The organism is Streptomyces sp. NPDC090025 (assembly GCF_044748125.1).
Taxonomy (GTDB): domain Bacteria; phylum Actinomycetota; class Actinomycetes; order Streptomycetales; family Streptomycetaceae; genus Streptomyces.
Map to the genome: position 1 here is coordinate 1 of NZ_JBIVFL010000020.1, position 56,380 is coordinate 56,380.

Consider the following 56,380-nt stretch of genomic DNA (forward strand, 5'->3'; position numbering starts at 1 on the left):
CCCGCGGAGCGGGTACCTACGCGCTGCGCGCGTAGGAGCGAGACGCCTCGCTGCGCTCGGCGGGGCCCGGCTTCGCCGGGCCAGGACCGGGCCTTCGGCCCGGGGTCCTTCGCTGCGCTGCGGACGGCTCGGGTTCCGCTTCGCTTCACCCGAGCGGGGCCCGCTTGCGGGCCTCGGGCCTCCCGCGTTCGCGCGGGAGGTGACCCCGTTTCACGGGGTTCATGCCTTCGGCCTGTTGAGGTGTCCGCTTACGCTCCCACCCCCGCCCTTCCGGCTTTCGCCTCCAGGCCGAGGGCCCGCGAGCGGGCCCGGCTGGCAACGGAAGGGCGGGGGGCTCGACTGACGGCATGTAGGGCCCCCCGCCATTCGCGTCAGCAGTCCACTTGACCCTGGATCAGATATCCCTGACCGAGACGCATCCTGAGTCCGGTGAAGCGGATACGTCCCACACTGCATCACGGTATCTCCTGTGTAGTGACTGGGCCCCGCCCTCCTGACCGGAAGCACCCACACCTGGCCCCTGACCAGCAACAAGGAAGGCTCGCAGCCATCACGCTGCGTGCTACACCACGTCTCCCTGTCCAGCTCAACTCATCCCGGTGACACCACTCGCACCGCATCACACTGTCCCCGCGAGCCGCCCTCACCAGCCCAAAACCGAACACTGCCCAGAAGGACACCGGCTGTGGCCCACTGGACAGCCACCCGCGGTGCCGTAATCAGTGAAACTGCGCAGTACCCGACCAACCCGCACAGCAGGGTCCCACACTCAGGACTCCGCAGGTCAAACAACTGGTGCGCCCGGACACTGCGCAGAATCCGTGAGCCAGCACAGTCGCTGAACCGCTCAATCAAAGTGCACAACCCCAGGCCGGAAGGCTGACGACTGCTCACATTCACTGACCGGCGACACCGATCGTGAGCAGAGAAGGTGAACCCCGAGGCCGCAGGGAGGTGTCAGCTGCCCAGCTTGCTGAAGGCCCAGCGGAGCACTTCCTGGTCGGGGTGGTCCCGGCCTGTCCGTTCGAGTGCGGTCAGGGTGTGAGCGGTCAGGCGGGCCCAGTTCCGGAAGTTGCCGTGCGCCGCATGCCGGTCAGCGAAGGTGATGTCTGCGGGATCGGTCCCAGCCCAGATGGGGTGCTAGAGCGGAATGACCTGCTGAACTTGGGCCAGGGTGAGTTTGGTGACGTGCTGCCAGATATAGATGCGGGAGGAGAGCATCGGTTCCTTCCGCAGCACGGTATGCGCTCCCTCACCGCCGGCGAAGATGATCGCGATCTGCGAGTACGGATGGTCCCAGATGTACCGGAAATATTCGAACGTCTCTCGATTTAGCCATTGAGCTTCGTCCACGACCAGCGTACGCGGCTGGGCCGCCAGCGAGTCCAGGAGCAGCCGATCGAACTCAGGTGGGTGACGCGGAGGTTCACCCGGCAGACCGAGCGCGACAAAGAGCTCGTGACGAACCGCTCGGGCCGTGGGGCGGGCGCGGAAGGCGATCCGGCAAACCTCCTCGCCACGGGTCCGCTCCAGCTCGCGCAGACAGACATTCACAGCAAGTGTCTTGCCGACGCCTGCCGGGCCGTGGAGGCACATCATCGCCCTGGCGTCGATCGTGTCAGCGATGTTCTCCCGCGCGGCCAGGAGCGCCCGGGTCGTGACTACTGCGGCGTCCGCGAGCTGGGTGTAGTGGTCGGTCTCTCTCGGCGGCAGCTGGCTCGTCATCGCGTCTTCTTACGGGCGGCGGGGCGCAGGGAGGCCGGGGTGTTCCAGTCGTCGGGCGGCGGGGAGGGCGGGATGAGGTCCGGCAGGGCCAGGGCGGCCATGTCGCTGTCGATGCTCGCGTCGAGTTCCCGGGCGGCTTCGGCTGCCGTGAGAGCGCCCAGGCGCAGGGCGGGCGTGGGCGTGGTGGCCGGGGCGAAGCGCTGGCGGCGCAGGGCCTCTGCCTTCTTGGCGTCCTCGCGCACGCGGCGGGCCCGTACGGTGCGGGTGCGGCGCAGCTCGTCGAGCTGTTGTGGGGTGGCGGCGTCGGCGAGGTGGGCGGTGCCCAGGTGGCGTCCGGCCGGGTCGCAGACCTCGATCTCGTGATCGTGGTGCGGCATGTGCCGGATCCGGACGTGGCGACCTGCCTGGCCGGCCATCCACGCGCCCAGGTAGTCCCGGCCGCGCCAGCGCACGCCGTGGCTGGTCAGCTTCCGGACCCGGCCGTCGTCCTCCAGCATCAGCCCCCACAAGGCGGCCTCGGGGACGTCCGAGAGCGGTGTGGGGTCGGCCTGCCAGGCCTCGACGGGGGTCCGGCCGTTCAAGCCGGCGGGACAGTGCTCGGTGTTCCACCATCGCGCCCAGTCGAGGACTTCGGCGGTGAACTCGGCGAACGTCAGCGGCATCGGCTCGTCGGCATCGGGCTTCTTGGTGCGTCGGGGCTTCGGAGTGAGCGTGTAGCCGGGCAGGACAGCGAAGAGCATGCGGTCCGCGCACCGGTTGAGGTTCTCCACCGTGCCCTTCAGATGGGGGCTGTAGGCAGGCAGATCCTCGCACTTGGTCTTCAGGTCGGTGAAGGCGGCCAGGACCGTCCTCGACAGGAAGTCCCGGCCACGATCGACCCGAACATGCTCAGGGATGCCGCCCGCGGGCCCGTACGGGCCGGTGCGCAGCACGGCAGCGCGCAAAGCGGCCAGGATCGAGGCCCGGGACGGCTGGCCGGGGGTGACCGCGGTGCCGGTAATGGTCTTGGTCGCGACGTCGATGAACCAGGTCACCCATGGGCGCACCAGCTCCCCGTCCGCATCGACCACGAGCGGCGCCTGCACGTGGTCGGTCTCCCAGGTCTCGTTCCGCCACTGCACTGGGCGGCGCCCGAACACGTCGTGGGCCCGGGCCGCCTCCGGCCCGCGGGCCAGACCCGCGCGCTCGCCCGCGGTCAGGTCACGGCGCACCGCACGCAGGAACGTCGACAACGACGGCACCGGATCCAGCACCGGCACCGCCTCCATCGGCGCACCACCCGGAACCGCGATGGCCGGCTCACCCGCAGCCGACTTGGCACGGGCAACCAGCTGCCGGTGGACTGCGGACGCGTTGCCCCGCCAGTACGCCAGCAGCACCCGTACCTCCGGCGTCACCTCGAACCGGTCCATCGACCTGGCACCCGGAACAGTGCTTGCGCCTAGATCGGCTTGGGCGTGCGCGAGCCACCGCCACACCGTCCGCTCCGACACCCCCAGACACTCCCCCGCAAGACGCACATGCCCCCGCGACAGCCGACCCCGGGCCCGCAGCCGCAACAACCGCTGCACAGCAGGACCACGCAACGCCGCGAGCGCCGGACCCTGGAGCTCAGGTACCGGTTCTCGCGCGTGCAGCAGTACCGACTCTCCTGCCTCGGATGCACTGATCATGAATCTGCTCCCTGCCGCCCAGTCTTGGTCCCACCACGCCGGCCTCTACGGGTAGGGGCCGAGACGCGCGCAGGCCTGTTCCATCAGCGCACGGTCCACCTGTATGTCCTGGCCCCGCTTGGTCAGGGCGTAGACGTGGGAGGTGATCTTTGCCCAGGTGCGGAAGTTGCCGCGCGCCACCGTCGCGTCCGCCCATCCCACGTCCGCCGGATCGGCGCCCTCCCACACGTCGTGGAACATCGCCAGCGTCTCTGCGAGCCTCTCCTGGTCCAGGCCGGGGACCTGGTGCCAGGTCAGCACCCGCGACCTCAACGCCGGCGCCCTCGCGATCACCCGCTCCACACCCGCCCCGCACAACAGCAGCGCCGCCGCTGTGCCCGGCTCGTCCCACAACAGCCGCAGGTAGTCCAACAGGGGCGGAGACAAGCGCTGCGCATCGTCGAGGAACAGCACCCCGGGGCGGCGTAGCGCCTCCCCCAGGGCACGGTCGGCCGGCTGCGCACGGCGCGAGAGAGAACCCGCTGCCAGTCCCAGCGCCTCCAGCAACGACGCCCGCATCTGAGGCAGGCCCGACTTCACGGCGGCGACCGCCCGCCAGACCGGAACCCGATCAGGCAGCAGATGCAACGCCTGCTGCACCGCCACCGTCTTCCCCACCCCCGGATCCCCGAACACACACACCATCCCCCGCGCCGCCACCGTGTGTCCCACTGCTTCCACCATGGCAGCCACCTGGGCTGTCGACACCACCCGGGCCCCCGGCACGAACAACCGCACCCCACCCCGCGACGGACCTGCGCTCCCCTCCCTGTCCTCGCCCGTCCCGGGCTCCGGTGGGGTCGCCAGTTCCGCGTCGACCACCGGCAGGCCCTCACCCGCCCGCTCAAGCTTCAGCTCGGCGAGGACCCGGTCATAGCGGCCGGCCTCGACCCGCTTCCGGGACGGCCTCGCCACCTCCAGCACCCGACCCGACTGCAGATCCCGGCGCACCACACGATGCAGCGTTCCCAGGGACGGCACACTGCCCGGCGAGGACGAACCCTCGGCCGTCAGGCGCCTGTGCAACGCTGCGACGTTCCCACCCACCTCGGTCAGGGTCGACCACTGCTCGTCATCCAGCATGAAACCGTCCTGCCGCGGCACAGGCTCCAGGCGGCCCTCCCGCGCCTCGGACAACCATCGCCACACCGTCCGAACCGTCACCCCGGCAGCCTCCGCCATCACCCGCACATGCAGAGACGACACCGACCCAGGCCCCTGGTCCACCGCCAACAACCGACGCACCACCACACCCCGCGCCAACCCGCCAGCCTCACCCATACCCACCAGCACACCCGGCGACCACGACAACGAACACAGGAATGGGCAAACCCATGACAGCCATCCATCGCCGTGCTAGCCACCACGTGGCAGCCACTTGGTCACTCAATGACAGCCAAGATCACCAGCCCAAGACGACCGATGCCAAGAAGACCCCCAGCTACACAAGGCCCTCAACGCAACGAGCCCCCGCATACCCGCTGACGCCCAACCGCTGCCACCACCCCACCCACTCACACCCCAATCTCTCCTCAGCCGGTGATGCCGATGACCGACCGGACGAGTCCGTCGAACGTCCGCGGATCGGCCCCGGTGAGCTTGTGCCACTGGCCGAGCCGGTAGGCCACGGTGTTGGGATGGACGCCCAGTGCGTCGGCCGCGTTGACCAACGTCAACCCGGACTCGGCGAAGGCGATCACAGTCTGCGCCAACTGCGGCTGCTCGGCAGCGATCCCGCGGACCGCGGTGAACAACGGCTGCAAGCGGTCACGGCTGTCCATGAGACCGGCCCGCAGCCAGACGTCCTCGAACGACGTGGCCCTGCCCTCGCGATCGGCGACGGCCAGGGCGCGCTCGGCGTCACCGATGCTCATCTCGGCACCGGCCAGGCCGACCCGGTCCAGGCCGACGCCCACGCGGACGTCCTCGCCACCCAGGTTGATCACGCGTGGGACGAGGTCGGCCGGGCCGGCCCGCTGGATGACGGCGATCATCAGCTGGCCCCGCAGTCCGCACGAAACCGTCCCCGTGGCCTGCCGTGCCGCACGCTGCAGCAGGTCGAGGCGTCCCTGTACGGCCCACACCCCGGCCGGCGTGCACACGGCACGGAAGTCGCCGTCGGGATCGAAGCCGAGTTCGCGGGCGATCTCCGCGGTCTGCTCGCGGGCGGTCCCGCCGGACCGGAGCAGTTCCAGGAAACGCTGCCGCAGCCCGGCTTCCCGTCCGTAGCGGGCACCGGCCCCGTCGGCGTAGGCGTCCGCGACGACACCGCTCATCGACTCGATCCACAACCACAGCGGCGCGACCAGGTCGATCACGGTGGCCTCGGCCGCCGTCGCCCGCGCGGCCGTACGCAGGTCGTCCCAGAGCCGGCGGGCGACGATGTGGAACGCGGCGAGTACGTCGTAGACGGGCAGGCCGTGATAAGCGCGTCTGCGCGCCGCGGACTGCACCGCCAGGAGCTGCTCGGCCGTCGGTTCCACGCCGAGCGCGAGACCCCGCAGCAAGGCCCGGAACTGCGCACGCACCGTCTTGCGGTGCTCGGGCAGCGGCAGCGCCGCGTACGAGGGGATCTCGCGTCGGACGTGATCGGTGATCTCGTCGCTTATAGTCCCGACCCGCGACTGCAGCGACTCACACAGTTCGCGAAGCGCATCGCTTTCCGGCCGTCGGTTTGACGCTGTCACGCGCGCCATCGTGGAATCGACAACGAACCCCTGTCAAGCCTGTTCACCCAGTGTGATGGTGGACCGGCCGGCGTCGGCCGATGCGGACTCGGCGGAACGGGGCGCTCCCAGCCGACGGAGAGCCAGCAGCGTCACCCCGACGACGAACTCCGCGGCCATGATCGGGTAGACCGCGGCACGCTCGAACACGGCCGCCGAGTCATTCCCGTTCATGACGGTCTGCAGCAGCAGCGCGCAGACCAGCGCGAAGACGCCGAGCGCGATCAGGGTGGTGCCCAGCCATCGTCCGGGTCCGCTGCCGGGTCCGCTGCGGAGGAGATGGGTCCCCACCACGATCCAGACAAGATTGCCCCCGAAGATCGCCATCATCGCGCCCAGGATGTGCCAGGTCATCGTCCCGTCCGCGACCGCCTCCGGGGAGCCGTGCACCAGCCCCACCAGCGCGATGCCGACGCCGTGGACGACCGCCAGGGCCAGGCAGACCCAGCGCAGCCGGCCCGGCAGCATGCAGTACAGCAGCACCGCCGCCACCACGAACAACACCCCGTGCAGCACGAAGCCGGTGTTCATGACCACGTGCTGCGGTGAGCAGACCGTCCGGCCGTCGACCTTTCCCCCGCAGGAGGGCACACCCAGGTCACTGATGAAGTTGTACGAATAGGAGTACCGCGGATCCTTCCAGGCCGCCGCCGCCACCGCTTCGAGGACCACGTACTGCACCGCGGCGACGGTCAGCGCGACCGCTCCCGCCGTCCGCGAGATCGACCGGATGCCGCTCGCATCCACCATGTTCCGAATCTCCGATCGTGTTCGGCCGTCGCTTCTCGTACGTCTCGCCGGCCCGAATGGTCAGGAGAGGGAGGCCTGGAAGAAGTCGAGGACGGTGGTCCGCTGCTTCTTGATCGATTCCTGGGGATCGATGGTGCCGATGGCACCGGCCCACTGGCCGGCCTTCAGCCCGAGCGGCTTGGTCAGCTGCGGGAGAATGACCTGCATGTCCGTGAAACTCTGGTGCTGCGAATTCGCCAGTACGGCGTATTTCTTGGGCGCCTTCTGGTTCTTCCAGAACAGACCCCAGGTCGGGTCGAGGCTGGTGAACGGCGAGTGGTCGACGACTTTGCCAGACTTGGTCTTGTCCTGCCTGCCGTACAGGAAGAACGGCCCGTCGAGACCGCGCTTGGCGACATCCCCGAATTCGGTGAACAAATGGCCGTCCAGGTTCATGCCGGCGTCGATGCGCTTGTCTTGGAGCATGGCCTCGGCGGCGGTGAAACCGCCGAAGGAATGACCGAACATGCCGACCTTGTCGAGATTCCACCCGCGCTTGCCCAATTCGTCGAGGACGAACCGGGTATCGCTCACACGCGCGTCGGCCGCCTTGCCCAACTGCTCCTTGGGGATGTGGACGGGGGTCTCGACCCGGCCGCCCGGAAACTCGACGGTGGTCTCGTACGTGTGATCCATGGTGACGACGACATATCCGTGCGACGCCAGGTCCTGCACGAGGACCGTCCCGCCCTCGCGCTGTCCGCCGAGCCCGGGCGAGTACAGGACCACCGGCCACTTGCCGGCCGGCTGCGGTGCGCCGACGTGGCCGGACGTCTTCGCACCGGCCCAGTCCACGGCTCCCTTGGGCACCCCGGCGGGGGCCACCATCATGTCGACGGCTCCTTGTGCACCTGCCGGGACCCATGGCTGCAGCGGATAACGGTCGGCATCCTTGGCCGGGTACCAGACGTTGATCATGGTTTCCCGCTTGCGGTCGGGCTTCCATGGATCCTGCCGCCCCTCATCCACCAAGTGGATGCTCTTGGTACCCACCTCGTATTTACCCGTGGGGGCCGGAAGCGTGAACTGTGCCTTCTGTGTCTTCTGCGCCTTCTTCGTGCTGCCCGTCCCGGGACTTTCGGTACCCTTTTCCGTTCCGCCCCCTCCGGCTCCACACCCGGCCAGGAATGTGGCGCTCACCACCACGGCCAGTGCCTTCGCCAGGAGAGACGCTTTCGGATGAGTGAGCATAGACGGCGTTCCTTAACTCTTGCGAATGTCTTCCGTGACGAGCATAGGAGGCTCACAGCCACTGGTCTTTGGTGCGAACGCGCCGCGATCGGCAAAATTCTTGTGGATTCCACAAATGAATCCGGACCTGTCGGTGCCCGTAGCAACTGGCGGCAACTATCCGAACAGCTTACGAATTACCAAGCGTGTCCCGCCCTGATCGTCATGTCACGCCTGGCATGGATGGTTACGAGGCCTTGGGCTGCGGGGCGGTCTCCAGAGTGGGGTCGGGTGTGGTTCGTGCCCGCGTGATGGCCTCGTGGAGGGTTTTCGGGTCGTCCGCGTGCAGCCTGATCCGGGTGACGAGGCGGGGTGCGCCGAGGAATGTCGGTGCGTCGACCGGCTCGGTGAGTTCAAGGGTGAGGGACGTCTGCGAGCCGATGGGGAGGTTCAGCTCGCCGTCCTTCTTCTCGTGCGTGAAACGTGCCTCGCGGTGGAGGCGATCCGGTCGAGCGGGAGGCGGAGGTCGACGCCGGCGGCCTGCCGGATGCGCAGGGTGTTGCCGGTGAGGGTGTGCGGCCGGGTGCGGGAGGCGGCGTGCAGGCCGATGACGAACAGGACGGTGTAGACGTCGACGACCAGGAGAGCGGTGTGGGCTACGGGCCAGCGGGCGAGGAGGAAGGACAGGGCGACGGTCTCGATCACGCAGGCGAACGTGAGGCCGTACATCATGCCTGCCTGGTCCCGGCCGTGGGGGAAGACGCCGTCCGCGCCCTCGGTGCCGTGCGGCCGGCGGGTGACTGAGGCCGCGCACGGCACGGTGGGGAGCAGCGACACGCGCCTGATGGGCACACAACTCCATGCCGAGCTCCGTCTCCGCCGCCTCCACCCGGGCCCGTGCCTCCTGCACCCCAGGGTCGGCCAGCAGCAGCGAGATGGCCTTCCCCGCCTCCGCGAAGGCACTGTTGCGGGCGTGCCGCCGTACGGCCGCCCGCCGTACGTCGTCCTGGTCGCCGTCGGCGGGTGCCGCGTCCGGTTGTCGCCCGTCCCTGGCGGGTGCGGTGCACGCACGACGGGCCTGGACAATGCAGGGACGGCTTCCTGCCGGACACGGAAGGTGTGTGAACGTGACCAGTGATCAGCAGCCCCTCCTCGTGACAGCCGACGGGCCTGTGGTGCGCATACGGCTGAACACCCCGGAGAGGGGAAACGTTCTGTCGGGCCGGATGCTCGATGACCTGCTCGCCGTGCTGAACGCGGCAGACGACGATCCTGCGGTCCGGGTGCTCGTCCTGTCCGGCGCGGGACGCGACTTCTGCACGGGGGGAGACAGGGAAGAGCTGACCGCGCTGCTGGACGAGGACCCTTCCGGGACGTCGCTGCGCGCCGTCGCGGTCAAGGGCCGCCGCGTGTGCGATGCCCTCGCCTCGACCGGACTGGTGACCATCGCACAGTTGCACGGTTCGGTCATAGGGGCCGGGCTGGCGCTCGCCGTCTTCTGCGATCTGAGGGTCGGGGCGGAGGACTGCCGCTTCTGGCTGCCGGAGATCCAGGGCGGCATACCGCCCGCCTGGGGCGGCGCTCTGCCCCGTCTGATCCACGAGGTAGGGGCAGCCAGAGTCCGTGAAATGGTCCTGGTGGCCGACAAGTTCGACGCCGCGACCGCGTACGAGCTGTCGATCCTCCACAAGGTCGTCCCGTCGGAGCGGCTGGACGAGGCTGTGGCCCGGTGGGCCGAGCCGCTCGCCGACCGCCCCCCGGCAGCGCTGCGGACCGCCAAACTCATGCTCAACTCCTATGCCCTCGCGCCCCGTCTCGCCGACGGAACCCTCTTCGATCCGGACCTGCTGGCTTCCGCGATGACCGTGCAGGCACGGAAACACTGACCGTTCGGGCACGTTCGGTGAACGTCCGGGAGGGCTTCGGTCACTCATCCGGTCGCAGCGCCGGGACGGGGCAGTGACTACGGTGACGTCCCGTCCGCTGATCCACCGCCTCCGCGCCGCCCCGAGAGTGAGTCCCTCCATGTATGACAAGGCATCCTCCGACACCTACCTGTTCAACCCGCGGACCTTCGACGGATCTCCTTTCGACGAGGAGACCCGCCAGCTCATGCACGCCTTCGTCGACTGGTACGAGAGCCGCGGCAAGAAGCAGCTCGTCGACGACTACACCGGATGGCACCGAGACTTCCTCAGCTTCGCCGGCGAGGCGGGACTGTACTCGTCCTGTCTGATACCGGCCGAGGACAGTGCCGGCGAGCAGCGCTGGGACACGGCCCGTAACGCGGCGTTCAACGAACTGCTCGGCTTCTACGGCATCAACGGCTGGTACACCTGGCACGTCTCCGTTCTCGGACTCCTCCCGTTCTGGAGCAGCTCCAACACCGACGCCCGCAAGCGGGCGGTCGAACTCCTCAAGCAAGGGCACTCCGCCGCGTTCGCCCTCTCCGAGAAGGAGCACGGCGCGGACATCTACTCCACCGACATGCTCCTGGAACCCACCGCCGACGGCGCCTTCGTCGCCAATGGCACGAAGTACTACATCGGCAACGGCAACGTTGCCGCACTGGTGACCGTGTTCGGCCGACGCACCGACGCCGACGGAGTGGACGGCTACATGTGTTTCACCGCCGACAGCCGGCGGAGCGGGTACCGGGCCGTCCGCAACGTCGCCAACCAGCATCTCTACGTGGGTGAGATCGAGCTCACGGACTACGAGGTCCGGCCGCGGGACATCCTGCACACCGGCCGCGCGGCGTTCGAAGCCGCCCTGAACTCGGTGAACATCGGCAAGTTCAACCTGTCCGGAGCGGGCCTCGGCGCCTGCGAACACGCCTTCCACGAATCCCTCAACCACGCCCACCACCGTCGGCTCTACGGTCGGAGCGTGACCGCGTTCCCCCACGTCAAGCGTCTCTTTGGCGAGTCCTACCTCCGGCTTGTCGCGATGAAGATGTTCACCGGCCGCACGGCCCACTACATCCGCGCCGCACACGCCGGTGACCGGCGCTACATCCTGTTCACCGCACTGAGCAAGGTGCACGTCACCACCGAGGCGGAGCGCGTCATGTCCCTGCTGTGGGACGTGATCGCCGCCAAGGGATTCGAGGCCGCCACCCACTTCAACTGGGTGGCGCGCGACCTGCCGGGCCTGCCGCGGCTGGAGGGTACGGTCCATGTCAACACCCTCCTCGTGCTGAAATTCATCCAGGCGTACTTCACGGGTGACGCGCAGCTGGCTCCCGTACCCGACCTGACCGCAGCACCGTCTGACGACAGCTACATCCTCCGGCAGGCGGGAACGGGCAGTCTCGGGGACGTGCGGTTCCCCGACTGGCGTACCGCCTTCCACGGCTTCGATCACCTGCCGAACGTCCGTCTGTTCCGGGAACAGGCGGAACAACTGGCAGTCCTGGTCTCCGGGAACGGGGGGACGGCGGCCAAGATGGGCAGCGACGTCGAGTTCTCGCTCGCGGTCGGTCCGCTGTTCACGCTGGTCGTCTACGGCCAACTCATCCTTGAGCAGGCATCGCTCCTCGGTGCGGATGCCCGAGTGGTCGACGGCGTCTTCGGCCTCCTGGTGAAGGACTACTCCGGCCGGCTGGTGGAGTTCCACAGCTTCCCGTCGACCGACGAGACCGAGCAGGCATGGGCGATGGCGGCCATTCGCCGGCCCCTCTGGGACAAGGAACGCGACGAGCACGTCGCGAGTCTCGTCGCGTCACTGGCCGGAGCCTACGAGATGCGCCCGTGACCGGCATGCGGCCTGGATCAGCCGCACCAGGACTGCACGGGCACGGCACCGCCCGGCAGCCGGACATCCCGGCGCCACGGCTGCAGCCGGGCGAGGTCCGCCCGGCCCGGAGACATCTGTGTCTGCGGAACCCGGCCGGTGACGTCGGCGGCGAGCTGCTCGGCGACGTGCGTCCACTCCTCGGGGTTCTCCCGGGCCGGGTAGACCGGCTCCACCCACGCGAGGCCGGCAGCGGCGAGCGCGTCGAGGAACTCGGTCTGGAACTGCTGGGTACGGGAGAACAGATGCGGCTGGAACACCGCCAGAACCCGGCCGGTACCGGCTACCTGGCGGGCGGCGGCCAGGGCAGCGGTCACCTCGACGGAGTGGTGGGCGTAGTCGTCGTACACCCGCGCCCCGGCGGCGGTGCGGCCACGCAGTTCGAACCGGCGCGCCAGGCCCGGGAACGACACCAGAGCCGCCCGGATGTCCTCCGGGGCGCAGCCGCGTGCGCGGGCGACCTCGACGACGAGGGCGGCGTTGTGGAGCTGGTGTTCGCCCGGCTGGTCGACCTCATAGGTCTCGCCGTAGAGGCGGAATCGCATCGGCTCACCGTCGACGAACTCCGGCCGTACGACGGTCATCTCCGACACGAACACCGCGACCGTCTCGTGCAGGGCGGTGAACTCGGTCAGCAGCCCCGAGCGGTGCACCTCGCCCAGGCCCTTGCGGCGGGCTTCGGCACGCTCGACGTTCTCCGGACGGATCGCGCTGGAGAACACCACCTCGGCCGGGGCATCCGGCACGTGCGGGACGTCGTGGCCGATGCTCACCTCGCTCACGCCGCTGCGCTCCAGGGAGGCGGTGTAGATGATCTTCCTGGCATCGCTTCCGGTGACGTGAGCGCCCAATTCCCGGGCCACGAGGGCCAGTCCGGACATGCCGCACCCCCGATCCCGATGAAGTGGAGCCGACGGCCGACGAGGGGTTTTCGGGCCCGGATCTTCGAGCAGCTGCAGGCCGAAGCTGACGCGAAAGGTCTGATCACGTGGGACGTCGGCGTGGACTCCACAATCGCCCGGGCCCACCAGCACGCTGCCGGGGCGCGTAAAGGGGGGACCTGCAGAAGGAGCCTCCTGGGGGCATCGACACCGAGCCCGGCGATCAAGGTCTCGGGCGCTCGCGCGGCGGCTTGACCACCAAGCTGCATCTGGCGGTCGAGCAGGGGCAGAAGCCACTGTCCCTGCTCGTCACCGCCGGCCAGCGACATGACAGCCCCCAGTTCCAGCTGGTCCTGGACGGTATCCGGGTGCCCCGAACCGGACCGGGCCGACCACGCAAGAAACCGGACAAGGTCCGCGCGGACAAGGTGTACGGCTCCCGCGCGAACCGCATCCACCTGCGCAGACGAGGTGTGCGGTGCACCATCCCGGAGAAGGCCGACCAGGTTCACAACCGCAAGAAGCTCGGTTTCCGGGGCGGCCGCCCGCCGAAGTGCGACAAGGACGACTACAAGGAGCGCCACGCCGTCGAGTGCGGGATGAACCGCCTGAAGCGCCACCGTACGATCGCCACGAGGTACGACAAGCTCGCCCGTCCGATATCACGCGACCGTGCCGGTCGCAGCCATCAACGAGTGGCTGTGACCAGCAGGGCCGCGACCACTCCTACTGGTTGGCGAGCCATGGCTCACCGGAGTACTGGTCCAGACCGGCCTTCCAGCGACGTTGCTGCTCGAGCCAGTGCACGTAGCGCGGCGATGCGTCGCGGATATCGATGCTGATCGGATAAGGGTCGAACTCGTCCAGGAGCAGCTTGCGGAGGAATTCGACCATGCCGCAGGGGAACAGGGTGAAGTCGTCACGAGTGTGGCGGCCGCAGACCAGAACCGGCCACTGGTCAGGGTCGGGGTCGGTGGTCAGCCAGCACAGGATGTCTGCGCCGGAGGTGACACCCCAGGCGAGGATGTGGTCCGGGTTGATGTCGAGGCCTTTCTGGCCGTCCAGCATCTCCCAGGTGTAGCGAGCGTTCTCCGTCTCCTCCTCGAAGGTCCCGGGATCCCACTGGATGTACTCCTTCGGCAGGGGCATGAGAATGCAGACTTCCTCGAACGAGCCAGCACCCCACACGGACATGAAGGCCATGTAGTCCCGCGGGAGCCGCGTGTCCCACCGCGCTTCCGCGGCCACCCAGTCGATCTCCTCGTCAGCGCCAAGAACTGGAGGAAGGATCTTGGCCAGCTCTGCGATGCCCGTCGGGTCTTCCATGGCAATCCCTTCGATCAGGTCGCCGCGAGCTTACGAGAATGCACTGACAACCAGCGCGGCGGAGCCAGACGTCGTCGGCTGTGGCCGGCACTTTCCCAACAGGCCCTAGAACGGTGGCCCGAGAGAGTATCCGTTCTCGTGAGCAGGGGCCGAGTGAGTTTGGCCGTCTACGGCCTGCTGTTTGGCGGCGCGTTGCTCAGCTGCGGTGGGGTGGACCGCGACGGCCTGTGCTGCCTGGCCTTGCAGGACCAGGACGTCGAACAGTGCCTCACGTGCCTCGATGGTGCCGAGGGTACGCAACTCGGCGGCAGCTGTGTCGAGGTGGCCAGCGGTAGTGAGGAGCTCGACTCGGACGATACGGGGGTCGAAAATCGGGTCCGGGTGGACCTCGAACACGGCGATCGCCTCCTCGGCGCGGCCGAGACTGGCGAGGGCGTAGGCGCGCCAGTAGTGCTGGAACTCCTCGTGGCCGTGATGGGGAACGGTGAGGGGGTGGTCCAGGAGGTGCAGCAGATCTGCGGGGCGGTCGAACAGCGGGTGTACGAGTGGGGCGAGGAGGTTGGAGCAGTTGTTCTCCAACGCCAAGCTGCCGCAGGGCGCGGTCGACCGCGACGCGTACGTGGTGTGCGTCCTGGAGCAGCTGCACCGCGCCCTGAACCGGCACGCCGTGTTCGCCGCCCCGTCGAACCGGTGGGCGGACCCGCGCGCCCCGCTGCTGGACGGTCCGCGGTGGGAGGCGATGCGCGCGGACGTGCTCGCGGGCCTGTCCCTGACCGAGGACGCCGACGAGCACCTGGCCCGGCTCGTGAGGGGGCTGGACGCGGCGTGGCGGCAGATGGCCGACCGCCTGGAGGAGGCCGGCAACGAGGCGAAGGTGGAGATCGTCGTCCCCGAGGGCGGCGGACCGGCCCGCCTGTCGGTGGACAAGCTCGGCGCGGTGGGCGAACCGGAGTCGCTGACCTGGCTCAAGGCCACCACGGAGGCGATGCTCCCGAGGATCGACCTGCCGGACCTGCTGTTCGAGGTCCACTCCTGGACCGGGTTCCTCGGCCTTCGGCCACGTCTCCGAGCGGCGCACCCGCATGGAGGGCCTGGTCGCGCTGCTGATGGCGGAGAGCTGCAACATCGGCCTGACACCGGTCATCGACCCGGAGAACAAGGCACTGACCCGCTCGCGCCTGTCCCATGTCGACCAGGACTACCTGCGCGCCGACACCACCGCCGCGGCGAACGCCGCGCTCGTCACCGCCCAGTCCCGCATCGAGCTCGCCCAGATGTGGGGCGGCGGCCTGCTCGCCTCCGTCGACGGCCTGCGGTTCGTCGTCCCCGTCAAGAGCATCAACACCGGGCCCTCACCAAAATATTGTGGGTATATAAGGGGCGTGACCTGGCTCAATGCCGTCAATGACCAGGTCGCGGGGATCGGCGCGATGGTCGTACGCGGCACCCCGTGCGACAGCCTCTACACCCTGGACACCCTGCTGAACCTCGACGGCGGAGTGAAGCCCGAGATGGTCGCGACCGACAACGCCTCGTACTCCGACATGGCCTTCGGCCTGTACAAGATGCTCGGCTTCCGCTTCGCCCCGCGCTTCCGCGACCTTGCGGACCAGAGGTTCTGGCGGGCCGACCTGTCCGACAGCGAGGCGCCGGCCGCCGGGTACGGGCCGCTGGAGGACGTCGCGTGCAACAAGGTGAACCTGGGGCGGATCGTCACGCACTGGCCGGACATGCTCCGCGTCGCCGGGTCGCTCATCACGAACCAGGTCCGGGCCTACGACCTGCTGCGCATGTTTGGCCGTGAGGGCCACCCGACCCCGCTCGGCGCCGCGTTCGCCGAGTACGGCCGGATCGACAAGACCATGCACCTGCTCGCCCTGGTCGACCCGGTCGACGACACCTACCGCCGGCTGATGAACCGGCAGCTCACGGTGCAGGAGTCCCGCCACCGCCTCGCCCGTGCGATCTGCCACGGCGGCCGCGGCCAGATCCGCCAGGCGTACCGCGAGGGCCAGGAAGACCAGCTCGCAGCCCTCGGCCTGGTCCTCAACGCCGTCGTCCTGTGGAACTCCCGCTACCTCGACGCCGCCGTCGCCCGGCTCCGCGCCGAGGGCCACGACATCAAGGACGAGGACGTCGCCCGCCTCTCCCCGTTCAAGGACCGGCACATCGACTTCCTGGGCCGCTGCCTGTTCAACATCAAGGCCAGCGGCCCCGGCCAGGGCCTGCGCCCGTTCCGGGACCCGGACGCCGTCGAGGACGGCGAAGACGAGGAGTGACGGGCGGCGCACCCAACCTGTCGGGCCGTTCGTTGTGCAACCGGAGGACCCGCGGGGTCCCTCAGGCCGAAAACGCGTTCAGTGCCCGTGTGACGGTGTCGTAGAGGGCCTTGGGGTCGTCGGCGTGCATCCGGATCACGGAGACGTGGTGGGGCGCGCCGAGGAACTTCGGTGCGTTGACGGGTTCGCGCAGGTGCAGGGTGAGGGATGTCTGGGAGCCGATGGCGAGGTTGGCCTCGCCGTCCCTTTTCTCGTGGGTGAACAGGGTCTCTCGCCGGATGGACGTGATCTGGTCGAGGGGAACGAGGATGTCGGTGTGGGCTCCCTGGCGGATGCGCAGGGCGCCGTCGGCAAGCACGTGGGGCCGGGTGATCGAAGCGGCGTGGATGCCGAGGACGAACAGGACCGTGTAGACGTCGACGACCAGCATCACGGCGTGGATGACGGGTCAGTCGGCGAGCAGGAAGGACACCGCGACGGTCTCGGCCACGCACACGAACGTGAAGCCGTACATCAGGGCGGCTTGATCGCGGCCGTGCTGGAAGACGGCGTCGGCTCCCTCGACCCCGTGCCGGCGGCGGCCGACCCAGCGGACCAGACTGGCCATGAGCCGCAGCTCGTGGGTGACGAACCGCAGCACGGAGGCGGGAATCAGGTGTGTGAGCGCCTCCCGCCCGGACAGTCCGGACCTGCGCAGCCGCAGCCACACGCAGACCTCGGCGCCGAGCATGACCAGCAGGAGGACCTTCGCGCCCACGATGACCGCGCCCGGCACCGGTACGCCGGCCAGCAGGCAGATGGCGAGGGTGAGCTGAGCGGGAAGGACGACGATGCGCAGCGTCCGCTTGGCGGGGCCGCGCGCAGGGACGGAGGGCCGGTCCACGGGCACCGCCTGGATCTCGGAGGTCGTCATGAGGGTCCTTCCTGCCGCTCGGCGGCCAGCTGTATCGCGTGGCGCAGCGCCGCCGCCTGAGCCGGAGCGAGATCCGAGAGAAGTGCCTCTCCTGCGGCGCCCGGGGCGCCGTGCTGGATGTGGGTGACGAGGTCGTCGGGCATGAGTGCGGCAAGCTTCCGCGCGGTGAGGGTCACCAGCGGATCGTCCGGCCTGCTGTCGGCGAGGCGGTCCAGCAGGGCGTAGACCTGCTCCGCGTGGTCCCGCATCCCGTGCAGGCCCGCCAGCAGGGCGGTCCGGGTCTCGGCAGGGAGCACACTGTCCAGGAAGACCAGATGGTCGCGGTCCTTCGCGGCCATCGGGGACTCGGGGACCGGTCCCAGGCCCGCCAGAAGCCGGGTGAGCTCCGGCGACAGCAGGACGTCCCCGTCGAGCCGGCCGGTACGCGCCTCGGCCAGCAGAGGATGGAGCCGCATCCGGCGTTCCTGGAGAACCTTTTCCTGGCGGGCGAGATCCTGGTCGAGTTCTTCCAGGACCTCCACCAGCTCCCGGCCCTGGTCATCCTGGAGGACGTCGCGGACCTCCTCCAGGGAGAGACCGAGCTCGGTCAGACTCCTGATCCGGGCGAGCAGGACGGCCTCCCTCAGGCCGTAGTCGCGGTAGCCGTTGCCGAGCCGCACGGGTTCGGGCAGCAGGCCCTGGTGGTGGTAATGCCGCACGGCCCGCGGGGTGACCCCGACCAGTGCGGCGATCTCGCCGATTCGCATGAGCCCAGTACAAACCCGGACGTCGCGGCAAGGTCAAGCAGCTTGACCTTGCCGCGACGTCAGGGTTTTCCATGGGGAGCACGACCCCGACATCCCCAACGAACCGTCGGGACGTTGCTGCGAAAGGAAGCCGAGATGACCACCACGACCGAGAACAACATCGCTCGCATGCGCGCCGCGTACCAGGCTCTGGAGAACGGCGAGCTGGACACCACCGCCGGAATGCTCACGGAGGACTTCATCGCCAACGTTCCCGGCGCCCCGGAACCCCTCGTCGGACGTGAGATCTGGCTCCACGGCGCCCGCGGGATGAAGGAGGCGTTCCCCGACCTCACGATCAACGTCCAGGACATCTTCGGCGTCGACGACAAGGTGACCGTTCTGGTCCACTTCGAGGGCACACACCAGGGCGCGTTCCAGCAGGTCGAGGCCACCGGCAAGCGGGTCAGCTACCGCAGTGTGGAGGTCTACCGCTTCCTCGACGACAAGATCGCCGAGGAATGGGTGGCCCCCGATCTGATCAGCCTCTTCCAGCAGATCTCCCCGACCCCCACCGACCAGTGACCCCCAGACCACGGTGTGAACCGGCTGCGTTGGCAAGACCGGACGCAGTCGGCTCCTCCTCCCCTCCCCGATGGACTACGGCCTCGGGGAACATCGGTACAGCGGTTGGCGCTGAGAACGATCATGGTCGGCTAGCACACCGTCCGGAGGCCCCGCCGGGGTTCACCTCATCCACCCCGGCCGCCGGCGCCCTGCGCCCGCTGCGCGACCCGGACGCGCCCGAACCGGACGAGGACCACGACGATCCGGAGTGAGTCAGCGGCCGGCCAGAGCGCTGATCAGCGGGCGTGCCTTCGCCCTGGCCAGCCGCTTCGCTGCGGTTGAGCACGGCTGTCGGGGTGCCCGCGGTTCGTTATCGCTCACCTTGGTCACCTCCACCTTGGTCACCTTGGCGAACTCGGCCTCGAACCGCTCCCTGCCGACCTTCCCAGCGAGCGTGGTCAGGTACTTCACCTGCGCGTCCGGGACGCTTCTACTCGCACTTCGAGGCCGCCGCCCCGGTCAGGAGCAGAGTCACGAGCCGAGTGAGCCGGGGAGTGAACTCGGAAGCCGCATGGGCGAAGAGCGGGTCCTCGGCATACAGCCGGGCCAGGGATTCGGGCGGGTTCGAGGTCTGCCACTGCTGCGCCGCCATCGCGGTGGTCCCGGCGATCACGTCGACCGCTTGCCCCCGGGTCAGCCACGGCAGGGCGGTGATCAGGGCGTGGGTGATGCGGTCGACGGCGTCGAGGGCGGCGACCTTGAAGTCGCGGACCTGTTCCTGGGTCACCCCGCGTTCCAGGTTGAGCTGGGCGTGGGCGAGCAGGTCGCAGAACAGGGGGCGCTGCGCGAGGGCGGCGGCGAGGGCGGCCGCGACCGCGGGAGGGTCCGCCGGGGCTTGCAGGGTCTCCTCAACGCCGGTGGCCCAGTCCTGCCAGCCGTCCGCCGTCAGTTGGAGGAAGACCGCTTCGCGTGAGGCGAAGTAGCGCAGCACGGCTGATTTGTGGACGCCGGCCTCGGCGGCGATCTCGGTGAGAGTGACCGGCCGGACGCCGTCGCGCAGGCCCAGCGTGGCAGCGGCCTCCAGGATGTCGCGTCGGCGCTGTTCCTTGTGCTCCGGGCGGCGGGCGCGCTGGAACGGCTGCATGGTCATGAAAGCACTTTAACGCAACAGAGGTGCGTTGAATTTGCAGAGTTAGCGCACCAGTGTTTCACTAAATCGGAGGGGGTCGCATCCACCTCACCGAATGGGTCTTCCGATGTCTGCCAAGACCATCGTCATCACCGGCACCGCGAGCGGGTTCGGATACCTGGGCGTGCGCCGTTTCGCCGAAGCCGGGTGGAACGTCGTGGCCACCGTCCGCAAGGAAGCGGACCTGGACGTGCACGCCAGTATCGACAACGTCAAGACGCTCCTTCTGGATGTCGATGACGAGAACGCCGACCTGGGCTTCGGCGCCCTCGCACGGTCCCAGTTCGGCCGCCTGGACGCGCTGATCAACAACGCCGGCTACTTCCAGGGCGGCCCGCTGGAAGCCACCACGATGGACCAGGTCCACCGTCAGTTCCAGACCAACGTCTTCGGGCTGATCGCACTGAACAAGACGGTCATCCCGATCTTCCGCAAGCAGCACTCGGGCGTCATCGTCAACGTCAGCTCCATCAGCGCCGACGCGGGATTCCCGTACACCTCGGTGTACCAGGCGTCCAAGGCCGCCGTCGCCTCCCTCAGCGAGGGCCTGCACGCGGAACTCGCCGAGTTCGGCGTCCAGGTCAAGGCACTGCACCCCGGCAGCCACGAGACCAAGATCTTCAGCAAGGTCGACCGCGCCGAGAACGTACCCGAGGACTACACCGCCTCCTGGAACACCTTCGCCTCCCTGAACCTCGTCCGCTCCGACCCGGCGCTCACCGCCGAGGTGATGCTCCGCATGGTCACCGACGGCGACACCAAGAAGATCCACTACTACAGCGGCCCCGACGGCGAGGCCATCCCGCGGGTGAAGCAACTCCTGGGCCAGGACTGGTACCTGGAAGAGCTGACCGCCCGCAACCGCGGCGAGGCCACCGCCCTGTGGAACGCCCTGATGCCCACCCCCACCAAGGCGACGAACTAGCCGGCCCCCGCCCGCCCGGCCGGAAGGAAGGAAGGAAGGAAGGAAGACAGCACATGGCAGTCCAAACGGTGTACGCCTACGTCGCCTCGTACGTGAACAGCTCCACAGACGGCTCCCCGGACACGATCGGGCTGTACGCGTTCCGGCTCGATCCGCACACCGGCGCGCTGACGCCGGTGCAGGAGGTGGCCGGCGCAAGCCCGGTCTGGATCGAGGTCGCCCCTTCCCGCCGGTTCCTGTACGCCTGCTACTCGCTGCAGGGTGACCAAGCACCACGCGTCGGCGCGGTGGATGCCTTCGCGATCGACCCACGCACCGGCACCCTGGAACTCTTGAACCGGGTGTGGCTGCAGGACCGGGGCTGTGCCCACCTGGCGGTCGCCCCGGACGGACAGCACGTGGTGGTGGCGAACTACTACGGCGGTACATACGCCGTGCTCCCGGTCCAAACGGACGGCCGACTCGGCCCCGTGATTCATACGGTGCGAAACACCGGCAGTGGCCCGCACCCACGCCAGGAGTCGAGCCATCCCCACGCAGTCGTCTTCGATCCGCAGGGCCGGTTCCTCGCGACCGCCGACCTGGGCATCGACAAGGTCCAGGTCCTCCGGCTCGCCGACGGCCGCCTCGAACGCGTCAGCGAGGCGACCCTGCCGCCCGGCACCGGGCCCCGGCACCTCGCCTTCGCCCAGGACGGCAGGACCCTCTACGCGATCGGCGAACTCGACGGAAGCATCACAGCGTTCTCCTATGACGCCGCGACGGGGACGGTCCAGGAGACCCTGCAGTCCCTTGCGACCGCACCGCCCACCTACACGGGCCCGCCCAGCGGCGCCGAGATCGCCGTGCATCCGTCCGGCGATCTCCTGTACGCGTCCAACCGCGGCTCACAGACCATCACCGCCTTCCGGATCGACCGCGCAACCGGCACCCTCTCCGTCATCGACCACACCGGCCAGGGCGTGAGCGGCCCGACCAACTTCGTCATCGACCCCACCGGACGATGGCTCTACATCAACAACAGCACAGCCGACACCATCGCCCCATACGCTGTCGACCCCGAGACAGGCGCATTGAAGCCCATCGAACGGGCGACTCCCGTGCCCATTCCCCTGATGATGGCGCTGCGCTGCGGCGGCTGACACAGCAAGCGCCTCACAGCCGGAAGCGGCTTCCCACCTTCCGCACCTGTCTTCAAAGGATCGTTTGACGACAGGGCGGCGGCGCGTCCAATGAACCCGTGCAATCCGGGGACCCACGGCGGCCCGGATCCAAACAGGTTCGATGGTGATTGCTGACAGGATTTGACGACAGATAGGGCCTGATCCTCCGTACGGAAGGGCCCTTCGGTGGCGAACCTGGTCTACAAGCGGGTCTCGACCGACCAGCAGTCCACCGCCCGGCAGAATCTCGCCCTTCACGAGGCCGGCATCGAGGACCCGGTCGTCTTCGAGGAGGACCCCGGCACCTCCAGCCGCCTCAACCCCCTCCAGCGGCCGAAGTTCCGCGCGCTCCTCGACTACGCGCGGCCCGGGGACACCGTGCGCATCTCCGAGATGCTCCGCCTCGTACGCGGCACCGGCCACATCCTCGACGTGCTCGACGTCCTCCGCCGCGACCAGGTCGCCCTGCGCATCCACGACGGCGCGTTCTCCGCGATGGACCTCACCGCCCGCCACCCGCGCACCGGAGAGCTGCTGTCCACCGTGAAGTTCATGGTGCAGACCCTCGCCGCCGCCGGCGAGCTCCAGCGCGACCTCCAGAGGGAACTGACCTACGACGGACTGCGCGCCGCCGAGGCCAAGGGCAGCAAGGGCGGCCGCCGCCCCGCCGTGGCGGCCGCGAAGACCGCCGACGTACGCACCGCGTACCTGGAAGGCCACTCGATCGCCGCCCTCGCCCGCGACCACGGCGTCAGCCGCGGCGCCATCCGCACGGCCGTCGCCGACCTTCTGCCCCACCACACCGCCAACGAGGAGGACGCCCCCGCCCCGGAGCCACCGGTCACCCTCGACATGCCGGGCAAGGTCGCCGACTTCCTCCGCACCGACGAGCTGGAGCCCGCCGAGCGGGCCGCGCTCGACCAGGGCGTGACCGTACGACGCGGCCAGAGCTACACCCTGCACGTCACCGCCGTCCCGGCCGTGCACCACCGACTCCTCGCCCGCTGCCAGCCCCTCGACGGCGGCCCGGGCGCCCCGGCGGTCCCGGCCCAGCGCAAAGCCCGTCGCGAGTACGAGAACCGCGTCAGCACCCTCACGCCGAGACCATGATCGTTCTCACCGGGATTTCCTGTACCCCGACTACTCACACCCGCATCCGGACGGTCAGCGCCTTCCCGGTCGGCAGCAGCAGGACCGCGGGCAATGGAAGAGCTGGAAGTAGCGACTCTCCGAGATCGAAGCAGGTTGCAGGGGCTATGACTGAAATGCCATCCACCATGCAGATAGTCACCTTTGCAGCATGGCGGGACGATGCCCTGCACTGGGACCGTCTGGCTGATCGCCGCTAGTCACCCTGGCCGAGCTTGTGGTCCGACTGGGGAGTTACGGACTCGGGCTGACATGGAAAGCTCAGATGTTCGACGAGCAGCCGCACCCAGCGTTCGCTCGGTTCGTGGAGACTTCAGCAGACACCGGAATCCCCACCCTTGAGTTGCTGGCCATGGACGCGCCCTACATGCAGGCGGTCGATGGAGATTTCGAAGGCTACGCAGGCAACGAACTCGTACTGACGCTGAGGGAGTTCGACAGTTCCAGCTGGGATGTCCGCACAGCCGACGCGTGGGTCCTGGGCGAGATCCAGCAGAGTTACCCCGACGCCAGGCCAATGACCTCAGACGAATGGGACTCCACGAACTGAACATGGTTGTGTACGGCCTTTCGTGCTCACGGTGTCGTTGCACAGGAAGCAACCATCAGAACCCATACACAGACGTGGCCTGTGCTCAACGAGAGCGTCGCCGTCGCCCCGCTTCATCGCCATGCAGAGTGTCGTCTAACAGGCGTGGGCCTTCAGGGATACAAGCCCACCCGTCGGCACGGCTTCGGACCCGCAGCACCGCCGGCGCCCGGCACAGTCCGTGACCTTCTCGGCCCACCGTTGCTGCTCCCGGTCTGCGGCCCTGTCCGCTGCCCGCCGTGCACGGTCAGGGGGAAGCGAAGGGATCGGCTGACAGCCCGAGGCCGCCAGTTCTACGGTGTGTGATATGACCGATACGCAGCCCGACGTGCTGTCGCCCCGTGACGAAGCGCGCCTCGAACTCTCCTTTCAGGCCAGGAAGCTGGCCGGCGAGGCCGCGGCCCTGGTTCCGGTCGAGACCGACCCCAAGCCCGGCTCGTTGATCACCCAGGCGAAGGAGCTGGTGAGGCTGGCCGAGGAGCTGCTGAACGCCGCCGTCGTCGCGGAACGCGAGCGCGGGCTCTCCCCGAACAAGATCCACGAGGTTACCGGGCGCCCGCACTGGAACATGGTGGTGCTGGACTGGGCCCAGGACGGACGGCGCAACCGCAGCGGCGTACCGGGGCCGGCCCTCGCCAGGAGCCTCGACGAATGGGCGTCGCGGGAAACCCCCGGTACGGAGAACCCGGTCACCGACGGCCTGGACGCCAGCCGCTTCCCCGGCTCGGCACAGTACGAGGCGTACCAGCGCGGCCGTGTCGCCGACCTGTATGCGGCGCTCACCGACGCCCAGGAGGAACGCGGTAGGGCGTGGGACGCCCTCAACGAACTGACCGAGGAAGACCTTGACGGAGACCACGGCGTCAACGGCGTCGAACACCCGGTCAACGTGCGGGTCGTGACCACCTGCCGGAACCTGGCCGCGGTCTACCAGGAGCTGTTCCACGCCGACCCCGCCCTCGCCCACGAGTACCAGCAGCAGGCCACGACCTTCGAGGAAGTCGCGGACCGCTTCGCCACGGATGGACCGCTCGGGTAGACCGATGAAGCCGATCATCTGCCCGGGGGGCGCGGCCCTGCGGATCGTCGACGTACGACACGGCCCCCGCTCCCCCGGACCGGGGCGGCGCTGCGGCTCGGCCGAATGCCCGAGCAGCACCGTCCCCGCACGCGTCCTTCACCCGCTGCGCCGTACCGTCTGGGCACGGCATCCGACAGGACGGCCGGTCACCTTCCGGCGGTGAATGCCGTCAGGGGCCTGCTCGTAGTCGGCTTCGACGAGCGCGCAGGCCGGTGCGTACAGGTACCGGACGGTCTCGGCGTGGGCGCGGTGGATGAGCCGGGAAGCGAGAACGTTGCCGGTACCGGCGGTGGCCATGAGCGAGCTGCCGGGGGCGGTCCGGGGCACGCTCTAGTCGACGATGACGTCGTTGCAGCTCCCGGGTGCGTGGCGGGTCCGGTGGGTGAGGGCGTCCTTCCAGCGGGCGCGTTCCCTCGCGAGGCGGTCGCCGTCGGCGGGGGTCGCGAAGAGCACCTCCTGGACCTTTCCCCAGTCGTCGATGCCGATGACGTAGCGGTGTCCGGCGCTCAGCGGGTCGCGGTGCGGGCCGGTGGCCTTGAGGCCGGCGGGGGCGCGGAAGACGACCTGGTCCACCGTCGCCTCGGCGGGGAGTGTGCCCTTGAGGGTCTCCTCGATCCGGACCTTCGAGAAGACCTCGACGTTGGTCTCGTTGGGCTGCTGCCTGATCTGCCGGTCGACCGTCACGACGGCCACGTGGTCGGCGAGGCCGGCCTTGTCGCGGTCGGTGTCGTCCACGGGGACGCAGACCGCGCTCGTCGTGACGACGGCGTCCTGTGTGGCGAGTACGGCGGCGGTTCCCGACCCGGCCTGCGGGGCCCACCGCCGTATCCGCGCGCCTCCAGGTCCTGTGTCAGTACGAGATCACCCGCCGGGAGACCGTGGCCTTCCAACGCCGCCTGCACCGGGCAAAGTTCGCGCAGCAGCTGACCTTGGAGGAGTTCGACTTCACCGCCTCCTCCTAGCTCCCCGCCGCCCAGATCCGGGACCTGGCGGCCCTGAGCCGAGCTCCTCCGGCAGGTGTTTCCCCGGCGATCCCGGTACGCAGCACGAGCAGGATGCCCTGGATCACCAGCCGGTCCGGATGACGCTTCCGCCCGGGATGACGTGTGCGACGTTCGCCCTTCGGCGGTAGCGGCTCGATCACGGCCCACCGCTCGTCGTCGACGGCCCACGGGTTCCCCCGTGCCACCCCGCATCCCCGAGTCGGGAGCTGGGCGGTCCCGGACGGTGGAGGTCCGGTGGCGGCCGGACGTCCGGGAGGCGGCTCGGTTACTTGGCCAGCTTGCCGTCGGGGCGGACGGTGAACCAGGTGTTGTTCACCCCGTGGCCGCTGGTGTCGCCCGGCTTCTTGTCGCCCGTGTACCAGTACAGCGGCCAGCAGTCGAGGGTGAGCTGCTCCGTGCCGTCAGGGCGCTTGAGCGGGATGAGGAGCTTGGGGTCGATGCCCTTGACGTCCTTCTTGTCGACGAGCTTGGCCGGCTTCCAGAGTTCGAGGCAGCCGCCCTCGCAGTTGGACTTCATCGGCCACGCGGTGTCCTTGGTGAAGCGGTAGAGCGTACGGCCCTTGCCGTCGCGGACGATCGTGCCGTGCTCCTCGTCCTTCACCGTGGACAGGGCGGGGAGTGCCTTCGGCGCGGCGGCCCCGCTCGGCGGCGGCGTCTCGGCGGTACCGGCTCCCGCCCTCGCCTTCGTGCCGTCGGGCGCGGCCGCGAACCAGGTGCCGCCGACGCCGTGGCCACGGGTCTGGCGGGGCGCGGTGTCCTGTGCGTAGCGGTAGAGCGGCCAGCCCGCGAGCGTGAGCTGCAGGGAGCCGTCGGCGCGCTTCACCGAGCCGATCAGCGCCGTGTCCAGGCCGCGGCCCGCCGCGGCGTCGCCGGCGAGGACCGGAGGCCAGGCCGCAGCGCAGTCCCCCACGCAGGTCGAGGTGGGCGGGTTCGCGCTGTCCTGGTCGAAGCGGTACAGGGTGAAGCCGGCGCCGTCCGTGACGACCGGACCCAGTTCCGCGCTCTTCCAGACGCTCAGCCGCCCCGCCTTGGCGGGCTGGACCGCGTCGGCCGCCACGGCCGGGGCCTTGCCCGGCGCTGAAGCGGTCGCCGAGGTGTTGCCGCAGGCCGCCGTCGCCATGACCGCCGCGACCGTCAGGGCTACCGGGATGACCGTGATCTTGCGCATGGGAATTCCTCTTTCTTCGTGTGCGTGCTTCGTCGTCCGGTGAAAGGGGGGAGGGTCCGCTCCGGCAGCCGGGGAGGAGGCCGACCGGCTGCCGGAGCGGGGCAGGTGTTCGGGTGGGCCTTCGCCCGTGCCCCGAAGTGCGTCGCCCTGCGGCGCGTCACCGTGCACACGGCTTCCGCCACAGGGAGGTTCAACGCGGGTCGGTCTTTTTCAGGCGGGTCTGAACGGGGAGGGGCTGATCGGGCGGGCCTGATCGGGAGGGCATGACCAGACCCGTCCCATTCAGACCCGTCCCGTGCCCGCGCCCGCCGGTGTCTGTGTGGGGACGGTCACGCGGAGGCCCAGTACGCCCAGGTCCACGGTGCCGTCGGAGTCCGCGTACCAGCGCCAGTGCGCGCCCGGCACATCGCCGACGGCGAGTACGATCCAGCCGCCGCCCGCGGGCGAGGACAGGTCCGCGAGGGCGCGTGCCTCCTCCGGGGTCGGTACGTCCTGGAGCACGAGGAAGCCGGTGACCTCGCCGCTGCGCGCGGCGCCGCGCACCAGGCCGATGCCCAGTTCCTCGGAGGAGTCGAGGATCTCCTCGGGTGCCTTGCCCTGTACCTCCGCGACTCCGCGGACCCGCACCAGGCCGTTGAGGCCGGGGAGCGCTCGCGCGCTCGGGTCCACCGACACGATCACGGTGCTCTGCCGGGGCAGTTCGAGGAGCCCGCGTACCAGCGCCGCCACGGTGTCCTGGGCCACCACGAGGTCGCCGCTGATGCTGAGCGCGCCGTTGATCTGCCCGAGGTCCACCATGGCCTGCGCCCCCCGGTCGCTCACGCCGATCCGGGCGAGGTGCGGCAGGGCCAGGCCCGGACCGGCCGCCTGGTCGGCCTCGACGGCGGTGGGCAGCCCGGCGCGCTCCCAGCGGTTCGTGTCGAGCGCGGTCCACGGCGCCGGGGCCTGGTGGGCGCCCGACACCGAGGCGAGCAGCTTCGTCGGTTCGGCGAGCACGCTGTAGACGCGTACCGGCCGTTCCGTCTTCGCCTCCGCGCCTGCGGGGATCAGTTCGCGCAGTGCCTGGCGCACCACCGCCGGCGTGCGGGTGTCGGCCGCGAGCCGCCGGGCCAGCGCGGCGCGCCGTCGGCGGCGGAGTGCGAGCGCCAGGCCGCGCGGGAGCCGGGGCCGCAGCACCCGGGCGCCCCGGGCGGTCGCGGAGCCCGCCGCCCGGGCGGCCCGCCCGATGCGGCGGCGCGCGACGATCGCCACGGTCAGGGCGGCGAAGCCGCCGACGCCGCCGAGCAGCCAGGGAAGTCCGGCCCGGCTCCCGAACGAGCCGAGCGGTCCCGCCGCCCGGCCGGTGGTGGCGGGCGAGGCGCCGCTCTGCCCGGCCTTCGCCAGGGCGTCGGACGCCGCCTCGGGCAGCACGCCGAACTCCACGCCCGGCCCCTTCGCGTCCTCCGGCAGGATCAGTGCGAAGTCCGGTACGAGCTGCTCGGGGCTCACGAAGACCGAGCCGTCGGGGAGCGGGCGCCCGCTGTTGAGGACCAGCACCTCCTCGAACCGGTTGCCGTCGCCGAGCGTGCGGCGCGCGATCTCGAACAGGCTCTCCCGCTGACCCCCGTTGTCCTTCGGTGACTTGATCACGTAGTACTTCGTCAGCTCCTCGGCGCCCGCGGTCCGGGGCAGCCGGGCTTGCGCGGAGGCGAGGGCCGCGACGGACGCCCGGGCCCGTACGGAGTCCGCCGCGTGCGCCGGTACGGGCAGCGCCAGCGCCGTCACGGCCGCGAGACCGCACAGGGCCGTCGCCCGTGCCGTGGTGCGCCGCGGCGTCGTCCGCCGCGCGTCGTTCGTGGTCCTCGGGGCGTCGCGCATCTTTCTCGTCCTCCTCCGTCAGGGGCCTGGTGACGCGCACCGCTGGTCGCGTCGGCCGTCAAACGCGCCTGAACGCGGGTCGGTTCAAACGAGCTGAACCGAATCGCGGCAGGTCTCGTGAGGAGGTGCCGAACAGGCTCGTATCCGGAAGGGGTTGGGGAGATGGCGCGTCGGCACACCACGGGCTGGGAGGTCCTGGGCTTCGGGGAGGACCCCACTCCGGGAAACCCCGAGGCGATCAGGACGCTGGCGGGGACGTACCGGGAGCTGGGCGACGGGGCGGGCGAGGCCGTCGACCTGCTGCGCGACGACGGGGCGATCCGCCGGGGCAAGGGCCAGGCGATGGACGCCCTGAAGGCGCGGGTCGGCAGGGACCTGCCGGGGCTCCTGGAGAAGACCAGGGACTCCTTCCGGACGGCCGCGAGCGCGTACGACGAGTACGCCACCACCCTGACCGAGGCCCAGTCGATGCTGGACCGGGCGATCGACCAGGGGCAGGAGGTGGCCGGGACGGCGGGCGCGGAGGTGCCGGCGCTCGCCCCCGACGCGACGCCGGAACAGGCCGAGGCCCGGCAGGAGCGGCAGGGCGAGGTGGACGCGGCGAGGGAGCAGTTGTCGGCGGCCGTGGCACTCGGCCGTGACGCGCGGAGCCTGCGGGAGGAAGGGTCCCGGAAGGCGTCCGTCATCCTCGACGACGCCGCCGAGCAGGCCATTCCGGCACGGGACTGGGTGAAGGCGTTCGGCGACTTCCTCGCGGACAACCCGCTGGTGGAGATCATCGCGGGCATCCTCGTCGCGATCGTCGCGGTGTTCCTGCCGGTCGTCGGCCTCATCCTGGGCGCGGTGCTGTTCGCGGTGTCGGTGATCCGCATGGTGTCGCAGGGGAAGATCGATGCCGGGGACATCATCATCGGCCTGCTCACGCTGGTGCCCGGCGGGGTGCTGCTCGGCGGGCTCGGGAAGGTCGCCTCGGTGGTGGGGAAACTGGCCAAGTTCGCGCCGTTCCTGGCCAAGGTGGGCAAGGGGATCGGGACGACCTCCGCGGCGGTCACGGCCGCCCTGAAGAGCTCGACGTTCGCCCGCAAGATCATCGATCCGCTGGGCAAGGGGCTCGTCGGGCTGAAGACGGCGCCCGCGCTCGCCCTCGGCGCCAAGTTCACGATCGACGCGGGCACCGAGTTCGCCTTGGGCTTCGTCGCGAGCGGCCTGACGGCGCTGTTCGACGGGAAGAAGTTCGACGCCGCGTCGGCGGCCAAGGGCGCGGCGCTCGGCGCGGCCACGGCGGGCACGCTCACGCTCTTCGGCGGCACGAAGTTCGCCAACAGCATCAAGGACGCCTTCGTCACGAAGGGCAAGTTCAAGAGCAACATGGGCAAGGCGTTCTCCCTGGAGAGCCTCGGCGTCTCCAACGGGCAGTTCAAGCCGGGCAACGTCCTGTTCGTCGACACCAAGGGGATGGGGCAGAAGACCGGTTTCCACGGCATCAACGGGACCACCAAGTCCGACCCGTCCACGGGCGAGGTGAAGACGAAGGTCACGACACCGGACGGGACCAAGACCGAGACGAAGACGACCCCGCCCGCGCCGAAGCCCGCCGACGCCCCGCCCGCCGACGACCTCCCCTTCGCGCCGCCGGCCGCCGACACGACGACGACCACGACGACGACGCCGGACGGCTTCACCTCGACGACCGCGGACGGCACGAACACCATCGCGAGCCCGGCCGGGGACACCATCACCTCGAACGGCACCTCGACGACGGTGTCCACCCCGATCGAGGGCCCGACCTTCAAGGAGAAGGCCGCCGGTGTCTTCGGCGGCGAGTTCGCGCCGGCCCCCTCGGCGAAGCCCGCGCTCTCCACGGAGCTGGGCCCCGGCGGCACGTTCTCGACCTCGGGTCCCTTCGGCGGCGTCTCGAAGGACGTCACGGGCGCGACGACGTTCACCTCACCCGGCGACGGCGCCCCCACGCCGGAGTTCACCGTGAACAACAACACGGTCACCACGCCGACCGGCCTGACCGTGACGGAGAACGGCGGCTCCACGTCGGTCGGGGGCGGCGGCGTCCACGTCGACAACGGCAACGGCGCCACCTCGGTCTTCGGCAACCCGGCGGGCGGCGGGCAGCCGGTGGCGGTCCACCACCCGGCCGACGGCTCCGTCGACGTCAACTTCGGCAACACCACGGTCAACGTGCCCTCGGGTCCCTTCGGCGGGGGCGTCACCCTCCCGGACGGGACGCAGGTCTCCGTGGCCGCGGACGGCGGAGTGAACGTCGCCAACGGCGACGGCGGCGGCGGCGGCCAGACCGTCACCCTGCCCCCGCAGGGCGCGGGCGGCCCGCTGACCGTCACCGACGGCAACGTCACCACCAGCATCCCCCCGGCGGGCGGTGCCACCATCACCACCCCCGGCGGCCCCGTCACCAGCCTCGGCGACACCGGCTTCACCGTCGGCACCGGAGGGCCTCGCCCCGACGTCGTCCAGTTCAACGGCCCCGGCGGCACCCTCGACGTGACCCCGGCGGGCGGTCAGCCGCAGGTGTCGGTCGGTCCCGGCGGCGGTCTGACGACGGGCGGCATCACGACCGACGGTGCCGGTGGCGGCACGGCCACCGGCGGGGTCGGCACGATCACCTTCTCCCCGGCCGATCTCACGCTCGGGACGCCGGACGGCACGTCGCTGACGGTCACCCCGCAGGGCCGCTTCGACCTGAACCCGTCCGGCGGCGGGCCGCCCGTCTCGGTCGGCGCGAACGGCGACATCACGGTGGGTGCCCCGGGCGCCGCCGGAGCCGTCTTCACCACCCCGGACGGAGGCTCGGTCGCCACCGCACCGGGCGGCGGCCTCGTCGTGACCCCGGCGGGCGGTCAGCCGCAGGTGACGGTCGGTCCCGGCGGCGGTCTGACGACGGGCGGCATCACGACCGACGGTGCCGGTGGCGGCACGGCCACCGGCAGCGGCGGGACGATCGCCTTCTCCCCGCTGGAGATCACCTTCAGCACGCCGGAGGGGGGCTCGCTCTCCCTCAATCCCAACGGGAAGTTCACCGTCGACGGCATCAGCCACGGCGCCGACGGCGTCACCATCGCCGGTTCCACCACGGTCGACCCGGACGGATCGGCGAGCATCGCGCACGGCGGCCAGGAGATCCACATCTCCCCCGACGGCACCCTCACCGCCACCGACGCCCAGGGCGCCCCGGTGGCACCCGCGGTGCCCCGGCCGACCCCCGGCAACCCCGTGGACATCGGCAACACCACCCTCTCCGTCGACGGCACCGGCGCCCACACCGTCACCGTCCACGGGAACAACGGCACCACCGTCGCCGTCGGCCAGGGCACCACGACGGTCAACTCCGGCCCCATCCAGGCGAGTCACGGCCCGAACGGCGTGACCGGCACGGTCGGCGGCGGCCCGAACCCGGTGCAGGTGCACCAGGCCCCGGGCGGCGTCACGACCGTCGGCCAGGGCGGCACCTCCGTCACCACGAGCCCCGGCGGACCCACCACGGCGGGCCCCCAGGGACAGCCCGCCGCCGTCACCGTCGACGGACCCACCGGCACCGCCCCCGCACAGGTCACCACCGCCGACGGCAGCACCACCGGTGTCCACGCCGACGGCACCGTCACCAAGTCGGCGCCCGCCGGACCCGGCAGCCAGACCGTCACGGCGGGCGGTGCGGCCGACGGCACCACGGTGACGGTCGACGCCGCCGGTACGAGCGTCACCTCGGGGCCCCTCCAGGCGGGACACGGCCCCCACGGCACCACCGGCTCCGTGGGCACCCTCAACCCCGTCCACGCCGACCAGACCCCGGGCGGAGCCACCACGGTCAGCCAGGGCGGCACCTCCGTCACCACGAGCGCCGACGGGCCCACCACGGCCGGGCAGCAGGGACAGCCCCCGTCCGTCACCGTCGCCCCGGCCACCGCCGACGGCCCCACCCAGGTCACCACCTCCGGCGGCAGCACCTCCACCCTCACCGCGGACGGCGCCCAGACGTCCGTCGGCGGCAACGGCGTCGCGGGCGCCACCGTCCACCAGGACGGCAGCGTCACCACCCAGGCCCCGGCGGGCCCCCACACCACCGTCACCCACGGGCCGAACGGCACGGCCGCCACCGACCACGGCGGTACCTTCGGCGTCGACCACACCGGCACCGCCACCAGCGGCCCCGTCACCGTCACCGCCGGGACAGGCGCGGGCAACGCCCCCGTCGCCACGCTCACCGACACCACCGCGGGCGGAGCCCAGGCCGCCGTCGGCACGCACGGCATCGACAGCCAGGGCGTCACGACCACCACGGGCCCGGGCGGCGCGGCCACCTTCACCCACCAGCCCGCGGGCGGCGGCACCACCACCGTCACCTCCGGGCCCGACGGGACGATCGGCACGCGAAACCCCGACGGCTCCGGCGTCCAGATCCCGCCCCGCCCCGCACCCGCGCCCGGCGGCATCGGCCCCGTGGGCGCACCGGCACCCACCACGGTCACCAACGGCAACGGCGCCACGCTCAGCACGGACGGCCAGACCACCACGTACGAGTCGAACGGCGTCACGACCACCCTCGGCAACGACGGCAACGGCCCGGTCACCACCACGGTCCACCACGAGTCCGGCGTCGGCCACACCGTCGACGGCAACGGGCAGCTGAGCGTCCACAACTCGCCGAGCGACGCCGACATCACCGCGACCCACACCCAGGTGACGGTGAACACCCCGCAGCAGGAGGGCTGGGGCCTGTTCGGCTCCCCGGAGATGACCGGCGGCCAGAACACCCTGGCCAACGGGCCGAACGGTCCCACCGTCACCACGCACGGCGCCGATCCGGTGTCCGAGCCCGGCAGCACCGTCGTCCACGGGCCGAACCCGGGGGGTCCCGAAGGCGAGTTCGCCGTCACGTACGGACCCGCCACCGGTACGTTCGCCCCCGGCGGCACCACCGGCCTCGGCCCCTCCGGCACCCACCTCGACCCCACCACCGGCGCCCCGATCGACACCGCGGGCAACCCCCTCGGCAACGGCCCCGGCCAGACCTCCGTCAGCACCGTGGGCGGCGACGGCAACAGCGGCATCACCGTGCCCACGCCGGGCGGCGGCCCCACCCTGCACCATGACGGCTTCTACGGCGGCGCCACCACCGTGGGCACGGGCACCACCACCGTCACCAAGAGCCCGGGAGACGTGGAGAACGCCGGCACGGCGGGCCAGAAGTCGGGCGTCCTCGACGGCCCCCACAACCCGCTCGACCCGGCCCCCGCCCCGGGCCCGGAGACCTTCACCGTCGGAGGCAACGGCGACGGCAACCCCGGCCCGAGCGTGGACGTCCCGGTCGGCGGCGCGGGCGGCAGCACCGTCCACGGCGGCCCCTTCGACGTGAAGGCGACCGGCGGCGGCACCTTCGAGGTCTCCGTCGCGGGCGGCGGCACCGGCCCCCACGACAAGGTCTCCGTCGGCCCGGACGGCACCCTCGGCGGGCCGGGCGTGGCCGCGCCGGCCCAGCCCGGCGGCCCCCAGCAGGCCACCCTCAGCGACGGCACCACGGTCACCGGCGGAGCGGGCACCCAGCCCGTCGTCACCCCGCCCGGCGGCGCAGGACCGACCACCACCCTCAACAACGGCACCGCCACCACCACCGACCCGGCCGGCGGCGTGACCGTCACCCAGAACCCCGACGGAACCGCGACCTTCACCGGCAACGCCGGGGGCGAGACCACCACGTTCACCGTCACCCCGGACGGCGTCACGGGCACCGTCACCGTCACCGGCCCGGGCGGCCAGCCCACCACGTTCCACGTCGACCTGAAGAACAACGGCGCCGTCGAGGTCACCGGCGCCGACGGCACCACCCTCACCAAGCTCGACGCGGCCGGTTCGTACAACGAACAGCACACGCCGATCCACGACTACCACGCGAACACCGGCGCCCCCACCTCGGTCACCGACCTCCACGAATACGGCTACGAAGCCCTCACGAGCATCCTCAAGGGCGCCGTCGGCCAGGCCGTGAGCGTCGGCTACGAGGTCGGCGCCAACGGCGCCGACCTCCAGACCACGCTGGAGAACGCCGGCATCAAACTCGGCTACGGCGTCGGCAACTCCCTGGCCGGAAAGAAGATCGAGAACGACTACGGCTTCAAGACCAAGGGCCCCGAGGTCCCCCTCGCCTCCCTGCCCCAGAAGACCCTGGGAGCTCTCAACGCCAACCAGGACACCGCGCTGGCGAATCCGCCCGAAGAAGCCCCCATCAAGGTTTGAACCGAACCCCCCGACCCTGCGTGTGGAGGGCGCGGGACCACGCAGGCCCACCTCCGCACCACCCCACGGAAAGCAGGAGACACACTCATGGCCGACTACATCGTCAACGACGAGAAGACCGCCTCCGCCGCGCTCCAGACCATGAACGAGTACGACATCGCGGTCGCCCAGCTCAACAAGATCAAGGCGGACCTGGACGCCCTCACGGCCGACGGCTACAACACGCCCTCCGCCCAGCGCGACTTCAAGCCGTTCGTCGAGGAGTACACGGCCAACTACGGCAAGGTCACCGAGGGCCTCACGGGCATCTCCCAGTACATCAAGAAGTACGGCGAGGGCATGACCCAGTTCGACTCCGACATGGGCGCCAGCCTCCGGGGCTGACCCCGCACCGGCACCGGCCGGGGCGGGCCCGGCCCCCCCCCCGGGCCGGCCCGCCCGGGCCCCCCCCCCCCCCCCCCCCCCGCCCCCCCCCCCCCCCCCCGCCCCGGGGGGGGCCGGGGGGGGGGCGCCCCCCCCCCCCGCCGCCGGGGGGGGGGGGGCGGGCGCCCCCCCCCGCCCCCCCCCCCCCCGCCCCACCCCCACCCCAGCCCCGGCGACCACCGCGCCCAAGGAGCACAGACGATGCGCCTGACCGTCACCGCCTTCGACCCGGAACAGGGCCGGACCGCGGACATCATGATCGAGACCGACCCCGGGTCCCCGGCGGGCGAACTCGCCGAGCACCTCCACCGGCGACTGCGCGGCGGCACCCCGGAGAAACGGCCCGTCCTCTACCGGGGAGCCACCCCGCTCCCCGCCGACCGGCCCGTGGCCGCCGCCGACCTCCGCTCCGGCAGCCTGCTGTCCCTGGGCGCCCCCGCACCCGAGTCGGGCCCCGAACCCGACGGCGTGGCCGAACTGCGGGCCGTCGGCGGAACCGACGCCGGAAGGGTCTTCCGGCTGCCGCCCGGCGACTACGAGATCGGCTCGGCCACGACCTGCCGGATCCGGCTGGAGGCCGAAGGACTCGCCGGGACCGCGGCCCGGCTGAAAGTCCTCGCGGACGGCACCGCGACCGTGCGGGCGGCGGAGCAGGACCACGTCGCCCGCGACGGCACCGACGTGCGCGACTGGACCGACTGGCCCCTCGGCGACGTCCTCACCGTCGGCCCCGTCCTCCTCGAACTCGCCGGACCCTCCCGCCCCGACGCCGCGCTCCAGCCCTCCGACGACGGCGTCGGCCTCGACTACAACCGGCCGCCCCGGCTCCTCCCGCCGCCGGTCGCCAACCGCTTCCAGCTCCCCGTCCCGCCCGGGAAGCCCGCCCGCAACAAGCTCCAGCTCACCCTGATCTTCGCTCCGCTGCTGATGGCCGCCGTCTCCGTCGTCCTCTTCAACAACCCCAGGTTCCTGGTCTTCGGTCTGCTCTCGCCGGTGATCGCGCTCGTCTCCCAGCTCTCCAACAAGCGCCGGGGCAAGGAGAACCACCAGGAACAGCTCAAGGAGTACGAGGAGCGCAAGGCCGCCCTGGAGAACGACGTCACCGAGGCGGTCCTCGCGGAACAGCGCGCCCGCCGCCTCGCCGCCCCCGATCCGGCGGCCGCCCTGCTGATCGCCGCCGGACCGCGCCAGCGCCTCTGGGAGCGCCGCTGGCGCGACGACGACTTCCTGCTGATGCGCCTGGGCGCCGCGGACCGGCCCGCCTTCGTGGAGCTCCAGGACCCCTCCGAACCGGAGCACCGCCGCAGGATCGACCGCACCACCCACGCGGTGCCCGTCACCGTCCCGCTGCGCGCGTACGGGGTCATGGGCCTCGCCGGCGGCACCGCCGCCGAACCGCTGGCCCGCTGGCTCGTCGCCCAGGCCGCCGTCCTGCACAGCCCCTCCGACCTGCGGATCTGCGTGCTTTCCGGCACCTCGGGCGCGGACCGCTGGTCCTGGGTCCACTGGCTGCCGCACTGCGCCCCGCTCGGCGAGGACACCGTCACCCTGGTCGGGGCGAACGCCGAGTCCGTGGGCCGGCGCATCGCCGAACTCACCGCCGTGGTCGCCGCCCGCCGACAGGCCGGGGACCGGGCGCCCCGCGGCGGCGCCGCCGGCGAACCCGACATCCTCGTCGTCCTCGACGGAGCCCGCAGACTGCGCTCCCTGCCCGGCGTCATCCAGCTCCTGCGCGAAGGCCCCGCCGTGGGCGTGTACGCGCTCTGCGTCGACGACGAGGCCCGGCTGCTGCCCGAGGAGTGCCGCGCCGTGGCCGTGGCCGGGCCGGAACGGCTGCGGGTCGAGCAGGACACCGCCGACCCCGTCGACGGGGTCCGCGCGGACGCGCCGAGCCGCGCCTGGTGCGTGGGCGTCGCCCGGGCACTCGCGCCGATCCGGGACGTCGGCGACGAGACCCAGGAGAACCTGCTGCCCGCCTCCGCACGGCTGCTCGACGTACTCGGCCTCGAACCGCCCACCCCCGACGCCGTCGCCGCGCGCTGGGTGATCTCCGGGCGCTCCACCCGCGCCGTCCTCGGCGAGGGCGTCGACGGCCCGTTCGCCGTCGACCTCTCCGCCGACGGTCCGCACGCCCTCATCGCGGGCACCACCGGCTCGGGCAAGTCCGAACTGCTCCAGTCCCTCGTGGCGAGCCTCGCCGTCGCCAACCGGCCGGACGAGCTGAACTTCGTCCTCATCGACTACAAGGGCGGCAGCGCCTTCGCCGAGTGCGAGGACCTGCCGCACACCGTCGGCATGGTCACCGACCTGGACACCCACCTCGTCGAGCGCGCGCTCGTCTCGCTCGGCGCCGAACTGAAACGGCGCGAGCACCTCCTCGCCGAGGCCGCCGCCAAGGACATCGACGACTACACCGACAAGCGCACCCGCCACCCCGAACTCGCCACCATGCCCCGGCTCGTCCTCGTCATCGACGAGTTCGCCTCCATGGTCAGAGAGCTCCCGGACTTCGTCTCCGGCCTCGTCAACATCGCCCAGCGGGGCCGCTCGCTCGGCATCCACCTGGTCCTCGCCACCCAGCGCCCCTCCGGCGCGGTCACCGCCGACATCCGCGCCAACACCAACCTGCGGATCGCGCTGCGCACCACCGACACCAGCGAGAGCCGCGACATCATCGACGCCCCCGACTCCGGACAGCTCTCGCCCCGCACCCCCGGCCGCGCCCACGCCCGGCTCGGCCACGCGGCGCTGCTGCCCTTCCAGACCGGCCGGATCGGCGGCCGCCGCCCCGACGAGACGACGACGGAGGACGACCGCCCGGCCCCGGTGCTCACCGAACTCCACTGGGAGGACCTCGGCGACCCGGCACCCCGGCCGCAGGCCCGGGAGGACGCCTTCCAGCCGGTCACCGACCTCTCGGTGCTCGTCGAAGCGGTACGGGGCGCGACCGGACGGCTCGACATACCGCCCGCCCGCCGCCCCTGGCTCCCCCCGCTCCCCACCACCCTCACCCTCACCGACCTGCCCGCGCCCCCCGAGCCGGCGGAGGGGCTGCTGGCCCCCGTGGCGTACGGCATCGTGGACGTGCCCACCGAGCAGGCGCGCCGCCCCCTCACCCTCGACCTCGACCGGGCGGGCCACCTGTACGTCATCGGCTCGCCCCGCAGCGGCCGCTCCCAGACCCTGCGCACCCTGGCCGCCGCCCTCGCCGGGACGCACGGCAGCGCCGACGTGCACCTGTACGGCCTCGACTGCGGGAACGGCGCGCTCCAGGCCCTCACCCCGCTGCCGCACTGCGGCGCCGTGGTGGACCGGACCCAGATCGAGCGGGTCGTGCGCCTCCTGAACCGGCTGGGCGCGGAGATCGGCCGGCGCCGCGAGCTCCTCGGCCGGCAGGGCGTCGCCGACCTCACCGAGCTGCGCCGCACCCTGCCCGCGGCGGAACGGCCCCCGCACATCGTGCTGCTCGTGGACCGCTTCGAGGCGTTCGAGCGCGACTTCTCCGCCTACGACCAGGGCTCCGTGATGGACGCGATGACGCTCCTGCTGCGCGAGGGGGCCGGCGCGGGCATCCACGTGGTGGCGACCGGCGACCGGATCCTCGGCCAGAACCGCTTCTCCTCCCACACCGAGGACAAGCTCGTGCTGCGGCTGAACGAGCGCTCCGACTACTCCATGGTCGGCCTCAACTCCCGTACCGTCCCCGAGGACCTGCCCGCCGGACGCGGCGTCCTCCCCAGGGACGGCAACAGCGTCCAGACCGCGCTGATCCCCGGCGACGACACCGGCGGCGCCGGACAGGCCCGGGCGCTCGGCACGCTCGCGGGGCGCCTGCGGGAACGGGACGCCGACGTGCTCGCGGCACGCGGGCCGTTCCGTGTGGACGTGCTCCCCGACGAGCTGGACTTCGCGGACGCCCTCGCGCGGCGGCCCCGCGGCACCTCCCCGCTGTGGGCGATGGTCGGCGTCGGCGGCGACGAACTGAGCGCCCTCGGCACGGACCTGTCCCAGGTGCCGTCCTTCGTCGTCGCCGGGCCGCCCCGGTCGGGGCGGAGCACGGTCCTGCTCACCATGGCGAAGTCGCTGACCTCGCTCGGCACGCAGGTCGTGGTGATCGCGCCGCGCACCTCCCCGTTGCGCCGACTGGCCGGGCGGCCCGGCGTCGTCCGGGTCTTCACGGACGTGGACGTCGCGGTCGCCGACTTCCGCACCGCGCTCGGCGAGGTGGACAGCCCGGCGGGGGCCATCCTCGTCGACGACGCCGAGATGATGATCAACTCCGAGCTGGACCACGACTTCGTCGCGCTCGCCCGCGGCAGCGCGGGGGACGGCTGGGGCCTGATCGTGGCGGGCAACAACGAGGCGCTGCTCGGCGGCATCGGCGGCTGGCAGGCCGTCGTGCGCCGCAACCGGTGCGGCGCCCTCCTCGCGCCGCGCGGGATCGGCGACGGCGAGCTGGTCGGTGCCCGGCTGCCGCGCGGACTGCTCGGCCAGGACAGCGAGCCCGGCCGGGCCCATCTCCAGCTCGGCGACGGCCGGTTCACCACCGTCCGCGTCCCCGCGACGACGGCCGACTGACCACGGCCGCACGCCGAAGGGCCCGGCCGACCCTCTCAGGGTCGGCCGGGCCCTTCGGCGTGGGACGGCGCCGGTCAGGCCGCCGGGCCCGTCGCCCCCGGCTCCCCGTCGCCGAAGGAGAACGTCGACGTGATGGCGTCGAAGAGGTCGTACAGGGGCTCGGCGAGCGGGATGTTCGGACTGAAGCAGGTGATGACCAGGACGCGCTTGCCGCCGGGCACCGGCACGAAGGTGTGCGTCACCACCAGCTTCGACGAGACGCCCTCGGCGACCTCGGTCTCCTCGATGCCGCTCATCCGGCCGACCGGCCCGACCGAGGGAAGCGTCAGCGTCGTCAGGGTCCGCGAGGTGCCCTCGCGGCGGCGGCCCCCGGTGGCCGAGAACTCCTTGGCGAGGCCCTTCGCGGAGAAGTCCGCGCCGGCCGGCGGGGTCAGGCTGAAGACCATCAGCCCGGCCATCAGCAGGCCGTCCTCGTACATGGTCGTGGTGCCCGCCGCGTAGACGGCCCCGCGCCTGCGGGCGCCGTCCATGATCCGCCGCGCGCTCCGGAACGCCCCGTTGACGGCGTCCCGGGTCTCCTTCAGCGGGGCGTGCCGCAGCATCTCCGCGCGGCGCTCGGCGAGCGTGTCGCCGTGGAGGTCGTACTCCGTCCAGTTCTCCGGGATGCCGATCCCGAAGCTGTGCGAAACCGTGGTCATGGGACCGTTCTCCTCAAACTCGTCGTGTCAGGTTCCGCCGGCGGGTCACCGGCCGGGGCGGCTGCCGCCGCCGTCGCCCTTCAGGGAGTCGCCCATCTGGCGGTCGAAGTCGTCGAACGCCTTCACGATGGCGTCGCAGGCGTCCGTCAGGTCCTTGGTGTTCCGCTTGACCTGCACGCGCCCGTCCTTCCACTCGTCGTCGAAGGTGCCGCCGGAGCGCGCCAGCGGCGGTCCGACGTCCTCGACGGTGAACCCCGACGGCTTGGTGTCGATGAGCTGCACCACCCGCCGCAGCAGTCCGCCGAGGCGTTCGACCTCGTCTCCCGGCATGTCGATCTCGGCCAAGGCTCCCCCTGGGGGCGTGAAGTGGTGGGTGTCGCCCGGGCCGTGGCCGGGGCCGACGCGGATCGGTGTCTCACGGGGCGGTGCGGACGAGCTTGCCGTCGGGCGAGACGGCGAACCACTCGCCGTCCAGGCCCTGGCCGTTGACCTCCCCGGCGGTCGCGTCGCCGACGTAGTAGTACAGCGGCCAGTCCCCGTACGTGACGTGCACGGCGCCGCCCGCCCGCCGCTCCCCGCGCAACAGGCCCGCCTCGACGCCCCGGCCCGCCGAGGCGGGGGCGGAGCCGGTCAGCGCGGGCCAGACGGCGATGCACTCGGCGCCGCAACTGCCCGAGGTGTCCTTGTCCTTGGTGAAGGCGTACAGGGTGCGGCCCCGGCCATCGACCAGGATCGTGCCGAGGCCGGAGTCCGCCACGGTCACGGTCGCCCCGGGGACGGCCTTCCCCGCCGCCCGCCGGCCCCCGTCCCCGCTCGGGCCCTCGCCGCTCCCCCCGCCGCAGGCGGCGAGCGCCAGCGCCAGCGGTACGGCGAGCAGTGCCTTGGGTGCGCGCATGGTGATGTCCTCTCTCGTACGTACGGAATCCGAGGGGTGGTGTTCCCCGCGGCCCACACGTCCCGGAAGCCGCCCGGGTTCAGCGCGTCCGGGAACCGTGCCCCCACGGGGCCGAAGCCGAAAGCCGAAGGGGACGGGATTGAACCCGCCGGGCCGCGCGTACGTGGTCGACGCGAAGGGACCCACTCCTGGAAGGACGACAGACATGCGCAGGCTCACCGCGGTGGTCGTGGCCGTGACCGTAGGCGCCGGCCTCGCCGGCACGGCCCCGGCGACGGCCGCCGACGGACCCGGGCCCGCCCCGGCCGCCCTCTCGATGATGGCCCGTCTCACCGGCGACCAGCTGGTGCCGGGCAAGGACGGGGCGGCCGCGGGCGACCGGGACGGCAAGGCCATCGCGCTCCTCAAGGTCAAGGGCGACCGCGTCACCTTCGCCCTCTCCTGGAACGGCGTCGACCGGCCGGTGCGGGCCCACCTCCACCGGGGCGCCGTCGGCTCGGACGGCGCCGTCGTGGCCGACCTGTTCGCCACGCCGATGCCCACCTCGGTGTACTCCGCCGCCGGACAGACCACGCTGACCTCCCCGGCGCTCGCCGAACGCCTCCGCAGCGACCCCGACGGCTTCTACATCGACCTGCACACCGACGCCCTCCCCGGCGGAGCCGTACGCGGCCAGCTCCGGCCGTTCGCGAAGCCGGTGAACCCGCTCGGCATCATCAACGGCGGCGGACTGCGCGCCCTCGCCGACGGCGGCCAGGAGGTCCCGGCGGGCGACCCGAAGAAGGCGGGCGACCCCGACGGGCACGGCACCGCCTTCCTGCACCCGCGGACGGACCGCGTCGACTACTCCCTGGCCTGGGTCAACACCGGACCTCCCCGGTCCGGGAACATCCACGAAGGAGCCCTGGGCGAGAACGGGGACGTACGGCTGCCGCTGTTCCTCACTCCCGTACCGGAGAACATCTTCGCCATCTCCGGCAGCGTCGCCACCCCGGACGCCCCGATGACCGCCCGCCTCAAGGAAGACCCGACCGGCTTCTACGCCAACCTGACCACCAGGGAGTTCCCCGACGGCGCCGTCCGTGGGCAACTGTTCCGCTGACACGTGTCCTGGGAGCCATGAGGAGGGTTCCGGCCCCGGCCGACGGGGCAGCCTTGCCCACCCACGCCACGGGTGGAACCCTGCTCCCGTGCCGATCACTCTTTCCCCGCCCCGCTCCCGCCTGTTCTGGATCGCCCTGCCGCTGGTGCTCGGCCTCACCCTGCTCCTGGGCATCGCGGCGCTCAGCGCCGACGGCGCCGCGCACGCGACCGACGCACCCGCCGACGACCAGTACGTGGACATCGCGACGGTCACGCCGGTCCGCCCGCCCGTCCGGGGACCCGGCGGCGGCACCGGCACCTACACCGTCGACTGCGGGCGCAACGAGCGGGGTCACCGCAACGCCGACAACTTCGTCATCTCCCCGGGCCTCGTGAACGGCGCGCACCACACGCACGACTACGTCGGCAATCTGTCCACCAACGCCCTCTCCACCGACCGGAGTCTGGACGCCGCCGCCACCACCTGCGCGGGCGGCGACCGCTCCACGTACTACTGGCCCGTACTGCGCCGCCTCGACCGCGCCGGCACCGACGCCCACACGGCCGGCGGCGGCGCGCACGGCAACAGCGGCGAGATCCTCACGGCGTCCTCGGTGCGCGTGGAGTTCCGGGGCAACGCGGCCGGCGCCGTCGTCGCCATGCCCCGCTTCCTGCGGCTGGTGACGGGCGACCCGGTCGCCGCCACCGTCCCCAGCGCCGACGTACGGGCCCAGTGGGGCTGCTCCGGCTACCCGGAACGCTTCACCACCAAGTACGCGCGCTGCCCGCAGGGCAGCGGCCCCACCCGCACCCTGGACTTCCCCAGCTGCTGGAACGGCCTCACCACCGACAGCCCCGGCCACCGCGCCCACGTCCGGTTCCCCGCGGCCGACGGCAGCTGCCCCCCGGCCACGTTCCCCGTGCCGCAGCTGCGGATCACCCTCGCGTACGAGCTCCCCAACGGCACGCCGTTCGCCGTGGACTCCTTCCCCGAACAGCTCCGCAACCCCGTCACCGACCACGCCATGTTCGTGAACCTGATGACCCGGGACCGCATGACGGAGCTCGTGCGCTGCGTCAACGAGGGCCGCCGGTGCGGGGCCGCCTGACGGATCCGGACGACTTCCGGCATCCCTTGAACCGATGCGCCCTTGCGTCCGTGTCCCCCGTGTCGGTCCAGGAGCGGACGGAGAGAATGGATGGCGGCATTGCGGCTGCGCAGTCGGCAGAAACAGGACACCGGTGACGAGGCACTGATCCGGTCCCTCTACGAGGAACACGGCAGAGCCCTCCTCGCGTACGCGCAACGCCTCACCGGCGACCGCGCCGCGGCGGAGGACGTGGTCCAGGAGACCCTGATCCGGGCCTGGAAACATCCGGAGGCCCTCGTCAACGGCAAGGGCTCGGTGCGCGGCTGGCTGCTCACCGTGGCCCGCAACATCATCACGGACCGGTACCGGGCCAAGGCCGCCCGCCCCACGGAGGTCGCCGAATCGGCGACCACCCAGGCCGTCGAGCAGGACCACGCCGAGGCCGTGGTGAACTCGATGGTCGTCGTGGAAGCGCTCGACCGGCTGTCCCCGGACCACCGGGACGTGCTCCTGGAGATCTACTTCCGGGGCAGGAGCGTCGCCGAGGCGGCGCAGGCCCTCGGGATACCGCCCGGGACGGTCAAGTCCCGGTCACACTATGCGTTGAAAGCGCTGAGAGACATGTACGCGGACCGGCCGAAGCCTGTGAGGCCCGTGGAATGGAAGGGAGTGGCGGTATGAGCATCAGGGAACACGACAGCGCGCTGCTCGGCGCCTACGTCCTCGGCGCCCTCGACGAGGAGGAGGTGCGGGCCGTCGACGCGCACGCGGCGTCGTGCCGGAGGTGCCGCGACGAACTGGACGAGCTGCGGGAGCTGGAGTCCGCGCTCGGCGAGGTCCCCCCGGAGGCGTTCCTCGACGGCCCCCCGGAGGGCGGCGACCTGCTGCTCCAGCGCACCCTGCGCCAGGTGCGCGGCGAACGGGCCGCGCAGGTGCTCAGGCGGCGGGCGTTCCTGGCGGTGGCCGCGACCGTGGCCTCCGCGGCCCTGCTCGGCGGGGGCGTTCTGATCGGCCAGCACACCGGCGACCGTCCCGCCCGGGCCGTCCCCCCGGCGCCCTCCACCACCGCGACGCCGCCGACGGCCCCCCCGGTGAGCGTCAGGTTCTTCGAGGGCCGCAGCGCGCGGACCGGCGGCGAGATGCGTCTCCGGGTGACGCCCGCCGCCGACTGGATCCGCCTCAACGCCTCGGTCACGGGCGTTCCGGCGGGCGAACGCTGCCGCCTGGTGGTCGTCGCGAAGAACGGCGACCGCGAGATCGCCGGCAGCTGGCTCGTCGCCGACCAGGAGAAGGGCGCGAACCTCGACGGCTCGGCGGCGGTCGCCCTGGACGACGTCGCCAAGGTCGTCATCGAGAACGACCAGGGCAAGGAGTACGTGACCGTCAAGGTCTGACCGGCCCGGGGAGGCGTGGCCCGGGGAGGCGTGGCCCGGACCGGTGCCGCGCCTCCTCCCGTCGCCCGGACCGGGGCGTCCGCTCACCGTCGCCGCGGCGCCCAGCGCAACCGCTCCCGCGCCTTGGCCTGGTTCCAGAGTCCGCCGCGGTCGGTGCCGGTGATGTGGAAGACGTCGAAGCCGTCGCGGTGGTCGAGGGCGGCCAGGACGGCGCGTCCCAGATCGCCCGCCGCGAGCCCGTGGACCGGGGTCCCGTCCAGGGCGTGCGTCTTGGGCGGGACCCCGGGCAACGACCAGGCGGGCCATGCCTCCTCGGTGGTCGGCCAGGCCAGCCGCAGCACCGTCACCGACATGTCCCACTGGGCGGTGGCCGCGTGGCAGACCTGCTCGGCGAGACGTTTCGTCAGACCGTACAGATCGGTGGCGTCCGGCGGCACGGTCTCGTCGAGCGCACGCCCGGTGAGGTCGCCGTAGACCGACAGGCTGGAGAGATGAACCGCGTGGCGGACACCGGCCCGGTGGGCGGCGGCCAGGGTCAGATGCAGGGAGGTGACGTGGGAGTCGAAGGCCCGCGCGGCGGCGTCGAGCGGGTCACCGGTCGGATCGCTGAGCGCGGCGTGCAGGACGACGTCGACGCCGTCGACGGCGGCGGCGAGCGCCACCGGGTCGCTCGCGGACCCGACGAGGTGGCTGTGAGCACCACTGCCGGGACGCGGGTCCAGCACGGTGACGTCATGCCGCGCCATCAGCGCCGGCAGCATCAGCCCGACGACGTAGCCGCTTCCGCCGATCACCAGAACGCGCATGGGGGGACGCTAGCAGGCGGTCACCCGGGACCGGGCGATCGCCCAAGCCCTGCTTGGCACGGTGAGCCGGCCTCGGCACGGTGAGCCGGCGGAGGACATGCGCGGATCCGATCCGGCCGTCCGCCCGCGCGATGTCGGCGATGACGGGGCAGCCGGGCGGAGGCGGCCGGGATCAGGCGCGGTCCGAGCGCAGTGCCTCCAGGTGGTCCCGGGCGGCTTCGGCGGCCCGGGCGAACCAGTCCGCGATCACCGCGGTCTCCTCGGGCGTGTACCCGGCGAACACCGCCGCGAGGCGCTCGTAGAAGGGCTGGTAGAGCGCGACGAGCCGGGCCGCCGCCTCCGGTACGGCGACCACCCGGACGCGACGCCGGTCGGAGGGGTCCGGGACGCGCTCGGCGTACCCGGCCTTCTCCAGCCGGTTGAGGACCCCGGTGACGGCGCCGGTGGTGAGGTTCGCCCGCTCGGCCAGGTCCCCGGCCGACAGGGCGTGCTCGCCCGCTCCCAGGACGTGCCCGAGGCAGGTGAGGTCGGTGACGTTCAGCCCGAGCGACTGTGCCACCTCCTGCTGACCGACGATCCCGAGGGCCACGAACGCGTCCATGCGCTGGATCGCCTCGGCGGCCGTGGCCACCGGGCGGGACTTGCCCTGCACGCAAAGACTCCTTAGCATCTAAGTTACTTAGCTTGCGAGATAAGATATCTCGCAACGAGCGGTCTGCCGCTCCCGGGCACCACGCGCGATGGCGCCGCGCCCGGAGCACCATCCTGCCTGGCCGCCCACGCGAACGGGAGCAACATCATGAGTGCACACGGTCACGTCGATCTCGGCCACACGGTGGCGGGCTGGACCGGTACCGCCGTCGGCACCCTCGCCGCCGCCGTCGCCGGTTCCTCGCTCTGCCTGGCCTGGACCCCCGGCCTCTGGCTCGGCGGCGCCCTCGCCGTCGTGGCCGCCCTGGTGACCTGGGGCCTGCACCTCGCCGGCTGGGGCAAGCCCACCGGCCCCCGCCCCGAGGCCGAATGGTCCTGGCGGGTCCGCGACACCGCGGCCCGCGCCGGCCACCCGCGGTGTATGGGCTGCCGCGTGGCGGGCCGTCACGGGCCCGCCTCGGCATCGGCCTCGGCCTCGATCCCGCTCGCGGGATCCGGAGCGGGTACGAAGGAGCGGGCCGCCTCCCTCACCGGCTGATCCCCAGCAAGCCGAACAGCCAGGCCCACCCGCTCCCGAACGGATCCCGCCCCCGAAAGACCTCTCCCGCAAGGCCCTGCCGCCGACCACTGAAAACCACACGACGCGCAGCACACGATCAGCCGTCAGGCACCGTCATTCGGGGCCGTGTCGCGTGTCGACGGCGTACAGGCCGCGGTCGAAGCAGCCGAAGTACAGCAGGTCGCCGATGCGGGCGGGCGACGAGTCCACCGGGCGGGGGGCGACGAAGCGCCAGCGTTCGGCGCCGGTGTGCAGGTCGAGGGCGAGGACGGTGGGACCTCCGGTGCCGGTGAGGACCGTGTTGCGGTGGATGAGCGGCGAGGTCTGGATGCCGTCCGAGCGGTCGGCGTCGTGCGGGGTGTTCACCGTCCACAGGGGGCGTCCGGTGGCCACGTCGACGGCGCACACCTCGTACGCCGTGGTGCAGGCCACGAGCACTCCCCCGGCGACTGCCGGGCGGCTGGTCCCCGAAAGGTCGCCGCTGCCGGAGCTGGCGGCGCGCACCCGGACGCTGCCGTCGGCGAGGGCGAGGCCGAAGATGTCGCCGTTCCGGCTGACCGTCCAGACCAGGTCGCCGGAGCCGACCGGCGCCGCGTCGGAGAGCCCTTCGACGTACGCCTGCCACCGGGGTCGTCCGGTCGCGGCGTCCTTGCACATCACGAGCGGCCCCGTCGAATAGAGCAGGGTGCCCCGGTGCAGCGTCGCGCCGTCGGCGAACGCGGCGGCGTGCCTCGCGTCCCACCGGACGCGCCCGGTGGTGAGGTCGAGCGCGCTGAGCTCGTTCACGGTCTCCCCGTCACGTTCGTGGACGAACGCGAAGGCGCGGGTCCCGTCGCAGACGACGTCGGCCGTCCCGAGTCCCGGCACGATCCACAGGCGGGTGCCCAGACGGGCGTCCAGGGCCAGCAGGTCCTCGTCCATCGAGACGACGATCCGGCCCATCCCGTGGTCGAAGCGCCGCCCGGGCGGCCGGGTGCCCTGGCGGTCCCACAGGCCCTCGCCGGTCGACGCGTCCACCGCGTACAGACGGTGACTCCCGTCGATGGCGAAGACCGTGCCGGTGTCCGGGTCCGCCACGACGGGCTCCCACAGTCCGTCACCCGCCGCGAACCGCCACTTCGGCCGGTCCGGCGCGAACGCCGCCCACAGGGCACCGCCGCCCCCTGCCGCCACCGCCGCCGCGCCCCCCGCGATGAGCAGCCGCCGCCGGGCCGGGTGCCGCCGGGTCGTCGGCCGGGCGCCGGGCGCGTCCACCGGTTCGGCCGTCGCCGTCGCCGCCGCCGTTGGCCGGCGCCGCGTCGGCAGGACCGGCTCGGCGGTCGCCGCGTACTCGGCGCGCCACAGCACCTCGGCGAGCAGGGGTACGGGCAGCCAGGCACCGTACGAAGGGGCCCAGGGCGCGAGTCTGCGGGCGGCCCACGCCGCGCTGGGCCGCCGGTCCGGCTCGTCGCGCAGACAGCCCGCGATCAGCGGGCGCAGACCGCTCGGCACGCCGTGCAGACGTGGCCCGGAACCCGGCTGGTGGTGGCGCCCGGTGGCCGCCCACAGCAGCACGGCGCCGAGCGCGTACACGTCGGCGACCGGGCCCGGGCGCGGGCGCGGGTCGGATCCGGTGAGGGTCTCCGGGGCGCGGAACGCGGTCGGCTCGGTCTCCGGCATCCCGAGCGACCGCAGCACCGACCGCACGGACCCGCCGAAGTCCGGCAGTACCGGCCCGCCCGCGGTGAGCAGCACCGCCGAGGGGGTCAGGGCGAGGTGCGTCCGGTCCGCCGCGTGCGCCGCCGCGAGTGCCGACAGGAGACCGGAGGCGAGGGCCCGCAACGCGGGTTCGGCGAGCGGCCCCGCCGCCGCGACGGTCTCGGCCAGCCCGATCCCGGGGCGGTGGGCGTAGGCGAGCCAGGGCGGGTCCTCGTCCGCTCCCCCGCCCTCCCGTTCCGCGATCCCCGGGTGTCCGGCCGCGTCCGGACCGCCGAGGAGGGACCGCAACCGGGCGCGGACCCCTTCGGCACCCGCGTACTCGGGGCGCACGGCCTTCACGGTCAGGGCCCGGCCGTGAACGGAACGGGCGAGGAGCACCCGGCACGGCCCCTGGTCGGCGAGGACCGCGACCGTTCGGAACGGGCCCACCAGGAGGGGGTCTCCGGGCCCGGGCGGGCGGGGCCGGGAGGCGGCGAACGCCGAGTCGGCCTTGGACGGGGCGGCGGCCCCCGCCCCGCCGTCCGCCGTCGCGCCGTCCGGAGTCCTGAGGTTCGGGGTCCTGGGGCCCGGGGTCCCGTCGTCCACGGTCACGGCTTCGGTTCGGTCAGGTCCGTCGCGTACCAGAAGTCGTTCACCGCTTCCTCATAGCCGCGCTGGTTGTTGTGGAGCGTGATCGTCGCGTAGCAGGAACAGAGCCGGTGGGTCCAGACCAGCTTGCCGTCGTGGCCGTCGTAGGTGGTGATCAGATAGCTGTAGCCCTCCTCCGTGCCCTGGTGCGAGATCTGCCGGGCGTTCGCGGGCGTCGCCTCCTTCAGGGCGGTGGCCGCCGCCGCGGGGCTGTCGGTGACGTGGAAGTCGACCTGGTAGGCGACACCGAGCCGGGTCTTCGTACAACTCAGCTCGCTGCAGGAGCCGTAGCCCTCGTCGGCGTTGGAGGTCCAGTACGTGGCCATGGCGCGCAGCGGGGGGTCGGTGAAGTCCCGGTCGGGAAGTCCGAGCCGTCCCTCGACGGCGAGCCAGCCGGCCAGCGGCAGGACGACGAGCGCGAACGCCTGTACGGTGAGCCGCCGCAGCCAGCCCGGAGTGGGCAGCACGGCGCGCGGGTCGCCCGTGGGCCCCCGGCGGCCGAGCACCGGTAGGTGCGGCAGCAGCCAGTGCCCGGCGGCGGCACCGAGCGCCAGGCCCGCCGCGGCGGTGGTCCAGACGAAGAACACGCTCTCGAACAGCGCCGATTCCTTGAGTGCCGCGTACACCACGGCTTCGTCCAGCCGCCAGCTGTCGTTGGTGTAGAGCCCCCGGGTGTACGCGAGGTACGCGCCCGGCCAGGCGGTGGCGATCGCGGCGAGCAGCAGGGGAGCGGTGCGACGGGCGTCGCGCGGTTCGTGCGGCGGGAGTCGCAGCGCCGTCGCGGCGAAGAGCACGGCGAGCGGGAGGACGGGGCCCGTGTTCGCGCCGTAGAACCCGTGGCCCGCCCACATCCCGTACGCGGCGAGGAGGACGAGCCCGGCTCCGGGCAGCCACCACCAGGCGCCCAGCAGTCGGGCGTACAGCATGAGGACGAGCACGGTCCCGGCGGTGACGAGGGCGACGAGCGGGGCCTCTTTGAGGGTGGCGGGCCCCAGCGGGCTGGCCGAGGCGAACCGTTCGTAGTCGCTGGCGATGTCCGCGGCCTCGGCGAGGCGCCACTGGGCCCGTTAGGCGAGGTCGTCGGTGATCGCGGACGTGCCGGTCGCGCCGACGAGCGCGCCGATCGTCAGCAGCAGGAACAGCACCCAGCGGGCGGCGCCCCGCAGCCACGGCGGCGCCGTGTCGCCGAGGGAGGCGGGGGGCGGGCCCGGCGCCGGGGGTGCCGGCAGCGGAGGGAGCCGGGCGATGGGCACGTGCGGCGAGGCGCCGGTGCTCGAGACCCGCTGGGTGGGCAGCGGCCCCGCCCCGTCGGCCGCCATGCGCCGCAGGGCGAACTCGAACAGGTCGGAGATACGGGTGTCCTCCGCGCCGCGCCGGTCCGGGCCCGAGCGCAGCCCGGCGACGAGGTAGCTGGTGAACCGGCTGAGGGACGTGGAGTTGACCGCGTCCGGGGTGGTCTCGCGCTCGCGGCAGGCGGTCATGATGCAACGGCCGCGGGCGACCGCCAGGTGCCGCGCGTCGGGTGCCCCCTTCGCCGCTCCTGAGTAGCAGCAGTCGAGGACGACCAGGGTGACGGCGGCGGCCGAGGTGCGCAGGATCCGGTCGAGCTGGGGGAATCCGATGGCGGTGTCCCGTTCGCGGGAGAGGACCGTGTCCCGTGCGCAGAGCCGCAGCGAGCCGGTGCCGAGGTCGCCGGGCAGGCCGTGTCCGCTGTAGTAGAGCAGCAGCAGGTCGTCCCGGCCGGCCGCGGTGCACATCTCCTGGAGGGCGTACAGGATCTCCTCGCCGTCGCGGTCGGGCAGCAGGGTCACGTCGTGCGGGTCGAACAGGCCGACGCCGGGATCGGTGAGCGCCTGTGCCAGGGCGGCGACGTCGTTGAACGGTCCGTGCAGGGGCGCCAGGGCCGGTTCGTGCGGGAAGTATCCGTTGCCGACCAGGAGGGCCCGGTAGCGCGCGATCACGGGCGTCTTCCGGTCGGATCGGGTGCCGGGTGCGGTGCCGGGTGCCCGATGGGCGGGTGGAGCGGGCGGAACCGGTGGAGCCGGCGGAGCGGGCGGAGCGGGCGGAACCCGCGGATGCCCGTCAGCGTGGCCACCGCCGCCGCCCCAGTTCGTCGAGGACCTGGTACAGACGGTCGAACTGGCCGTCGTCCAGTTGTTTGGCGTCGATCCGCAGCCGCTGTTCGGTGCCGTCGTCGCCCGGGTAGACGATCTCCACGCTCCGGGTGCGGTCGCGCCGCAGCCATGTCTTCCAGCAGTCGGCGGCGACCCGCAGGGCGGAGGCGGACGTCAGGGCCACGACGACGGTGTCGAGCAGTCCCTTGTGACCGGGCACGGCCGACGCGGGCGTGCGGCGCAGCGTGATGCCGTCCGTCGTACGGGAGTCGAGCGCGTCCAGCAGTTCGCGTTCCTGGTCGATCCAGTTCTCGTCGTGCTCGTCGAAGCGGGAGCTGCGCGGGACCAGGCCCAGATCGAGGGCCCACAGGGCGTCGTCCGACGGTGCGTGCGTCATCCACTCCCCCAAGTGCGATGCGTGGCAACGGAGTTACAGGCTAGCCACTCTCGCCGGATGCGGCGCCGGAATAGCGTTGAATTGCGGTCCGATGCGCCCGGAGGGACCCGACCCGACGGAGCGCTACGACGGGGCGGAGTGGTCGCGGTGAGCGGATCAGCTCGCGCCCCGCCCGGGCCCGGGCGGTGTGGTGGGGTGAGACGGCTGTGAGTCCTCCACAGAGGAGGAAGGCGCCTCCGAACCGATGGCGACGTCGTGACCGAGACGCGCATCGGGGCCGAGACGCGCATCAGGAAGCGTCGTCACACGCCATCATCGCTGTCGCGCAGGGAATGGACCATGCTTCGCAGCAGGCGGAGCGCGACCGACTGCTCGGCCTCGGTCAGGCCGGTCAGCATCCTGAGCTCGACAGAGCGGACGGCCGTGCTCGCCTTCTCAAGGCTCTCGCAGCCCCGAGGCGTGAGTCGCGCGGGAAGGACCTTCCCCACGGGTGCCTCCGCGGGTCTGGTCACGAAGCCGTCTCGCTCCAGGCTCCGGAGCAGCACATTCATCGACTGCCGCGTGACGAAGGCGCCCCGCGCGAGCTCGGAGTTCGACAAACCGGGCCGTTGCGCGAGCAGCTCGAGACACGAGTAGTGCGTGATCGTCATTCCGAGCGGCCGGAGCACCTCCTCCATGGCGGAGCGCAGGGCACTCGAAGCCTCCTTCAGCAGGTAACCCAGCGATCTGTCCAGGTCGATGCCGTCGATGCCGTCCCCGCTTTGAATCATGTCAGTATTCTGACACACTGGGTCGTGTCAGTAAGCTGACACACCACTAAGGAGTACCGCCATGTCCGTCACCGGCCCTGATTTCATCTCGCTCCAGGCGCGCGACCTCGACGCTTCGCGAGCGTTCTACGAGCAGTACCTCGGCCTCGTCCGGTCTCCGGCCGGACCTCCGCACGCAGTCGTCTTCGAGACGAAGCCGATCGCGTTCGCGCTCCGCGACCTCGTCCCCGGCACGGACCTGGGCTCCGTGCCCCAGCCCGGCATCGGTGTCGCGCTCTGGCTGCACGCCACCGACGTCCAGGCCATCCACGACGCTCTCGCCGCCGACGGCCACACCATCGTCTCCGCGCCGATCGACGGCCCCTTCGGTCGCACCTTCACGTTCGCCGACCCCGACGGCTACCAGGTGACGCTCCACGACCGCGTCTGAGCCGTCCATCCTGCGCTTCCTCGGCGGCCGAAGGGGTTCACGGATGGGCTCCGTGCTCATAGGTGCCACTGGAAAAGCCCTCAGTGAGCTGCTCGGCGATCTCGGCGTGCTCCACACACAGGTACTTCAACGGGCGCCAGCGGGGAAGGTGGTCGGGGTGGTCGGCGAACTGCTCGGCCGTGCGGCACAGCTCGTTCCACCAGGCCAAGAGGTCCTGGCGCAGCCGCTGGGTCAGCCCAGCCCGGTGGGCGCGGCCGGCGTGCACCTCGATGGACCACATGTTCGCCAGGTCGGAGAGGAACAGGGACTGCCAGTCCGTGGACTTCAGCAGCCGCTCCGCGGCCCAGGCGGCCTCGGTTCCCGGGGCTTGGCGGGCGACGAGTTCGGCGAGGCGCTCGTGCAGGAACTCCCGCAGCGGGTCGACGTCCTTGGTGTGGATGTCGTCGGAGAACTCGAGGACGGTCACGGGCTCGCGGTCGGTCATGTCGCGTGTTTCCCCTCCACTGGGACGCGCGGGCGACAGGTCGTCATGTCCCGTTCCGTCACGTCGACTACAGAGGCTATCCGGCGTGATCGCCCCCCGTCCTCAGATCACGAACAGTCTCGGCAGTCCCGCCCGCCGTGCGACGACACCTCATCCACACCCTGGCGGGACGCAGGCGCCGCCCACGTACAGGGGTGATGGAGCCCGTACCGCTGACGCCGCCGTATGCGCTTTCGTCCAATACGCGATCATGCCGTCGCCGCGATGCTGGGCCGAAGCACACACCGTGACCACGGCGTGCGCTTCGGGTCCCGGGCCCCTGATGTGCGCCGAGGGCCCGGTACTTCGAGCGATCCCGGAAGTGAGCGTCAACATGAGATCCCTGATCCGATGCGCGATCGTCACCGCGACGGCTGCCGTAGTCATGAGCACGGCGATCGGATCGGCGTCCGCCCAGGTGGGCGCGCCGTACATCGGCGACGGCTACAGCAACAACGTCCACGCCGTCTGGTGCGTACAGCACCTGGTCAACGACTACCGCCGTGCCGCCGGCAAGCCGGCGATCCCCGAGGACAACCTCTGGGGACCGCAGACGCGGAACGCCGTTGTCGATTTCCAGGCCAACACCGACAACACCGGCGCCATCGATGGTGTCGTCGGGCCGCTGACCGGCCGCGGCTTGCTGAACTACGACGGCACGGACATCTACGCAGGACACGGCTACTGCTTCGGTTTCCTGCCGACCCCGCCCGGGTTCTAAAGCCCGCTTGTCGAGCCCGCTTCTTCCCGCCTTCCACTTCCGCCTTTCGTGCCTTTCGCACCACATCCAAGGAATCGCCATGCAGATGACGTCCGCACTTCGTAAGGGCGCCGCAGCCCTCACCTCCGCCCTGCTGCTCTCCGCCGTCGCCTCGCAGACGGCTGAGGCCAGCCCCAGCGCCGCCAACATCCGTTATGGCCAGAGCGGTTACAGCGTGAGCTGCATCCAGAAGGGCCTGAACGCCTGGAACGCGGTCGCCAAGGCGCACACGCCCAGGCCCTCGCTGACCGTGGACGGAGTGTTCGGCAACGCCACCCTCGCGATGGTCAAGGACTACCAGGACTGGACGGGCATCGACGCCGACGGCGTCGTCGGTCGTGTCACCGGTGACCAGCTGTACGGCAACTGGGTCGCCCCGATCGACAGCGGCTGCTACGGATACGTCCCGACCTCCTGGTAAACAGCCCCCCTTACCGCCGAGCCCAGGCCGTCGCCGATCGCGCGGGGCACCGCACCTCGCTCTGCCCGGGAGGTCCGGACGGCCTGGCAACGCCTCGAGAGCACGACGGTGGCCGCCCGCACCACGGTGTTGGGGCGAGCGGCTTCGGCGTACGTTGATCCGGCCGAGGATGAGCCGTCACCGATCCGGTGACGGCTCGTCCTCGGCCTGTGCGGCGGGAAGACGACCGCGTTCGCCGAGCCTCGCCTCGTTCCAATGCGCTCGGGCGGCTCATGTGCCGGTGGGCGGCAGTCCGTTGGGGGCAGGGGTTGCTGCGGTTGAGCGGGCGTACTCGGTGGGAGTCTGGCCGAACTGCTTCTTGAAGGCCCGGGTGAAGTGGCTGCTGTCCGCGAACTGCCAGTGTGCGGCGAGTTCCGAGACGGACAGGCGGCCTGCCGGAGCGCTGAGGGCGAGTCTGGCCTCGTGCAGGCGGCGGTGGCGGATGTACGTGCTCACCTGCTCGCCCGACGCGGCGAAGGCCCGGTGCAGGGTGCGTACGGAGACGTTGAGTTCCCGCGCGAGCATCGCCGGGCCGAGTCCGGGATCGGCGAGTCGGCGGTCCGCGAGGTCTTTGGCCGCCCGGGCGAGGGCGGGGGCCAGCCGGGGTTCCGCGTCGTCGAAGCGGCCCTTGGCCACGGCCTTGGTCAATTCGATCAGGGTGGACTGGGCAGCGCTCACGCCGGCGGGGCCGAGTTCTCCGACGGTCATGTGGATCATGTCGGTCATGGCCGTGAGCAGACGCATCTCGGCCGAGGCGGCGGCCCCGGTGACCGCACGCCTCCCGAGCAGGGGTTTGAGCTCGTCGGAGGGCAGCACGACGAACTTCGCGGTGAGGTCGGCGCTTGTCTCGAAGGCCGTCAGATGCCCCAGGTGGCGTACGAGGAACTGCCCGGCCGACACGGTCTGGTCGCCGCGGCCGGGACCGCCGCCCAGAGTCCAGGTCCCGCACCGCACCACGTACAGGGCGACCAGGTCCTGATCGCCGCCCGGAACGTCCGCGGTGCGGGTGGCTGAGGCGGCGTGGAGGTCGGCGATCGCCGCGCCGTGCACCTTGGTCACGTTGCCCTTGACCCGGAAGTCACCGATGGTGTCCGGGGTGAAGGCCGGCAGCTGGAAGACGTCGTCGCCGATCTGCGTCTCCCAGCCGCGTCGGAACGCCTCGAGTCCCTGTGGTGCGGCGCCCGGGGTGGTCGAGTCCATGGTGAACACCCCACGGGCGCCGCCTCCTGCCGCTCCGTCCCCCTGCATGCCGCTTCGCTCCCTCGTATGCCCTGCTTCGACGTCCTGCGGTGGTACCGAAGGACGCCGTCGCGGCTCATGCGGCACTGAGGAGATCTTCCTACAAGCTACAAGTGGCCTGGATGGCAACGGTCGAGGGGGGCGAGGGGTCGAGAGTTGAGAGGTCGAGAGTTGAGAGGTCCAGCTGATA

At 71.5% G+C, this 56,380-nt stretch carries 50 protein-coding genes and 3 pseudogenes; 21 read left to right on the forward strand and 32 right to left on the reverse strand.

Annotation, left to right across the window (positions count from 1 at the left end):
- Nucleotides 1-1,140: 1,140 nt before the first annotated feature.
- From ACIPXM_RS32195 to ACIPXM_RS32225, 7 genes are all read right to left on the reverse strand, one after another.
- Nucleotides 1,141-1,725, reverse strand: coding sequence for an AAA family ATPase (locus ACIPXM_RS32195; protein ID WP_401662849.1), 585 nt, complete (start codon nucleotides 1,723-1,725; stop codon nucleotides 1,141-1,143).
- Entirely contained in the window at nucleotides 1,722-3,296 is a 1,575-nt protein-coding gene (locus ACIPXM_RS32200; protein ID WP_401663126.1) for a Mu transposase C-terminal domain-containing protein, read from the reverse strand. The genes ACIPXM_RS32195 and ACIPXM_RS32200 overlap by 4 nt, the downstream gene beginning before the upstream one ends.
- A gap of 147 nt (nucleotides 3,297-3,443) precedes the next feature.
- Nucleotides 3,444-4,718 carry an AAA family ATPase gene (locus ACIPXM_RS32205; protein ID WP_401662851.1) on the reverse strand — a complete coding sequence of 425 codons (1,275 nt, stop codon included), beginning with the start codon at nucleotides 4,716-4,718 and terminating at the stop codon, nucleotides 3,444-3,446.
- 251 nt (nucleotides 4,719-4,969) lie between these two features.
- Nucleotides 4,970-6,133, reverse strand: coding sequence for a PucR family transcriptional regulator (locus tag ACIPXM_RS32210; protein ID WP_401662853.1), 1,164 nt, complete (start codon nucleotides 6,131-6,133; stop codon nucleotides 4,970-4,972).
- A 24-nt stretch (nucleotides 6,134-6,157) separates the two neighbouring features.
- Complete coding sequence (locus tag ACIPXM_RS32215; RefSeq protein WP_401662855.1) at nucleotides 6,158-6,913, reverse strand: DUF998 domain-containing protein; 756 nt, start codon at nucleotides 6,911-6,913, stop codon at nucleotides 6,158-6,160.
- 60 nt (nucleotides 6,914-6,973) lie between these two features.
- Nucleotides 6,974-8,143: an alpha/beta hydrolase family protein gene (locus tag ACIPXM_RS32220; protein WP_401662857.1), complete on the reverse strand. Its 1,170-nt coding sequence runs from the start codon at nucleotides 8,141-8,143 to the stop codon at nucleotides 6,974-6,976.
- Between the two features lie 429 nt (nucleotides 8,144-8,572).
- On the reverse strand, nucleotides 8,573-8,974 hold the full coding sequence (locus tag ACIPXM_RS32225) for a hypothetical protein (RefSeq protein ID WP_401662859.1): 402 nt from the start codon (nucleotides 8,972-8,974) through the stop codon (nucleotides 8,573-8,575).
- 275 nt (nucleotides 8,975-9,249) lie between these two features.
- Here ACIPXM_RS32225 and ACIPXM_RS32230 point away from each other — a divergent pair, with 275 nt between their 5' ends.
- Nucleotides 9,250-10,008 (forward strand): enoyl-CoA hydratase/isomerase family protein, encoded by a 759-nt coding sequence (locus ACIPXM_RS32230; protein WP_401662861.1) that lies wholly within the window; start codon nucleotides 9,250-9,252, stop codon nucleotides 10,006-10,008.
- 139 nt (nucleotides 10,009-10,147) lie between these two features.
- Nucleotides 10,148-11,878 (forward strand): acyl-CoA dehydrogenase, encoded by a 1,731-nt coding sequence (locus tag ACIPXM_RS32235; RefSeq protein ID WP_401662863.1) that lies wholly within the window; start codon nucleotides 10,148-10,150, stop codon nucleotides 11,876-11,878.
- A gap of 17 nt (nucleotides 11,879-11,895) precedes the next feature.
- Here the strand turns inward: ACIPXM_RS32235 and ACIPXM_RS32240 are convergent, their stop codons facing one another.
- Nucleotides 11,896-12,798, reverse strand: a complete 903-nt coding sequence (locus tag ACIPXM_RS32240) for a glutamate ligase domain-containing protein (protein WP_401662865.1) — start codon at nucleotides 12,796-12,798, stop codon at nucleotides 11,896-11,898.
- 230 nt (nucleotides 12,799-13,028) lie between these two features.
- Between ACIPXM_RS32240 and ACIPXM_RS32245 the strand changes: the two are divergent.
- A pseudogene (locus tag ACIPXM_RS32245) lies at nucleotides 13,029-13,445 on the forward strand (transposase); the annotation flags it as partial.
- A 79-nt stretch (nucleotides 13,446-13,524) separates the two neighbouring features.
- On the opposite strand, the gene ACIPXM_RS32250 reads toward ACIPXM_RS32245, so the two are convergent.
- Both ACIPXM_RS32250 and ACIPXM_RS32255 read right to left on the reverse strand, forming a co-directional pair.
- Nucleotides 13,525-14,124, reverse strand: a complete 600-nt coding sequence (locus ACIPXM_RS32250; RefSeq protein ID WP_401662867.1) for an SMI1/KNR4 family protein — start codon at nucleotides 14,122-14,124, stop codon at nucleotides 13,525-13,527.
- Between the two features lie 105 nt (nucleotides 14,125-14,229).
- A complete protein-coding gene (locus tag ACIPXM_RS32255) occupies nucleotides 14,230-14,709 on the reverse strand; it encodes a hypothetical protein (RefSeq protein ID WP_401662869.1) in 480 nt (159 codons plus the stop codon).
- Nucleotides 14,710-14,725: 16 nt separating this feature from the next.
- On the opposite strand from ACIPXM_RS32255, the pseudogene ACIPXM_RS32260 reads away from it, so the two are divergent.
- Nucleotides 14,726-16,403, forward strand: a pseudogene (locus ACIPXM_RS32260) (Tn3 family transposase); the annotation flags it as partial.
- 61 nt (nucleotides 16,404-16,464) lie between these two features.
- On the opposite strand, the gene ACIPXM_RS32265 reads toward ACIPXM_RS32260, so the two are convergent.
- The 3 genes from ACIPXM_RS32265 to ACIPXM_RS32275 are packed head-to-tail and all read right to left on the reverse strand — an operon-like array spanning nucleotide 16,465 to nucleotide 18,062.
- The gene (locus ACIPXM_RS32265; RefSeq protein ID WP_401662871.1) at nucleotides 16,465-16,833 is read right to left on the reverse strand and encodes a hypothetical protein; all 369 of its coding nucleotides are present in this window, start codon (nucleotides 16,831-16,833) and stop codon (nucleotides 16,465-16,467) included.
- An 18-nt stretch (nucleotides 16,834-16,851) separates the two neighbouring features.
- A complete protein-coding gene (locus ACIPXM_RS32270) occupies nucleotides 16,852-17,316 on the reverse strand; it encodes a hypothetical protein (protein WP_401662873.1) in 465 nt (154 codons plus the stop codon).
- Complete coding sequence (locus tag ACIPXM_RS32275; protein WP_401662875.1) at nucleotides 17,313-18,062, reverse strand: MerR family transcriptional regulator; 750 nt, start codon at nucleotides 18,060-18,062, stop codon at nucleotides 17,313-17,315. The genes ACIPXM_RS32270 and ACIPXM_RS32275 overlap by 4 nt, the downstream gene beginning before the upstream one ends.
- A 135-nt stretch (nucleotides 18,063-18,197) precedes the next feature.
- On the opposite strand from ACIPXM_RS32275, the gene ACIPXM_RS32280 reads away from it, so the two are divergent.
- Nucleotides 18,198-18,626, forward strand: coding sequence for an ester cyclase (locus ACIPXM_RS32280; RefSeq protein ID WP_401662877.1), 429 nt, complete (start codon nucleotides 18,198-18,200; stop codon nucleotides 18,624-18,626).
- Between the two features lie 255 nt (nucleotides 18,627-18,881).
- Here ACIPXM_RS32280 and ACIPXM_RS32285 read toward each other — a convergent pair whose 3' ends face one another.
- Complete coding sequence (locus ACIPXM_RS32285) at nucleotides 18,882-19,079, reverse strand: hypothetical protein (RefSeq protein WP_401662879.1); 198 nt, start codon at nucleotides 19,077-19,079, stop codon at nucleotides 18,882-18,884.
- A gap of 19 nt (nucleotides 19,080-19,098) precedes the next feature.
- On the reverse strand, nucleotides 19,099-19,758 hold the full coding sequence (locus ACIPXM_RS32290) for a TetR family transcriptional regulator (protein ID WP_401662881.1): 660 nt from the start codon (nucleotides 19,756-19,758) through the stop codon (nucleotides 19,099-19,101).
- Between the two features lie 106 nt (nucleotides 19,759-19,864).
- Between ACIPXM_RS32290 and ACIPXM_RS32295 the strand changes: the two genes are divergently transcribed.
- The 5 genes from ACIPXM_RS32295 to ACIPXM_RS32315 all read left to right on the forward strand — a co-directional run bounded on the left by ACIPXM_RS32295 (nucleotide 19,865) and on the right by ACIPXM_RS32315 (nucleotide 24,662).
- On the forward strand, nucleotides 19,865-20,722 hold the full coding sequence (locus ACIPXM_RS32295; protein WP_401662883.1) for an SDR family oxidoreductase: 858 nt from the start codon (nucleotides 19,865-19,867) through the stop codon (nucleotides 20,720-20,722).
- 53 nt (nucleotides 20,723-20,775) lie between these two features.
- Nucleotides 20,776-21,864 carry a lactonase family protein gene (locus ACIPXM_RS32300; RefSeq protein ID WP_401662885.1) on the forward strand — a complete coding sequence of 363 codons (1,089 nt, stop codon included), beginning with the start codon at nucleotides 20,776-20,778 and terminating at the stop codon, nucleotides 21,862-21,864.
- A gap of 207 nt (nucleotides 21,865-22,071) precedes the next feature.
- Nucleotides 22,072-22,995 (forward strand): recombinase family protein, encoded by a 924-nt coding sequence (locus ACIPXM_RS32305; RefSeq protein WP_401662887.1) that lies wholly within the window; start codon nucleotides 22,072-22,074, stop codon nucleotides 22,993-22,995.
- A 304-nt stretch (nucleotides 22,996-23,299) separates the two neighbouring features.
- Nucleotides 23,300-23,584, forward strand: coding sequence for a hypothetical protein (locus ACIPXM_RS32310; protein WP_401662889.1), 285 nt, complete (start codon nucleotides 23,300-23,302; stop codon nucleotides 23,582-23,584).
- A gap of 346 nt (nucleotides 23,585-23,930) precedes the next feature.
- On the forward strand, nucleotides 23,931-24,662 hold the full coding sequence (locus ACIPXM_RS32315; RefSeq protein ID WP_401662891.1) for a hypothetical protein: 732 nt from the start codon (nucleotides 23,931-23,933) through the stop codon (nucleotides 24,660-24,662).
- A 138-nt stretch (nucleotides 24,663-24,800) separates the two neighbouring features.
- Here the strand turns inward: ACIPXM_RS32315 and ACIPXM_RS32320 are convergent, their stop codons facing one another.
- From ACIPXM_RS32320 to ACIPXM_RS32340, 5 genes and pseudogenes are all read right to left on the reverse strand, one after another.
- Nucleotides 24,801-25,031 carry a hypothetical protein gene (locus tag ACIPXM_RS32320; protein WP_401662893.1) on the reverse strand — a complete coding sequence of 77 codons (231 nt, stop codon included), beginning with the start codon at nucleotides 25,029-25,031 and terminating at the stop codon, nucleotides 24,801-24,803.
- A gap of 3 nt (nucleotides 25,032-25,034) precedes the next feature.
- The gene (locus ACIPXM_RS32325; protein ID WP_401662895.1) at nucleotides 25,035-25,439 is read right to left on the reverse strand and encodes a hypothetical protein; all 405 of its coding nucleotides are present in this window, start codon (nucleotides 25,437-25,439) and stop codon (nucleotides 25,035-25,037) included.
- Nucleotides 25,440-25,670: 231 nt separating this feature from the next.
- Nucleotides 25,671-25,893, reverse strand: a pseudogene (locus tag ACIPXM_RS32330) (transposase); the annotation flags it as partial.
- 80 nt (nucleotides 25,894-25,973) lie between these two features.
- A complete protein-coding gene (locus ACIPXM_RS32335; protein WP_401662897.1) occupies nucleotides 25,974-26,876 on the reverse strand; it encodes an SCO0930 family lipoprotein in 903 nt (300 codons plus the stop codon).
- 282 nt (nucleotides 26,877-27,158) lie between these two features.
- Nucleotides 27,159-28,733 (reverse strand): hypothetical protein, encoded by a 1,575-nt coding sequence (locus ACIPXM_RS32340; protein ID WP_401662899.1) that lies wholly within the window; start codon nucleotides 28,731-28,733, stop codon nucleotides 27,159-27,161.
- Nucleotides 28,734-28,895: 162 nt separating this feature from the next.
- Here ACIPXM_RS32340 and ACIPXM_RS32345 point away from each other — a divergent pair, with 162 nt between their 5' ends.
- The 3 genes from ACIPXM_RS32345 (at nucleotide 28,896) to ACIPXM_RS32355 (ending at nucleotide 39,995) form a co-directional block, all read left to right on the forward strand.
- Nucleotides 28,896-34,994, forward strand: a complete 6,099-nt coding sequence (locus ACIPXM_RS32345) for a hypothetical protein (RefSeq protein WP_401662901.1) — start codon at nucleotides 28,896-28,898, stop codon at nucleotides 34,992-34,994.
- A gap of 87 nt (nucleotides 34,995-35,081) precedes the next feature.
- The gene (locus tag ACIPXM_RS32350; protein WP_401662903.1) at nucleotides 35,082-35,378 is read left to right on the forward strand and encodes a hypothetical protein; all 297 of its coding nucleotides are present in this window, start codon (nucleotides 35,082-35,084) and stop codon (nucleotides 35,376-35,378) included.
- 240 nt (nucleotides 35,379-35,618) lie between these two features.
- Entirely contained in the window at nucleotides 35,619-39,995 is a 4,377-nt protein-coding gene (locus ACIPXM_RS32355; protein WP_401662906.1) for an FtsK/SpoIIIE domain-containing protein, read from the forward strand.
- Nucleotides 39,996-40,069: 74 nt separating this feature from the next.
- Here ACIPXM_RS32355 and ACIPXM_RS32360 read toward each other — a convergent pair whose 3' ends face one another.
- The 3 genes from ACIPXM_RS32360 to ACIPXM_RS32370 all read right to left on the reverse strand — a co-directional run bounded on the left by ACIPXM_RS32360 (nucleotide 40,070) and on the right by ACIPXM_RS32370 (nucleotide 41,588).
- Nucleotides 40,070-40,693 carry a hypothetical protein gene (locus ACIPXM_RS32360; protein WP_401662908.1) on the reverse strand — a complete coding sequence of 208 codons (624 nt, stop codon included), beginning with the start codon at nucleotides 40,691-40,693 and terminating at the stop codon, nucleotides 40,070-40,072.
- A gap of 45 nt (nucleotides 40,694-40,738) precedes the next feature.
- A complete protein-coding gene (locus ACIPXM_RS32365) occupies nucleotides 40,739-41,038 on the reverse strand; it encodes a hypothetical protein (RefSeq protein WP_401662910.1) in 300 nt (99 codons plus the stop codon).
- A 70-nt stretch (nucleotides 41,039-41,108) separates the two neighbouring features.
- Nucleotides 41,109-41,588 carry a hypothetical protein gene (locus ACIPXM_RS32370; protein WP_401662912.1) on the reverse strand — a complete coding sequence of 160 codons (480 nt, stop codon included), beginning with the start codon at nucleotides 41,586-41,588 and terminating at the stop codon, nucleotides 41,109-41,111.
- A gap of 205 nt (nucleotides 41,589-41,793) precedes the next feature.
- Here ACIPXM_RS32370 and ACIPXM_RS32375 point away from each other — a divergent pair, with 205 nt between their 5' ends.
- From ACIPXM_RS32375 to ACIPXM_RS32390, 4 genes are all read left to right on the forward strand, one after another.
- A complete protein-coding gene (locus tag ACIPXM_RS32375) occupies nucleotides 41,794-42,690 on the forward strand; it encodes a CHRD domain-containing protein (RefSeq protein ID WP_401662913.1) in 897 nt (298 codons plus the stop codon).
- 88 nt (nucleotides 42,691-42,778) lie between these two features.
- Complete coding sequence (locus ACIPXM_RS32380; protein WP_401662915.1) at nucleotides 42,779-43,780, forward strand: DUF1996 domain-containing protein; 1,002 nt, start codon at nucleotides 42,779-42,781, stop codon at nucleotides 43,778-43,780.
- Nucleotides 43,781-43,870: 90 nt separating this feature from the next.
- Entirely contained in the window at nucleotides 43,871-44,443 is a 573-nt protein-coding gene (locus ACIPXM_RS32385; RefSeq protein WP_401662917.1) for a sigma-70 family RNA polymerase sigma factor, read from the forward strand.
- Nucleotides 44,440-45,156: a zf-HC2 domain-containing protein gene (locus ACIPXM_RS32390; protein ID WP_401662919.1), complete on the forward strand. Its 717-nt coding sequence runs from the start codon at nucleotides 44,440-44,442 to the stop codon at nucleotides 45,154-45,156. The genes ACIPXM_RS32385 and ACIPXM_RS32390 overlap by 4 nt, the downstream gene beginning before the upstream one ends.
- Before the next feature lie 83 nt (nucleotides 45,157-45,239).
- Here ACIPXM_RS32390 and ACIPXM_RS32395 read toward each other — a convergent pair whose 3' ends face one another.
- Together ACIPXM_RS32395 and ACIPXM_RS32400 are read right to left on the reverse strand one after the other, a co-directional pair.
- On the reverse strand, nucleotides 45,240-45,962 hold the full coding sequence (locus ACIPXM_RS32395; RefSeq protein WP_401662921.1) for an NAD-dependent epimerase/dehydratase family protein: 723 nt from the start codon (nucleotides 45,960-45,962) through the stop codon (nucleotides 45,240-45,242).
- 172 nt (nucleotides 45,963-46,134) lie between these two features.
- On the reverse strand, nucleotides 46,135-46,614 hold the full coding sequence (locus ACIPXM_RS32400; protein WP_401662923.1) for a MarR family transcriptional regulator: 480 nt from the start codon (nucleotides 46,612-46,614) through the stop codon (nucleotides 46,135-46,137).
- Nucleotides 46,615-46,761: 147 nt separating this feature from the next.
- On the opposite strand from ACIPXM_RS32400, the gene ACIPXM_RS32405 reads away from it, so the two are divergent.
- Nucleotides 46,762-47,151, forward strand: a complete 390-nt coding sequence (locus ACIPXM_RS32405) for an HGxxPAAW family protein (protein ID WP_401662925.1) — start codon at nucleotides 46,762-46,764, stop codon at nucleotides 47,149-47,151.
- A gap of 135 nt (nucleotides 47,152-47,286) precedes the next feature.
- Here ACIPXM_RS32405 and ACIPXM_RS32410 read toward each other — a convergent pair whose 3' ends face one another.
- From ACIPXM_RS32410 to ACIPXM_RS32430, 5 genes are all read right to left on the reverse strand, one after another.
- Nucleotides 47,287-49,455: a PQQ-binding-like beta-propeller repeat protein gene (locus tag ACIPXM_RS32410; protein WP_401662927.1), complete on the reverse strand. Its 2,169-nt coding sequence runs from the start codon at nucleotides 49,453-49,455 to the stop codon at nucleotides 47,287-47,289.
- A gap of 2 nt (nucleotides 49,456-49,457) precedes the next feature.
- Nucleotides 49,458-50,423 (reverse strand): hypothetical protein, encoded by a 966-nt coding sequence (locus tag ACIPXM_RS32415; protein ID WP_401662929.1) that lies wholly within the window; start codon nucleotides 50,421-50,423, stop codon nucleotides 49,458-49,460.
- 141 nt (nucleotides 50,424-50,564) lie between these two features.
- Complete coding sequence (locus tag ACIPXM_RS32420; protein ID WP_401662931.1) at nucleotides 50,565-51,458, reverse strand: caspase domain-containing protein; 894 nt, start codon at nucleotides 51,456-51,458, stop codon at nucleotides 50,565-50,567.
- A 121-nt stretch (nucleotides 51,459-51,579) separates the two neighbouring features.
- Nucleotides 51,580-52,008 (reverse strand): hypothetical protein, encoded by a 429-nt coding sequence (locus ACIPXM_RS32425; protein WP_401662933.1) that lies wholly within the window; start codon nucleotides 52,006-52,008, stop codon nucleotides 51,580-51,582.
- Between the two features lie 302 nt (nucleotides 52,009-52,310).
- Nucleotides 52,311-52,778: a MarR family winged helix-turn-helix transcriptional regulator gene (locus ACIPXM_RS32430; RefSeq protein WP_401662935.1), complete on the reverse strand. Its 468-nt coding sequence runs from the start codon at nucleotides 52,776-52,778 to the stop codon at nucleotides 52,311-52,313.
- Between the two features lie 61 nt (nucleotides 52,779-52,839).
- Here ACIPXM_RS32430 and ACIPXM_RS32435 point away from each other — a divergent pair, with 61 nt between their 5' ends.
- Nucleotides 52,840-53,208, forward strand: coding sequence for a VOC family protein (locus tag ACIPXM_RS32435; RefSeq protein ID WP_401662937.1), 369 nt, complete (start codon nucleotides 52,840-52,842; stop codon nucleotides 53,206-53,208).
- 37 nt (nucleotides 53,209-53,245) lie between these two features.
- Here the strand turns inward: ACIPXM_RS32435 and ACIPXM_RS32440 are convergent, their stop codons facing one another.
- Complete coding sequence (locus tag ACIPXM_RS32440) at nucleotides 53,246-53,692, reverse strand: hypothetical protein (protein WP_401662939.1); 447 nt, start codon at nucleotides 53,690-53,692, stop codon at nucleotides 53,246-53,248.
- Nucleotides 53,693-54,065: 373 nt separating this feature from the next.
- Between ACIPXM_RS32440 and ACIPXM_RS32445 the strand changes: the two genes are divergently transcribed.
- Nucleotides 54,066-54,452 carry a peptidoglycan-binding protein gene (locus ACIPXM_RS32445; protein ID WP_401662941.1) on the forward strand — a complete coding sequence of 129 codons (387 nt, stop codon included), beginning with the start codon at nucleotides 54,066-54,068 and terminating at the stop codon, nucleotides 54,450-54,452.
- A gap of 85 nt (nucleotides 54,453-54,537) precedes the next feature.
- Nucleotides 54,538-54,912 carry a peptidoglycan-binding protein gene (locus ACIPXM_RS32450; protein ID WP_401662943.1) on the forward strand — a complete coding sequence of 125 codons (375 nt, stop codon included), beginning with the start codon at nucleotides 54,538-54,540 and terminating at the stop codon, nucleotides 54,910-54,912.
- Nucleotides 54,913-55,182: 270 nt separating this feature from the next.
- Here ACIPXM_RS32450 and ACIPXM_RS32455 read toward each other — a convergent pair whose 3' ends face one another.
- On the reverse strand, nucleotides 55,183-56,151 hold the full coding sequence (locus ACIPXM_RS32455; RefSeq protein WP_401662945.1) for a helix-turn-helix domain-containing protein: 969 nt from the start codon (nucleotides 56,149-56,151) through the stop codon (nucleotides 55,183-55,185).
- Between the last annotated feature and the right edge of the window lie 229 nt (nucleotides 56,152-56,380).

Coding starts and splice junctions, on each gene's coding strand:
- ACIPXM_RS32195 (WP_401662849.1), bottom strand. CDS start 1,725: ATGACGAGCCAGCTGCCGCCGAGAGAGACCGACCACTACACCCAGCTC.
- ACIPXM_RS32205 (WP_401662851.1), bottom strand. CDS start 4,718: ATGGGTGAGGCTGGCGGGTTGGCGCGGGGTGTGGTGGTGCGTCGGTTG.
- ACIPXM_RS32210 (WP_401662853.1), bottom strand. CDS start 6,133: ATGGCGCGCGTGACAGCGTCAAACCGACGGCCGGAAAGCGATGCGCTT.
- ACIPXM_RS32215 (WP_401662855.1), bottom strand. CDS start 6,913: ATGGTGGATGCGAGCGGCATCCGGTCGATCTCGCGGACGGCGGGAGCG.
- ACIPXM_RS32220 (WP_401662857.1), bottom strand. CDS start 8,143: ATGCTCACTCATCCGAAAGCGTCTCTCCTGGCGAAGGCACTGGCCGTG.
- ACIPXM_RS32235 (WP_401662863.1), top strand. CDS start 10,148: ATGTATGACAAGGCATCCTCCGACACCTACCTGTTCAACCCGCGGACC.
- ACIPXM_RS32240 (WP_401662865.1), bottom strand. CDS start 12,798: ATGTCCGGACTGGCCCTCGTGGCCCGGGAATTGGGCGCTCACGTCACC.
- ACIPXM_RS32250 (WP_401662867.1), bottom strand. CDS start 14,124: ATGGAAGACCCGACGGGCATCGCAGAGCTGGCCAAGATCCTTCCTCCA.
- ACIPXM_RS32265 (WP_401662871.1), bottom strand. CDS start 16,833: ATGCTGGTCGTCGACGTCTACACGGTCCTGTTCGTCCTCGGCATCCAC.
- ACIPXM_RS32270 (WP_401662873.1), bottom strand. CDS start 17,316: ATGACGACCTCCGAGATCCAGGCGGTGCCCGTGGACCGGCCCTCCGTC.
- ACIPXM_RS32275 (WP_401662875.1), bottom strand. CDS start 18,062: ATGCGAATCGGCGAGATCGCCGCACTGGTCGGGGTCACCCCGCGGGCC.
- ACIPXM_RS32280 (WP_401662877.1), top strand. CDS start 18,198: ATGACCACCACGACCGAGAACAACATCGCTCGCATGCGCGCCGCGTAC.
- ACIPXM_RS32290 (WP_401662881.1), bottom strand. CDS start 19,758: ATGACCATGCAGCCGTTCCAGCGCGCCCGCCGCCCGGAGCACAAGGAA.
- ACIPXM_RS32295 (WP_401662883.1), top strand. CDS start 19,865: ATGTCTGCCAAGACCATCGTCATCACCGGCACCGCGAGCGGGTTCGGA.
- ACIPXM_RS32300 (WP_401662885.1), top strand. CDS start 20,776: ATGGCAGTCCAAACGGTGTACGCCTACGTCGCCTCGTACGTGAACAGC.
- ACIPXM_RS32310 (WP_401662889.1), top strand. CDS start 23,300: ATGTTCGACGAGCAGCCGCACCCAGCGTTCGCTCGGTTCGTGGAGACT.
- ACIPXM_RS32315 (WP_401662891.1), top strand. CDS start 23,931: ATGACCGATACGCAGCCCGACGTGCTGTCGCCCCGTGACGAAGCGCGC.
- ACIPXM_RS32335 (WP_401662897.1), bottom strand. CDS start 26,876: ATGCGCAAGATCACGGTCATCCCGGTAGCCCTGACGGTCGCGGCGGTC.
- ACIPXM_RS32340 (WP_401662899.1), bottom strand. CDS start 28,733: ATGCGCGACGCCCCGAGGACCACGAACGACGCGCGGCGGACGACGCCG.
- ACIPXM_RS32345 (WP_401662901.1), top strand. CDS start 28,896: ATGGCGCGTCGGCACACCACGGGCTGGGAGGTCCTGGGCTTCGGGGAG.
- ACIPXM_RS32350 (WP_401662903.1), top strand. CDS start 35,082: ATGGCCGACTACATCGTCAACGACGAGAAGACCGCCTCCGCCGCGCTC.
- ACIPXM_RS32355 (WP_401662906.1), top strand. CDS start 35,619: ATGCGCCTGACCGTCACCGCCTTCGACCCGGAACAGGGCCGGACCGCG.
- ACIPXM_RS32360 (WP_401662908.1), bottom strand. CDS start 40,693: ATGACCACGGTTTCGCACAGCTTCGGGATCGGCATCCCGGAGAACTGG.
- ACIPXM_RS32370 (WP_401662912.1), bottom strand. CDS start 41,588: ATGCGCGCACCCAAGGCACTGCTCGCCGTACCGCTGGCGCTGGCGCTC.
- ACIPXM_RS32375 (WP_401662913.1), top strand. CDS start 41,794: ATGCGCAGGCTCACCGCGGTGGTCGTGGCCGTGACCGTAGGCGCCGGC.
- ACIPXM_RS32385 (WP_401662917.1), top strand. CDS start 43,871: ATGGCGGCATTGCGGCTGCGCAGTCGGCAGAAACAGGACACCGGTGAC.
- ACIPXM_RS32390 (WP_401662919.1), top strand. CDS start 44,440: ATGAGCATCAGGGAACACGACAGCGCGCTGCTCGGCGCCTACGTCCTC.
- ACIPXM_RS32395 (WP_401662921.1), bottom strand. CDS start 45,962: ATGCGCGTTCTGGTGATCGGCGGAAGCGGCTACGTCGTCGGGCTGATG.
- ACIPXM_RS32405 (WP_401662925.1), top strand. CDS start 46,762: ATGAGTGCACACGGTCACGTCGATCTCGGCCACACGGTGGCGGGCTGG.
- ACIPXM_RS32415 (WP_401662929.1), bottom strand. CDS start 50,423: ATGCTGTACGCCCGACTGCTGGGCGCCTGGTGGTGGCTGCCCGGAGCC.
- ACIPXM_RS32425 (WP_401662933.1), bottom strand. CDS start 52,008: ATGACGCACGCACCGTCGGACGACGCCCTGTGGGCCCTCGATCTGGGC.
- ACIPXM_RS32430 (WP_401662935.1), bottom strand. CDS start 52,778: ATGATTCAAAGCGGGGACGGCATCGACGGCATCGACCTGGACAGATCG.
- ACIPXM_RS32435 (WP_401662937.1), top strand. CDS start 52,840: ATGTCCGTCACCGGCCCTGATTTCATCTCGCTCCAGGCGCGCGACCTC.
- ACIPXM_RS32440 (WP_401662939.1), bottom strand. CDS start 53,692: ATGACCGACCGCGAGCCCGTGACCGTCCTCGAGTTCTCCGACGACATC.
- ACIPXM_RS32445 (WP_401662941.1), top strand. CDS start 54,066: ATGAGATCCCTGATCCGATGCGCGATCGTCACCGCGACGGCTGCCGTA.
- ACIPXM_RS32450 (WP_401662943.1), top strand. CDS start 54,538: ATGACGTCCGCACTTCGTAAGGGCGCCGCAGCCCTCACCTCCGCCCTG.
- ACIPXM_RS32455 (WP_401662945.1), bottom strand. CDS start 56,151: ATGGACTCGACCACCCCGGGCGCCGCACCACAGGGACTCGAGGCGTTC.